We start from the raw sequence: 57,671 nt of genomic DNA, 5'->3' as shown, positions 1-57,671 counted from the left end.
CAAAAAATGACATAACATCGAAACTTGCAATTACATTATCAAGCAACCCAGCAAAGCCAACCATAGCAATTTCTAGGTCATTCTCTATATGAATCTCGCCTATGACCTGATCGCTGCCATCTTTCCGATCTTCGCCGCCATTCTGGTCGGGGCGGCACTCAAACGTTATCTGATCACAGAGTCTGACATCTGGGCCGGGATTGATCGGCTGACCTATTACCTGTTGCTGCCATCGCTTCTGATCGTCGAAATTTACCGTGCCGATTTTGGCTCCGGCCACGCGGGCACTGCGGTCATGGTCACATTGGGCGCGACCCTTGCCCTTGCGGCGGTTTTGCTGCTTCTGCGCCCGCTCATCACCCGCAACACACCGCTGTTTACCTCGATCTTTCAGGGATCGGTCCGCTATAACAGCTATGTCCTGCTCGCCGTCGCCGATGCGCTTTATGGCAGCGAAGGCTTGGCACTGGCGATTGTATTCATCGCGGTGATGGTGATTGCCACCAACATGCTGGCGGTTGTGGTGCTGAATGCCTTTGCCGGTGGCAAGGGCAGCTTCAAACGCATCATGCTCGGCCTTGCGCAAAACCCGATCATCATCGCCGCCGGGGCCGGGGCGGTGCTGAATATCAGCAACATTCACGTGCCGCTGCCGATTGAAAATACCGCAGCCCTTTTCAAAACCGCCGCCCTGCCGCTCAGCCTGCTGTCGGTCGGGGCAGGGTTGCGATTTATCCTCAGCAAACAGGCATTGGGCGCAATCGCGCTTTCAACCACGATCAAGCTCGCCCTCCTGCCGCTGATCACCGGCATTGCGCTGCATCTTGCCGGGGTGGAGGGCATGGTTCTGGCGATGGGGGTGCTTTATGCCGGGATGCCGTGCGCGGGCAACGCCTATATCCTCGCCCGGCAGCTGAATGGTGATCCCGAGGCCATGGCCTCAATCATCACCCTCGAAACCCTCCTGTCCGCCTTCAGCATCGCTGCCATCGCCGCCATACTGAGCATCAACTGACGCCGCATGCGGGGCATAGTCGCCCACGTAACCGCATGCCGAAAGCCCCGGCCGCATCAATTCGGGCGGCGGTGCATCGACCACCACCGGGTCGCGGTCGGCATGGAACGGCACCACGATCTGGCGCGACAAAAGCATCAGGGTCGGCGGCTGTCCAAAAATCGGCGGTTCATCCCCCCGACCATAAAACGGATCGCCCAGCACCGGATGCCCGATATGATCCAGATGCACACGCAACTGGTGCGTGCGGCCCGTATGGGGCGTCAACGCAAGCCAGGTGATATCATCGCCCGCTTCGTCCTTGCCACGCCCCAGCACCCGATATTCGGTCTTTGATGGCTGCCCGTCCTCATGAACCAGCATCTGCCAGCCACTTTCATCATTGGTCTTGCCAATCGGCGCGTCGATAAATCCGTGATCATCGGCAACCGCACCACGCACCACCGCCCAATAGGTTTTCCCGATCAGTTTTTCGGTAAACAGGCGGGTGATCTTTTTCGATGATTTCGGATGCCGGCACAGCAACAGGCACCCGGCCGTATCGCGGTCCAGTCTGTGCGCCAGGGTCGGTTCGGGCTGAATGCCGAATTTAAGGTCGGGCAGATAGGCATCGACATGGAAATAGGTTTTCGGCCCGCCATGCGATGCCAATCCCGGCGGCTTGTTCAGAACGATGACGTTGGAATCGCGATGCAGAACGCTTGCGATCAGGTCTTCGGCTATCGGATGGGGCATGGTCGGCCTTTCATTGTTGGCCCTGCTTTACCTCAAAGCCGGGCGCACCGCAATCACCCGGCACATGGGCAGGGCACGGCAAACCTGATCTGAACCGCATTTCCATGCGTAACAGTAGCAGCATTCCGTTTTCGAAATCCGGCTTGATCGCGTCCTGATCGCCGGGGCCAACAGCAGGGTACGCCACCACATGCCACGCCCGAAACCCCTTAAATATCTGCTTGCGACGCTTGCCGTTCTGGCAGTCCAGAATGCCGGTTCGGCCTTCGCGCAAAACGGCGAGATTTCGGCCCTTACCCCCGCACAATCCAACGGCCTTGATCGTAACGCGGCCTGTCGCAACTTCGATCCGATTGCGCGATACGGCAATGAACTGGTGTTTCAGATCCGCCGCAATGATGCCCCGGTCGGGCAGCATATCGTGCGTTTCAATCGCGGTCAGGACGGTCTTCAGGTCGTCGCCCAAAGCAATATCGATATCTCGTTTCTCGGCTTTAACGCCTATAGCTTCCGCTACCGCTCCGAAAGCATCTGGCAGGAGGGTCAATTATCCACCCTGTCGGTCAAGGTCAATGATGATGGCGATCAAACCAGCATCGCGGCCCGGCGCGAAAACGATCAGCTTGTCGTCGATGGCCCCGATGGCCAGAAATCCCTGCCGCCCGGTATTTTTCCGACCGATCACTGGCATTGCGGTGTTCTGCAAACCGATCAGGTTCTTAATACGCTGACCGGCAATCCCAACGCGGTCACCATATCCCAGACAGGCCGCGAACGCCTGGCCGTTGGCAACGGCATGATCAACGCCACCCACTTCACCTATGATGGCCAATTGCAAACCAATGCATGGTACGATGCCGATGGCCGGTGGGTCGGATTGCGCTTCAAGGCGCGCGATGGCTCTGAAATCACCTATCGCTGCACAAGCTGCCAGACCGATACGGCACAAAAGGATATCCGCGGATGATCAAACATTTCAAAACCATCTGGATCGTCGGTGCCTCCGCCGGGATCGGGGCAGCACTTGTCGAAAAATTCGCAAAATCCGATGCGGGCGCAAACACGACGATTATCGCATCGGCACGCTCCGCCGATGCGCTGTCCGATCTGGCCGCATCGTCGGAAAACATCCATGCCGTGCCGCTTGATGTGACCAAACCCGATGCGGTTCGCGATGCGATTGCCCTGATCGAAGATCGGTTTGGCCTGCCCGATCTCGTGGTTCTGGCCGCCGGGATCTATTCGCCGATGCCTGTCGATGAATTTTCCGCCAAAACCATCCGCGACCATTTCGATGTCAATTATTTCGGCACGGTCAATTGCCTTGAAACCCTGATCCCGAAAATGCGTAAACGCGGTTCGGGCGAGATCGCGGTTGTTGCCTCGGTCGCCGGTTATCGCGGGTTGCCAAAGGCCGGGGCCTATGGCCCGACCAAGGCCGCCCTGATCAATCTGTGCGAAACCCTGCGCGCCGAATTGGGGGAAACGGGTGTCTGTCTTCGGGTGATCAATCCGGGCTTTGTCAAAACCCGCCTGACCGACAAAAACGATTTCGATATGCCCTATCTGCAAACGCCCGCGCAGGCAGCCGACTATGTTTATCGCGGCCTGACGGGCGGCAACGGTTTTGAAATCGCCTTCCCGCCACCCTTTGTCCGGCAGCTAAAACTTGCCCGCATTCTGCCCTATCGGCTTTACTTCAAACTGATCCGTAAAGTGATGGGAAAATCCAATGGATGAACAGAACGCAACCAGGCTCGAAACGCTGAAATCCTATGGCGATTACTTTGCGCAACTAAGCCCGGAAACCATTGAAAACCTGCATCATCTCGTCACACCGGATTACAGTTTTACCGATCCGTTCAACACCATCAATGGCCCGGATCGGGTCTGTGCCTATCTCGACAAGATGTTTCGCGACACCGAAAATCCGCAATTCATCGTCACCCATCACGCGCTTGATGATGATCTCGGTTTTCTGCGCTGGCGCTTTACGGCCAGGATTTCGGTTCTGGGGAATTGGGATGTCACCGGCATGTCGGCGGTAACGTTTTCCGATGACGGCACGCGCATTTCATCCCATGTCGATTACTGGGATTCCGGCATGGCCTTTTATGCCCGCATTCCGCTGCTGGGCTGGTTTATTCGGCGGCTCGCAGCGCGGATGGCTGTTTCGTAAAGAACAGGGTGACCTCGCCGATCTCGAACCCCCATTTGCGCACACGCGCCCGGTTCACAAGAACCCCGTCGCCCTGCAAGAACATCCAGTCGTCAAACGTCACCCGCCAGCTACCATCACCGACCTTCAGGTCCATGTCGTAGTTCCAGTTCAACGCATTGCCATACTGCACGCCCGCGGCCATGCCGATGATGTCATCGGCCTCTCCGCTCAGGCTGTGCTCACCGGTCTTGCGGATCGTCCATACACGGCGGTCCTGTTCACCATCGTCATACAGAAAATCTTCTTCCAGCGTCAGAACACCATCATTGACGGTTCCAGTGATATCAACCGTGAACTGGCGCCGCAGCTTGCCGAACCGGTCCTCAAAAATGCCCCACGCCCGACTATTGCCTTCGAAGTATTCAAACACATCGAAGCGGGGTTCTTTTTGCGCAAAATCCTGCGGTTTCATTGACCCACACCCGGTAAGTATCAAAACCATCACAAGCGCCGTAAAAGATCGCAGCATCAGCTTTCTCCCGCAAAGGATACAAGGATCAGAAGGTGCGGCGAGCCAGACGCCGACGAATTGCAACCTGATGCACGCGATCCAATGGAAAACGCCACATCATCCCGATTGCTCCTGCTTTCAGTACGATGGGCAGCACCGCATAGATCATGACAAGTGCGATCAAAGCCGCGGAATTTTCATTCCCCCCATTCGTCAGGCCAAAAGCCCCCAGAATCGGCAGGGCAATTCCCGCCGCCAACGCCATCGCAAGCTTGTTGGTCATGTTCCAAAGCGCAAACAGAACACCGGTCCGGCTGGCATGAAACCGGTACCGGTCCCAGTCATCGACATCTGCCTGAATGGCGGGTGGCAGCGCCAGATCCGCCCCCAAGGCCGCACCGGTAAAGACACAGATCACCGCAAACCCCGCCCAGTCCCCGGCTGACAGAAACGGCACGAACGCGAATGCCGACACTGCCATGATCATCGCCACGCACCAGACCCGGTGTTTGCTGATTTTACCGGCCAAAAACACCCAAAACGGAATGGCGGCAATGGCCGCAACAAAATACAAAAGGATCAGGGCGTTTTCCGTATCCGTATCAAGCTTCAGGTAATAGCGCACAAAAAGCGGGAAACAGACCGCAGGCAATCCACCGGCAAGGCCATTGATCATCCATGCGGCCAAAAGCCGGACAAAAAGCCGGTTCTGGCGCAGACTGCGAAGCGACTGAGCAAACCGGGCACGAAGGGAAACACCCCCCTGTTGGGTATCGGCAGTACGGCCGTGCCCCGGGCGGGCTGCGCTATCTGGGACCTTGATGATCAGAATCGTAACGAAAACCGCCCCCGCAACAATGGTCATCATCGCAAGGGTTCGGATTTCATCGGCCCGGGATGCATTCATCATCACAACCGGGATCGCCCCGGCAATGACAATACCAATCAGCCCCGCCCCTTCACGAAGGGACGTGATCAATGTCCGCTCCCGGTAATCCCCCGAAAGGTCTGCCCCCCACGCCAGATAGGGCACCTGAAACAGCGTCCAGCCAAGGAAAAGAATGCTTGCCGAAACAAAAAGATGCCCGCCACCGGGCTGATCGGGCGGCACAAAAAGCATCCAGATTCCGATCCCGGCAATCACCGCACCAAACCCGACCCAGATTTTGCGCCGTCCCGTATAATCCGAAAGCCACCCGGCCAGCGGATCAGTCAGCATATCGATGATCCGCACCGCCAGAAGGATCGCCCCCGTAAGGGCAAGCCCAAGGCCAAGATCATCCCCATAATAACTGGGTAACAGGACATAGGCGGGAATCGTCGGCACCGCCGCCGCCATTGCTGGCAGCGCATAATAAAACGCCGTTTTGCGGCCCCGATCAGGTTGCGGCATTTTCGCGATGTTCGATCACAAAGAACCCGACATCAATCGACCCTTCGTCAAACCCGGTTTCGCAATAGGACAGGTAATATTCCCACATCCGTTTGAAACGGATATCAAATCCCTGCTCGGCGATGCTGTCCCAGCCATGCTGGAAACGGCGCTGCCATTCGGCCAGTGTGCGGGCATAGGATTTGCCGAAAAATTCGGAATGACAAAGCGAAAGACCGGCATTGGCAATCGCCGTACCAAGCGCCTCTGGCGAGGGCAGCATCCCGCCCGGGAAGATATAGCGTTGGATGAAATCCGCCCCCTTGCGGTAATCCTCGAACCGGTCATGATCGATGGTGATGATTTGCAAAACCGCCTTGCCGCCGGGTTTCAGCCGCTTGCGGATCATATCGAAATAGATCGGCCAATGTTCCTCGCCAACCGCCTCGAACATCTCGATTGAAACGATCTTGTCGAACTGCCCGTCCTGATGGCGATAATCGCGAAGCTCGATATTGGTGCGATCCGACAGGCCAAGTGTCAGAAGGCGATGATGCGCAAACGCATGCTGTTCGCGCGAAAGCGTCAGCCCCGTGACATGGCAGCGATGCTGCCCTGCCGCCATTTCGGCAAACCCGCCCCAGCCACAGCCGACTTCCAGAACCCGTTCGCCGGGTTGCAGCGATGCAAGTTCGCAAATCCGGCGGTATTTCGCATCCTGTGCGGCCTCAAGCGTCATGTCCTGGCGGCGATAAAGACCGGATGAATAGGTCATCCCCGGATCAAGCCATTCCTGATAGAACCGGTTTCCAAGGTCGTAGTGATAGGCAATGTTGCGTTTTGATCCTTCGACCGTATTGGCATTTCGCAAATGCCCGATCCGGGCCACCAGCCGGGAAATCATGCCGCCTGCCAGTCGGGCGCGAACGATATTTTCGTTTAACATCGCCACCCGCATCACATTGGTCAGATCGGGGCTTGTCCATGCCCCATCCATATAGGCCTCGGCAAAGGCAACATCGCCACCGGTCGCAAGCCTGCGGATCGCCTTCCAGTCATGAATATGAAGAACCGCGCGGATTTCGGTCTGCTCCTGCCCGGTAAACTGCAACGTGTCCCCATCGGGCAAAACAATCGTCAATCGACCGTAATGCAAATGTGCCAGAATGCGTTTCAGCATGATTTTCAGCAGATTGCGACTTCCGGTCATGCCCCCGATGACGGGCAGGAACCTGTCACGAAACGGGCGGACTATTGTCGAAGAGGATCGATTGCGTTCCGGCATTTCCTGATTACCTTTTTGCGGCTTCGGCCGTCTGGCTATTGGCAGCAAACACATAAGTCACATCATGTGCTGGCGGCGTTGGACGTTTATGGAACTTCATGCCTTTGCGCCACAGATGCAGCGCCTCGTAATGAATGCCCGCCACCACCTTAAGCGTCATCAGCGGATAGCGAATAAAGGCCATAAACAGGTTACGGTCAGAAAGTGCGGTTCGATCACCGACAAATGCCGCATTCAGAAATGCGCCGTCCTTGTCGGTTTCACGAATGGCAACCGCGACTTTTTCATCCGGCATGCAAATGCGGAAATGATAATCGGCCTGCATATCGATAAAGGGCGAAACGTAAAATCCCTTGGCACAGCTTTGCCGCAGCACGCCTTTTTCATCAATCGCATCGCTGCCCACCGGGATCAGATAGCTGTGCCGGTCGCCGAAAGTATTGGAAACCTCATACAGGACCGCGCCGACCGAACCGTCCGACCGATGGCAGAAATAAACCGATAGCGGATTGAAAACGAAGCCCAGAATGCGCGGATAACACAGCAATTCGATCCGATGCGCACAATCGCCAAGATCGTGCTTGTTCAGGATATCTTCGATACGTTTGCGGATATCGCCGTGTTCACGATCGGCATGATCACGGTCATGGAATGAAAACAGGTTGAACCGGTTGCGGCTGAACAGCTTCAGCGACCCGGCCAAGCCATCGATTTCATCAAGATCAAACAAAAAGGAAAACACCCGATAGCGCAATTTGTGATCACGCGGGCGAAGGCGATGATGCATCACCGATCCTTCAAACAGGGCGGATGTCCATGTGCCTGTCATGCGGCAACTTCTTTTTGAACTGTATCAACAGGGCCCAGATGAATACGACCGCTTTCATTTTCAACATTCCACGGGCGACGAACACCACCCAATGCCTCGGCCACGGCAAGGCCCGACTGAATGCCGTCTTCGTGGAAGCCATAGCCAAAATAGCTGCCGCAATACCAGATGTTATCCATTCCCTGAATCGACCAGAGCCGTTTCTGCGCGTCCATTGCCGCCGCATCAAAAACCGGATGATCATACAGGAAGGATCGAATGACACTGCCCTCACGCGGCGCGCGCGCCGGGTTAAGGGTAACAAAAAGCGGCTGCGCTTCGTCAAGATGCTGCAACCGGTTCATCCAATAGGTCACACAGACTTTCTGTTCCCCGCCATGCTCTTCGGCAAGGTAATTCCAGCTTGACCAGACCTTGCGCGTTTGCGGCATCAGGCTTTCATCATTATGCAGGATCGCCAGATTGCGCTCATACTGGAACGCCGACAGCAATTCGCGCGCCGCGCGTGCCGGATTGGCCTGAAGCGCAAGGGCCTGATCACCATGGCAGGCCAGAACAACGTGATCGTAGTCTGTCCGTTCGCCATAACGATTTTCAACAAACACCCCACCCTTGCCATTCGGCCCGACCTGGGCAATGGCGCTATCAAGGATAACACCACCGGAAATCTCCTTGATCATCCTGCCGACATACTGACGCGAGCCACCAACAACGGTGCGCCATTGCGGCCGATCCTTGATCTGCAAAAGCCCGTGATTCTGACAGAACCGGACAAACGCCGCCAATGGGTATTCCATCATGGTATCGACCGGCGTTGACCAGATCGCAGCCCCCATCGGCAACAGATGATCATTGATAAAGGATTTCGAATAACGATGGGCCGACAGATAATCGCCAAGACTTTGCGTTTCGGCCTGCCCGGTTTCAAGCGCAAGCGGTGCCTCGCGATAGAAACGCAGGATATCGCGCACCATCCGCCAGAAACGCGGACGGAAAATATTGCGTTTCTGCGCGATCAAGGATGCCAGATCAGATCCGCCATATTCCAGACCGCCCCGGTCCATCGAGGCGGCAAAGGACATATCGGTCGCCGCTGTTTGCACACCAAGATGATCAAACAGGGCACAAAGATTTGGGTAACAACGGGTGTTATAGACAATGAAACCGGTATCGACCGGTGTTTGACCCGCATCGACGGTATTGGAATGCCCGCCGGGACGGTCATCCTTTTCATAAAGCGTGACGTTGTGAGACTGGCTGAGCAACCAGGCTGCCGACAGGCCGGAAATACCCGAACCAACAACAGCTATATTGAGTTTCCCCGATGATCGAAGCGTCATATGTGGCGCGCCTGCTTGCAGTGACAATGTCTAAGTTACATATATTTACGAATGCCAGCAATTTGCAGATCACTGCGTTACAACGAATGCTGATAATTTTAAGTAATTGGTGGAAAACGTACAAATTCGTTTGATCCAAAAATTTCCGGCTGGCGTATGATTGTTCATGAACACGATCATGGCGCGGCCCCGAAGGGGACCAGAAACGAAAATGAGCGGCACGACAAGATCAAGGCCCGGTCCGGCTGACCCCGACGAGGCCAGGAAATGTGCCAGCTGGATTGTGGCGGTTGCGGCGACGCAGGACCGTGAGGCATTTGCGCAACTGTTTGCCCACTTTGCGCCTCGCGTCAAAGCCTACATGTTCCGGTTTGGCGGCAATTCCGAAAACGCCGAGGAACTTGCGCAAGAAGCCATGATGCAGGTCTGGCGCAAGGCGCATCTGTTTGATCCGCACAAGGCTGCCGCCAGTACATGGATTTTTACAATCGCCAGAAACCTTCGTATTGATCGTTTCCGGCAACGCAAACATATCGAAGTGGACGATTCCGATCCGACGCTGATTATTGACGATAGCCCGCTTGCCGACGAAATCGTCGACCGGGATGAACATGCCGTTCTCGTCAAATCCGCCATGGAAGAATTGCCCGCCGATCAGAAAGTGGTTGTTGAATTGTCGTTTTTTGAAGATCTCTCGCACAGCGAAATTGCCGAAAAGCTTGATATCCCGCTGGGCACTGTCAAATCGCGGTTGCGGTTGGCCTTAACCAAACTTCGTGGTGGATTGGAGGGTGTAGCATGAATATCAAACACCACCCGACAGATCAGACATTGATGGAATACGCCAGCGGCAGGATGTCTCAGGCGATGGAATTGCTTGTGGCAACGCACATGACCCTTTGCCCGAAATGCCGTGAAAAGGTCGCGGAATTCGAGGCCCTTGGCGGTGCGGCGCTGGAAACGGCAAACGTCATGTCCATGAATACTCATGCGCTTGACCATGTCATGGCCATGATCGAACGCGAAACCGCCAACGAGAATGTCGTTTTCAGCGAAATACCGTTCATACGTCGGGTTGCCGTCGGGGAAAGCATTACCGGAAGCGCCATTCCATCCGTCCCGCGGCCCCTGGCAAATCTTTTGCCTGATGATGTTCTTTCGCTCGAAGACATTCCGTGGAAGTCGCTGGCACCGGGTGTGAAGCATTACCAGCTGAAATCGATCGAAAGCAAAGGCACCGTGCGACTGATGAAAATCGCACCGGGTGTGTCGATCCCCGATCACGGGCATCACGGCCATGAAATGACCCTGCTGCTTAAAGGGTCGTATATCGATGAAATCGGTCGGTTCCGGGCCGGTGACGTCGCCGATCTTGGCAACGATGTCGATCATCAGCCGATTGCCGACACCGCCGAGGAATGCATCTGCCTGATCGCGACCGATGCCCCGATGAAATTCAACCGTCTGCTGCCAAAACTGCTGCAGCCCTTCATCGGCATATAAGTCAAACTGCGTCCCGACGCAGAAAGGCCGCGGACATAGCGATGTCTGCGGCCTTTTAATTTGAATCCTGCCCCGTCTCGCACGCTGGCCTATTGCGACGGTACCAGCCAATGGGTCCGGTGCGTTGCCGGGCCGGGCAGTTTGACGGCATCGCAAAGCCACTGGCCAATTTCATCAAACTCCTGATCAAATCCATAAGGTGGATTGATGATCAGAAGACCCGTGCCGCGCATCCGCCCCTTTGCCCCGCCCTGATTGGTCGAAAGCTCCGCACACAGCACGCCACCCTTGGCTTTGATCTGGGTGAAGTTTTCACGCAGTTCGGCATCAAATCCGGCCTCAAGGATCGGATACCACAGCATGAAGATGCCGTTTTCCCACCGTTCCCAGGCCCGTTTGATCGAACTTGCCGCCTTCTGATAATCCTGTTTGACGTCGTAACTGGGATCCATCAGCACCAGACCGCGCCGGATGGCGGGCGGCATCATGCCAACCAGTCCCTCATACCCATCGCGCTTGTGCAGGTGAATACGCGGATCGCGTTCGACACTGTATTCCAGCAGGTCATATTCGCGCGGATGCAATTCCATCAGGATCATTTCATCATGCTCGCGCAGCAATTCGCGCATGATAAACGGCGACCCGGGATAAAACGGCCCCTTCAGGTCGTCATCCTCAAACACGCCGTAATCGCGGCCCTTGGCAATCGGATCAAAGGCCGCGATCTGATCAAGAAAGGGCTGCATCTGTTTGGGCGCATTTCCCTTTTGCTGTGCAGCGGCAATACCGTTTTTCCATTCACCGGTTTTCGCCGACTGCGCACTGCCAAGATCGTACCAGCCTGACCCGGCATGGGTATCGATCACGCAGAACGGTTTTTCTTTATTGCATAGATAATCAAGGATGATCCGCATCGCGGCATGCTTGTGAATATCGGCAAAATTGCCCGCGTGAAAGCCGTGCAGATAGCTCAGCATTGCCTTTATCCTTTAGGTGCGCGTGGCTTGCCACCGCGTGACTGTTTGGGGTTGCGCGACTTTTGGGACCGCCCGGACCGGAATGCGTTTTTACCCTCACCCTCAGTACGGGGTCGCCGGTTGGCCTGCATGTTCCCGGGCAGGGGTTTGACCTGAACCGGGCCGGGTTCGGGTGCTTTGACCTCGATCACCTGCCAGTCACCGGGTGCCAGATTATCCAGCGTCCAGTCACCAATCGCATAACGGATCAGACGCAAGGTCGGAAAGCCGACCGCGGCTGTCATACGCCTGACCTGCCGATTACGACCTTCGGTGATGCTCAGTTCAATCCAGCTTGTCGGAACCGATTTGCGAAACCGCACCGGCGGATCACGCGGCCAAAGATTTTCGGGCTCCCCCATCAGGCGCGCGCGCGCCGGTCGGGTCATGCCGTCTTTCAACTCCACCCCGTTACGAAGGGCAGAAAGGGCTTCTTCGGTCGGCTCGCCCTCCACCTGAACCCAATAGGTTTTCGGCTTTTTGAATTTCGGGTGGGCGATCTGGGCATTCAGCGGCCCGTTATCTGTCAGCAGCAGCAATCCTTCGCTATCGCGATCCAGCCGCCCGGCCGCATAGACACCGGGCAGATCGATATAATCGGCCAGCGTCGCCCGACCGTTTTCACGGTCGGTAAACTGGGTCAGAACGCCATACGGCTTGTTAAAAAGGATCAGCTGCGCCATGCGCCGCATAGAACCATTTTTGCCCGACAAGTCAACTGGGCAAGTCAACCGGACAAGTCAACCAGTCCGGCCGAACGTGATCAATCCTCGATCAGATATTCCATGGTGGTGACAACACGCACGGTTTTGTTGATCTGCTGGCTTTCCATCGTATTGGGGGCACCATCAGCCGGAAGGATCTGGAACAACCCTTGCGTTGCGCGGCGAATACCGCCCAGATGACCACCGGAATCGGTTGCGAATTGCTGCGCACTTTCACGCGCATTGGCCGTGGCCGCCGCAATCATTTCCGGTTTGATGTCATTTAGCTTGGTGAACATGAAACTCGGACCGGGGTTATAACCCTGCCCGCCCAGAACGATCCCACCCTGAAGCAATTTTCCAATATCCTGCGTTGCCGCAACGACTGCGTCGATCTTGTCGGTGCGGACCTGGATCGTCTGACTGACGATATAGCGGCTTTCAATCGGCCCGGAACGATAGGACTGCGCAAGCTGATCAGTAACCTGAAGACTTTGCAGTTCGGTCATGTCCTTGGTGATGCCATGCGTTTCAAGAAACGCCAGAAGTGCGGTCGTATCGCTTTCGATTTTGGCCTGCGCGTTTTGCAGAACATCATCGGTCGCAACATAGGTAATCGGCCACACCGCACGATCCGCCACCACATCGCGTTCGGCCAAACCCTTGACGGTGACAAACCGGTCAAGGGATCGCATGTCAGAAAGCCCCTTGCCGACAAGCCATCCGGCACCGGCAATACCGGCACTGACCACAACCGCCGCAACAAATTTCGCAAATCCCGAAGAAGAAGACATGCCCGTGTTTCCTTGATTATTGTTGTTCCGCTAAACGCATAGCTTTTGTTTTGAACACCTTATCAGACGGAACAAAATCGACAAAATCAGGGCAGTCATTTTGCAGGTTTGCGAAATCGGATAACGGGCATTTGAATGCATTCAAATTGGGTCGCAATCCTTTTTCGAACATGCTAAAAGCCAGCAACGCCTGCGCATCGCGCGGCCAACCATTCAAACACGCAAAAGCTTTACGAGGTCGTCCATGCGCCGTTCCGATATCAATGCACATATCACGCATGCCAAGGAACTGTTCGAGTCCATTTCCTTCAAACTGCCCGTCTGGGGCCACTATTCCCCGGCGCAGTGGGATGCCGAGCCTGATCTTGCGAAATGGTGCCGTGCCCATCAGATGGGCTGGGACGTAACCGATTACGGCGAAGGCGATTTCGCCCGTCGCGGCCTGATCCTGTTTTGCCTGCGCAATGGCATCCTGCGCCAGCCGGGCGAAGTCCCCTATGCCGAAAAAATCATGATTGTCGGCGAAAATCAGGAATGCCCGTGGCATTACCACAAGGTCAAAATGGAAGACATCATTGTGCGTGGCGGCGGCAATCTGGTGATCGAACTGACCAATCTGACCGAAGACGGCAAAATGGACATGGTCAATGACGTGCATGTCCGCACCGACGGCAAGCTCAATATCCTTCCGGCCGGTGGCAAGGTCGTGCTCGAACCCGGTCAAAGTGTCACCCTGCCGCGCACCCTTGTGCATCGCTTCTATGGCGAAGAAGGCAAAGGACCGGTGATCGTTGGCGAAGTATCGCAGGTCAATGATGACCTTGCCGACAACTACTTCTTTGACTGCGACGCCCGGTTCAGCGAAATCGAAAATGATGTCGCGCCGATCCATCCGCTGTGGAATGAACTGGCCGGTTAAGATCACCGATCAACTGATATGCAAACCCCCGGCAGTCCGCACTGCCGGGGGTTTGTTTTTGGCTTGGGGCGTGAAATGCCCTCGACGTTATTCCGCGGGCGCAGCACTCTCGGGATTACCAAGAATTTCGGCAAATTCCCGCAAATTGCGAAGCGGCTCAAACTCAACCTCAGTCCAGGCAGGCTGACGCATCGCATCCGAAAGGGCCACCGCACGCTGCAAATCGGCAAGGGCGGCTTCCGGATAACCCAGCCCTGCATTGGCGCACGCCCGCTGATAATAACCATTGGCATTATCCGGCGCCTCGGCCAAGAGCCGGTTACACAGGCTAAGCGCCCAGTCACGATCACCCAGCTGAAGGGCGGCATCCGCCTTATAGGCCATGACTTCCGGATCGCCCGGCGACAGTTCAAGGATCTTGTCGTAAATCTCGATCTTGGACCGCGGATTGGTCACCTTGTTGGCCTGCAGCCAGAAGGCATGAATGGTCTGGGTATTTTCGATTTCCTGCTGATGATCGTTGATCACCATGCTTTTCTGGCGCAGCTCGTCTTCAAGCGCACTCAGACGTGTTTCAAATTCTTCGGACAGGCGGCGCAATTCCGTATCGGCAAGGTTACGCACACTTGATTTAAGTTCCCGCAACGACTGCCAGCCCAGCATGGTCAGAAGTGCACCGACGGCGGCCACAAAATAGAAGAAATAGGTCACCGTGTTCGACGAATAGGAAATCGCCTTGTCGATGGCCTCAAGCTGCCGGTTAACAACCTCGCGCAGCAACTCGGCGCGCATGCCCTGCATTTCAGTCCGCAATGCCTTTAACTCGTCAAGTACATAGCGTTCCATAAGCGGCGGCATATTGGTGCGTTCACCAGCTTCAATCGGACGAAAATCGACCGGTGGCAACGTATCGCCCGATGACGTGCCAGATGTGCCAGATGTTGCAGGGGCAGCCCCCATGCCATCCTGCGCCAGAACCGGTGATGAGACCAGAACCACCATCATCACGATGATACCGGCGACCATGCGTTCAAACCGTAACGTCATTTCCTGCTGCTTCCCTGTTTCTTTTTTATGGCTTGGTTTTATTGGCGGGGCTTTTGTAACCCGGCTTCGGCCATGATCCAAATCAACGTTATGATTGGACTGTAACGATATATTGCCCCTGCCAAAACATACATTTTTTGGAAAGTCGCGCAGGTATCGATGATCGAATACGGCACCAGCCCGGATCGGGCACAGCAATTGTCAAACGCAGCCCTCGCCATGATGTCCGAACTGGGCGTTATCGCGCATCCGAACAATTTTACGATCTTTTTCAATTACCTGTCTGGCGAAGAACCCGATCTTACGCAGACGATTGATATCCTGCGCAGCAACAATCGCGAATTCGACGAATTGCAGTGCCGCGACCTTTTCACGCGGTTTTTTGACACCGTGAATGAACGCGAAATCGTCACCCGCATCACCGAAGATCTGCGCAATCAGTTGATGTCGGTTCTGGAAACCGTGCGCAATGCCGGAATTGACACCTGTGCCTATGGCGAGGCCCTTGATCATTTCTGCGAATATATCGGAGACAAGGATTTCACCAATCTGGAACAGGCGCTTAAAACGCTGCTCGGTGCAACCCGCGACATCGAAGGCGTAAACCGCCTTCTTGAAACCCGGCTTGATAATACCTCGACTGAAATATCGAAACTGCGCCGGGACCTCGAAGACATGAAGCGCGAGGCCATGACCGACTGTCTGACCGGCATTGCCAACCGCAAGGCATTTGATCTGCGATTGCGCGATTGCGCCATGCAGTCGATGGAAACCGGCAAACCGCTTAGCCTGCTTCTGATCGATATCGACCATTTCAAAACATTCAACGATACCCACGGGCATCAGGCAGGCGATCAGGTCATTCGACTGATGGCCCAGACCCTTCAGCAGAACGTCAAGGGCCGCGACACCGCCGCCCGTTACGGTGGGGAGGAATTTGCCGTCATCCTGCCGATGACCGGTCTTGGCTGCGCCCGCCAGTTGGCCGAACATATCCGCCACAATGTCGAAACCCGCAAGGTGGTCAGCCGCATCCGCCATGAAGAACTTGGCAAGGTCACCGTTTCAATCGGGGTCAGCACCTTTGCCTATGGCGAGCCGCTTGGCCGCTTTATCGAACGCGCCGATCAGGCGCTTTATCTGGCCAAGGCCAAAGGCCGCAACCGGGTTGCAACCGAACGCCAGATTGCAGATGCCCATCCGACGGCCCAGACACCCGATATCACAACACCACAGCCCAAAAAGCAGCGTTACGCCTGACAGGCACTGACAGAACACCAATTTATCCGTATAAGGCAGGTCGTTTTCCCCGAAAGATTGGCCTGCTGCGTGAAGAAGATTGATGTCCTTGTGATTGGTGCCGGTGCCGCCGGCCTTATGTGTGCAATCGAAGCCGGAAAACGCGGCCGTTCGGTTGTGATTGTCGATCATTCGGCGAAACCGGCTGAAAAAATCCGGATTTCCGGGGGCGGTCGCTGCAACTTCACCAATCTGCATGCCAGCCCGGAAAATTTCATTTCGCAGAACAAGCGTTTCTGCGTCTCGGCACTCAAACGTTACACCCAGTTTGACTTCATTGATCTGGTCAATCGCCATGACATTGCCTGGCATGAAAAAACACTGGGGCAGCTTTTCTGCGATGAATCCTCGTTCCAGATCATCGACATGCTGCTCGATGAATGTGATGCCGCCAATGTCGAGCTGCGCCTGAACACCGAAATCAGCAACATCATCCGCCGCGATGATGCCGGGTTCGATGTCACCACACGCACCGGCGCGCAATGGACCTGCCAATCCCTTGTCGTGGCCTGTGGCGGCCTTTCCATTCCCAAAATCGGCGCAACCGGCTTTGGCTATCAGATTGCCCGACAGTTTGGCATCGACATCGTTCCGACCAGGGCCGCCCTCGTGCCCCTGACCTTCGATCCGGATATGCGGGCCGATCTGGGCCAGCTTTCCGGCATTTCGGTTGATGCGATTGTCCAGTGCCACAAAAAGCAGTTCCGCGAAGGATTGCTGTTCACCCATCGCGGGCTCAGCGGCCCGTCCATCCTGCAGATTTCATCCTATTGGGATGAGGGTGACGCCATCACGGTCAATCTGAACCCCGAAGAAGACGCGTTTGATCTTCTGAAATCGGCCAAGGCCGAAAGCCCGAAACAGGCCGTGCATAATGTGCTCTCGCGCATTCTGCCAAACCGTCTGGCCCAGATGATCACCGCCCGCCACGGGCTTGATCGCCCGATTGGTGAAACCGGGGACAAGGCGCTTCGTCTGCTTGCAACCGATGTCAATCAGTGGTCGGTCATGCCGCAGGGATCCGAAGGCTATCGCACCGCCGAGGTCACGCTGGGCGGGGTCGACACCAACGCCCTGTCATCGAAAACCATGGAATGCCGCGATGTCCCCGGCCTTTATTTCATCGGTGAAGTCGTTGACGTTACCGGCCATCTTGGCGGCTTCAATTTCCAGTGGGCCTGGTCATCGGGCTGGTCGGCCGGACAAGTCGTCTAGGTAAGTTCGCCATTTGGTCGCAAAATACCTCGCGGGAACAACTTCCCATCCAAGCCGTTTGACTTTCAAGAACAGCCGACAGCTTTCCTGTCTGCTGACACAGAAAAATGAGGTTGGGTTATGGAATATGGTGGAATTATCGGACTGATCATTCTGATTGCCGATATCTGGGCGATCATCAATGTCATGGGCAGCGGTGCCAGCACCGGTTCAAAAATCATCTGGACGATTCTGATCCTCGTGTTGCCGGTTCTCGGCCTGATCATCTGGCTGTTTGCCGGTCCGCGTAGCGGACGCGCTTAACGCAGAAATCACTAACAGCACCCAATAGCCGCCAGGGACAAAGCACCCTGGCGAAGAACCTGTTGGCATTCCGGTCAGGCACGCATTAATTTGCATGCCTGACCTTTTTTGTGCGCAATTACAACCGGGTGCCAGTCGATGGACAAGATTTCCTATCCCGTCACAGGATCCTGCCGTTGCGGGAAACTTGAAATCGCGCTGGCAGCACCCCCGGTCCTGACCGCAGCCTGCCATTGTCGTGGTTGCCAGAAAATGAGCTCAAGCGCCTTTTCGCTGACCGCGATGTGCAAATCAGACAGCTTTCGCGTTGTACGCGGAACACCGGTCAAAGGCGGCGCTCAAGGTCCCGAACTGGATCATTTTTTCTGCCCGGACTGCAAGACATGGATGTTTACCCGAATCACCGGCATGGATGATTTTGTCAATGTCCGCCCGACCCTGTTTGATCAGAAGTCCCTTGCCACACCCTTCATTGAAACCATGACATCTGAAAAACTGCCATGGGTCAGCATACCGGCACAGCACAGCTTCACGGGCTTTCCGGATGTCGATGATTTCATGAAGCTGCTTGATGATTTCAGTCAGACGCAGGACCAACAGGGAAGCCGCCGGGGTTAAACCCCGGCAACAAAAATGACAAGCCCGCCCATAACGCCCGATGCGATGCGGACCAGAACCGGGCGCGGCGATATCAAGCCATAGGAAATCGCCGTCAGACCAACCGCAACCTTAAGCCCGGCAACCAACGCCCAAACCGGATTGGCCGCAAGATCAATCAATGACCCGTTTGCGATCATCGCCAGCGGCACGATGTAAAGCCCGACGCCAAGCGCCATGGCCGTTCCGGCCACCTTCAGCCAGTTTTCCTCGACCATGCCCGCGGCAATGAACACCGCACCGCAAACCGGCGGGGTAATCGTCGACAGCAGGGCAAACCAGAACACGAACAGATGCGCCTGCAACGGATCAAGCCCAAGCTCGGTCAGGGCGGGTCCGGCCACCGAAACACAGATCACATAGGCCGCCGTGGTCGGCACTTCCATGCCAAGGATCAGACACGCCACCGCCGTCAGCAGCAAGGCCGGCCAAAGCATCCCGCCCGATCCCGACAGCAGAAGCGACGTGATTTTCACGCCAAGCCCGGTCAGACCCAAAACACCGATAACGATGGACGCGCACAAAATGATCGCAGCAATCATCGATACCTGCCGCCCGGCACTCAGGCAGACCTCGGTAAATCTTTCGCCCGTCCGTTTCAGGCTGAATTGCAGATTGCCATCTAAAAACAGCAAAGCCGCACCGGCAATCATCGCAAGGCAGGCGGCATATTGCGGCGTATAGCCACCGCCAAACATGCCCCAAAGCAATATGGCAAACGGCACAAGGAAAAACGCCGACGTCACAATCACAGCGCGGGTATCAGGCCGGTCTTTTTCCGGCACACCGGGCAAATCATAGCGAAGCGCAAAGGCATTGATCCCGACCCACACCGCCAGAAAATAAAGGATTGCCGGCAAAATGGCCGCAACCATGATCTCGACATAGGGCCGCCCGGTCAGCTCGACCATGACAAAGGCCCCGGCTCCCATCAAGGGCGGCATGATCTGCCCGCCCGACGATGCCACCGCCTCGACCGCAGCGGCCAGTTTTTTCGGATAGCCAAGCTTGGTCATCGCCGGAAGGGTAATCGCCCCGGTGGACGCCACATTGGCCGACGCCGACCCGGAAATGGAGCCAAACAACGCCGACGAAATCACCGAAACCTTGGCCGCCCCACCGCGCAACCGTCCGGCGGCCGCACCGGCAACATTCATGAAGCCCTGCCCGGCTTCGCCACCATTCAGGATCGCGCCAAAGATGACAAAGATCGCAACGATGCTGACCGAAACCCCGGTAAGGCTTCCCCAAAGGCCGCCTTCGGCAATGGTTAGCGTACCCAGCATGCTTTCAATCGGAAGCCCGCCATGGCCGAATTCACCGGGAATATATTCGCCAAAGAACCCATAAAGCAGCGCAATCGCCGCCACACTCGGCAAAGGCCATCCGATGGCGCGTCTTGCCATTTCAAGAACAATGCCCAGCAGGGCAAATGATATGGCAATTTGCAGATTCCCGACCAGGAACCCGTATTGATCACCCAGCATGCCATGATTGAACGCCACCCACAAACATGCCGCAAGCCCGATCACGGTAAGGATCAGACCGCTGATTTTCTGCCACGGTGTTTTGGCAACAAACACCAATGCCCAAGGCAACGCCAAAGCCATATGCAACGGCCGACTGACCAGATTGGGAACCAGCCCCGAAAAAATCAGCCAGAGATGAAAAAAGATGGATACCGCGCCAAGCGCAATCCAGAAAGGGCGGGAAACAGCAGACATCGTAATCCTGATACGTCCGATAAAGAACGGCCCGGCTGTGGCGGCCGGGCCTGTCATCACATTATTGCCAATCGGCGATCAATTCTGATCGTCGCGAACCGGAAAACCGGCCTCGGCGTAAAAACGAAGCGCGCCGGGGTGAATTTTACCCTTGATATTGGCCAGCATTTCCTGGGTCACACCTTTCCACCATGACGCGTTCGAGCTCATGGCGGATTTCTGGCCCCAGTAAGTTTTGGTCAGTTGATAGGCGGTTTCATCATCCATCTCGGTCGTGGCATAGGCAACCACTGACAGGGAAGATGTGCGGATATCATCCTTCTGACCGTTATAGGTCCCGGCCGGGATCACCGTCAGATCGCGCTTGGTCATCGCAAGCTGGTCATCGGAAAGCGACAGGATATTGACATCCGTGCCTGCCGCGGCCTCGATCACGTTCGGCGCGGGCCAAGAACCGGCAGTGACAAAACCGTCAATCTGACCGTTTTTAAGGGCAGCAACCGCGTTGGACAGCTCCGCTTCTGACAGTGTAACCTTATCTTTAAGCCCGAACAGATCGAGGTATTTTTCACCCTCATTCGCGCCAAACGACCCCTTGCCAAGCAGAATGGTTTTCCCTTCAAGCCCGGCAAAGTCGGTCACACCGGCATCGGCACGCATCACGAAATGCATGGTCAGCGACGGGATCGGGAACAGGGCCCGGACTTCATTGAATTTTTCGGTCGGACGCCCTTCAAACGCGCCCTTCCCTGCCTGCGCAAGGCCAACAAGTGCGGGTGGGCTTGTGAAAAGATAATTGCCCGGGCGAACCGATGCTTCCATCACGTTCTGGACCGATCCCTGGCTTTCCTCGACCGTGACGATGATTTCGCCGTCCGTGCCGGTCTTGATCGCTTCTGCGAACTGGGCTGCCATCTGATAATAGGATGACGCCGCTTTGGCCGATTTGAAAGTGACGCGGGTTTCTGCCTGGGCGGCACTTACGGCCGACAGGACAACAATACCGGTCGCGATTGCGCCGATTGTACGAAGAATGTTCAAGGTTTCCTCCCCTTGCAGAACCCGGGCACCGGTCGGTTTGCAAATACCGAACTTGGGTGCGGATCGGGCCAATAGTGGCGATCAACGCAAAAATCCGTCTTTACGGCAACGGATTTTGGCAAATTGCTTCCAATTCCAGGTCATAGAGCGCATCAAAGGGCCGAAGGTCAAGCCGGTTATTCGCTCAGCCCACCCTTTGCCGGTTTCAACCTTATCGCACTTTTAACATGGCAGTTGCGCAAAACCGGTACTGTTCGCGGCAGGGCTTCGACTTTAATTCAATGCTTGAAATTCTGCGGAACATCTTATGCGCCGTAACGTTCGATCCGTCACATGTCCCGCAAGGCTGACAAAACCTTTCAGAACAGCACCTTGTAAAGATTGACAGGGTTCCCGACCTTCGCGCAGGGTAGACCCTGCCGCGACTTTACCACCAGAGGATAGCAATGCCCCGTTCGCCGGTCGCACTGATCATCGCATTATCTGCGACATTGTTTGCAGCCTTCACCCTCAATACCGGGGCGTCGCTGCAATCCTCGCTGCTGGCGTTGCGCGCCTCGTCGGAGGGATTTGCCCCGATCTATACCGGTATCATCATGGCATCCTATTATGCCGGGTTTATCGGCGGGATCATCTGGGGGGCGGGACTTGTCAACCGTGTGGGGCATATCCGGACCTTTGCCGCACTGGCATCGACCGGATCGGCGATTACGCTTTTGCATGCCGTGTTTGTCGATCCGATTACCTGGTCGCTGTTTCGTGCCATGACGGGCCTGTGCATTTCGGCCCTGTATCTGGTGATTGAAAGCTGGCTCAACGAACAGGTCGACAATACATCGCGCGGCGGCATGATTGCCGCCTACATGACCGTGTCGCTGGCGGGTCTTGCTATCGGGCAGCTGTTGCTGAACGTGTCTCCGATTGGCAGTTTCGAACTGTTCACCGTGGCATCGGTCCTTTTGTCGCTGTCTCTGGTGCCGATTGCGCTCACCCGGCAGCCCCCGCCCGCCGCGGTCAGTGGCGCGCGCATGAAATTCCGTCAGCTATACGCCATTTCGCCGCTCGGCTTTGTCGCCGCCGCCGGCAGTGGCGTTCTGTCCGGTGCGATTTATGGCGTCGGTCCGATCTTTGCCTCCGACCTTGGACTGGCAACCAATGAGGTCGCCAACTTCATGGCCTTCGTCATTCTGGGCGGCATGATCATGCAGTGGCCGATTGGCCGTTTGTCCGACATTGTCCCGCGCCAGTATGTGATGATCGCCGTGCTGATCGGGCTTGCCATCTGCGGGCTGTTCCCGCTTGTCGCGCCGGAAGTCGTGCGCGCCAATCTGACTGTCTGGGGCGCGATCATCGGCATTTTCATCATGCCGGTTTATGGTCTGTCGGTCGCCTATGTGAATGACTATCTCGAACCCGATCAGATCGTTTCCGCATCTGGTGGCCTCTTGATCATTTATGGCGGGTCTGCTGCCACCGGGCCAATCGTCGGGTCGCTTGCCATTGGTCATTTTGGTCCATGGGGCATGCCGGTTCTGTTTGCGATTGTCGGCGTGCTGGTGGCAAGCTTTGCCATCTATCGTGCCGGTTTCGGTCGCCGCATCACGATCGAGGAACAGGGTCAGTTTGTCGCCGTGCCGCGCACCACGCCCATGGCACTTGAAATGTCGCCCATCACCGATGACATCGTCGAGGAAGAAGACGGAAGTGCCTCACATGCCGCCGACCGACCGGACGATATCGGCCATCCCGCGACAGATGACACCCCTGATCAGGCGGGTTCAGCCCCGGATCAAGGCCCAAATCAGGGCCCGGATCAAAACAGACACAACCCTTAACACCCCGTCTTTGGGCAAAATATAGCGGCATATAACGGCAATAATCACCCGCCGGGCTTCGGTATCGTTTCCACAATACGGAAAACATCCCACGAAAGTGAAACCGGCTGTGGACCCTGCCCGCTTCCAGCCCATATGTTGTGACAAAGATATGCATCGGTCACATCGGGCCGTTGCAAAAGACTTCAAGCCTGTCGAGAGGAAACATGACCCAACGTATCACCAAAGGCGGCCTTCAGATCGCAACCGTTCTGCATGATCTGGTTGCCAACGAAATCACCCCGGGCACCGGTGTCTCCTCCGACCAGTTCTGGGCATCGTTCGAAAAGCTCGTGAACGAACTTGGCCCACGGAACCGTTCGCTGCTGGCAAAGCGCGACGAGTTACAGGCCAAAATCGACGAATGGCACCTGTCTCGGCAGGATCAGGCCCGCGACCCGCTGGCCTACAAGGAATTCCTCAAGGAAATCGGCTATCTTCTGCCCGAAGGCGACGATTTCTATATTTCGACCACCAATGTTGACCCGGAAATCGCCCGTGTTGCCGGCCCGCAGCTGGTCGTGCCGGTGATGAATGCGCGTTACGCGCTTAATGCGGCCAATGCCCGCTGGGGCAGCCTTTATGACGCGCTCTATGGCACCGATGTCATTGACGATGCCGATGGCAAGGAAAAGACCGCTGGCTTTAATCCCAAGCGCGGGGCAGCCGTCGTTGCCTATGCGGCAAAATTCCTTGATCAGGCGGTGCCGCTGGCCAATGGCAACCATGCCGATGTCGCCAAATACGAAGTCCGCGAAGACGGGTCTGGCTGGTGGACATTGGTGGTGACCCTGTCAGACGGCAGCGAAACATCGCTGGCACAGCCATCGCAATTTATTGGCTACAACGAAAAAGACGGTGCCCTTTCCGAAGTCCTGCTGCGCAATCATGGCCTGCATCTGGAAATCCGCATTGATCCCACGCACCCGATTGGCAAAACCCATGCGGCCGGTGTCTGCGATGTGATCATGGAATCCGCCCTGACCACCATTCAGGATTGCGAGGATTCGGTTGCCGCCGTTGATGCCGAAGACAAGGTTGCGGTGTATCGCAACTGGCTTGGCCTGATGAAAGGCACGCTGGAAGAAAGCTTTGAAAAGGGCGGCAAAACCGTTACCCGCCGCCTCAACCCGGATCGTTCCTATCAGGGGTTTGATGGCCACAATGTTGTCCTGCCGGGGCGCAGCCTGATGCTGGTGCGCAATGTTGGCCACCTGATGACAAGCGACGCGGTGCTGGATGCCAATGGCAACGAAGTCCCCGAAGGCTTCCTTGATGCGATGTTCACCAGCCTGATCGCCAAACACGACATTGACGGCAACAGCAGCGTTTCAAACTCGCGCCATGGCAGTGTCTATATCGTGAAGCCGAAAATGCACGGGCCCGAGGAAGTCGCCCTGACCAATGATCTGTTTGCCTTTGTCGAACGTGAAATCGGCCTGCCGGAAAATACCCTTAAGGTCGGCATCATGGACGAGGAACGCCGCACGACGGTGAACCTCAAGGAATGCATCCGTGCTGCCCAGGACCGTGTTGTTTTCATCAATACCGGGTTCCTTGACCGCACCGGCGATGAAATCCACACCAGCATGGAAGCAGGCCCGGTCGTTCGCAAGGAAGCGATGAAAGACCAGTACTGGATTTCGGCCTATGAAAACTGGAATGTCGATGTCGGCCTTGAATGCGGCATGAAGGGCATCGCCCAGATTGGCAAGGGCATGTGGGCCAAACCGGATCGCATGGCCGAAATGATGACCGCCAAAATCGGCCATCCCAAAGCCGGGGCAAACTGCGCATGGGTTCCATCCCCCACCGCCGCCACCCTGCATGCCATGCATTACCATCAGGTCGATGTCCGTGCCGTACAGGACGAAGTCGGCAAACGTGAACGCGCCAGTCTGGATGATATCCTCTCGATCCCGCGTCTTGGCGACATCAACCCGATGCCAAGCGAAATCCAGGAAGAGCTTGATAACAACGCCCAAGGCATTCTTGGCTATGTGGTCCGCTGGATCGATGCCGGGGTTGGCTGTTCCAAGGTGCCCGACATTAACAATGTCGGCCTGATGGAAGACCGCGCCACATTGCGCATTTCCAGCCAGCATATCGCCAACTGGCTCCATCACGGGCTTTGCACCAGGGATCAGGTGATGGAAACCATGAAACGCATGGCAGCCGTCGTTGACAAACAGAACGCAGGCGACCCGGAATATCGCAACATGGCACCGAATTTCGATGACAGTGTTGCCTTTGCCGCCGCCTGTGATCTGGTGTTCAAGGGCCGCGAACAGCCAAACGGCTATACCGAACCGGTCCTGCACGCGCGTCGCCGCGAAGCCAAGGCAAAATACGGCGCATAACTGCCATCAATACCGCACTAAAAAGGCCGCCCGACATGTTCCGGGCGGCCTTTTTCATATCCATCATGCAGCGCAATATAAACCGGTCGGGTTTATCCGGCCAATGTCATGATTTCATAGCCATTCTGTGTCACCACCAGCGTATGTTCGTATTGTACGGTGGGTGCGCCGGTATCGGCATACAGCGTCCAGCCATCATCCCCGTCAAGCGCCCAGTTCGACCCCCGCGACAGGAACGGTTCGATGGTGATGACCTGACCTTTTTTCAGCGACCGGCGTTCGCGCGGATCATCCCATGTCGGGATGGTTTCCGGTGCTTCGTGCAATGATTTGCCGATCCCGTGACTGGCCAGATTTTTAATCAGGCTGTAACCGCCCTTTCGGGCAAAGTTTTCGATCCGAAGACCGATTTCACGGATCAGTGCCTTGTCGCGCACAACCTTGATCCCCGCCCACATTGCCTTTTTGCCATCATCGCACAGCTTCACGATTTCAGGGCGCGGCGTTCCGACGATAAAGCTGGCACCGGTATCGGAAAAATAGCCGTCAAGCGACGCCGACACATCGATATTAACAAGATCGCCATCGGCCAGAACCCGGTCACCGGGAATACCGTGCGCGACTTCTTCATTCACACTAATGCAGGTCGCACCGGGAAAATCATATTCGCTTTCGGGTGCGGAAACCGCCCCGGCATCCTCAAGGACCTTGCGGCCAATGGCATCAAGTTCGGCCGTGGTCATTCCGGCAACGGCCGCAGCCCCCATCACGTCGCGCGCACGCGCACAGATGCGTCCAATACGGCGCAGATGTTCAAGTTCGGTTTCTGATGAAATGGTCATGAATTGCTTAATGCTTAGCAATCACCACCAAGTCAAGCCATTGGATGGTCATATCTGACCCGATTTCAGGCGCGTGAGCCTGAATTCTGCGCGCGGTTTTCATCGCCATGAATGACATAGCGATGCTTGCCCTTGCTTTTGGCCACATAAAGCGCCTGATCGGCCTGCTCCAGAAGTGTCTCCGGGCGGGTGGCATGATCGGGATAAACAGCGATACCGATGCTGATATTGATCGATATCCGGTTTCCGCCGGTAATGAACGGCATCAGAATGTCATTAAGGATTCTTTCGGCCAGTGCGCGCGCTTCGGTCACACCGTTTTCGCCAAGATGCGAAACAATGACCATCTCGTCCCCGCCGGTGCGGGCAACCAGATCCCCACCGCGCACACAGCGACGCAGCCGACGGGCAACTTCACATAGCACCTCGTCCCCTGCCGCATGCCCCAGCCGGTCATTGATCGGTTTGAAATCGTCCAGATCAAGAACAAGAACGCCAAGCTGACTGCGCTGGCGGTTGGCCTGTGCCAGGGCATGTTCGAAATAAACATCCAGTGCCAGACGGTTGCCAAGCCCGGTCAGGGGATCATGATGCGCAATATGCTTCATCTCGCCAAGGGCGTTGTCCTTCTCGGTCAGTTTAACGACCAGACTGTTCAGGCTGCTTGAAAGCGTGCGGATTTCGCGCGCCCCTGCAACCTGTGGCAGGTTTTCGATCTCACCACGTTTAAGCTCCCCGGCGGCATTCGCGATCCTGACCAGCGGGCCGACGATGAAACCAGCCCCCCACCAGGCAATGATGCTAAACAGCACCGCAAGACCAAGGCCCAGCGCCAGAATATCGGAACGCAAATCGTTGACCGGCATCAATGCCGAGGTTACCGGCTGGCGCACAAGCACAGTCCAGCCAAGCCCGGCATAATCAAGGTGGCCATCGGCCGGTGCAGCCCCCGTAAGATAGTCATTGCCATCGGGCCAGCGGGCAATCTGCCAGCCAGCATTCGGCGTGTCGTTTGCACTTTTCAGATCAAGATCAAGCTTCTGGCCCGCCCTTTCAAAATCCGGCGCAAGCAGGACCGTGCCATCGGCACTGATGACAAAGATATCAACGCTCCGATGCAGACCCTGGCCTGCGAACAGATTGCGCCTTACCGTATTCGCCCACTCCCAGCTCAGATGCGTTGCCAGAACACCATTGAAGTTACCGGCATCGTTTAGCAACGGAACGGCAATATCAACAAACTGGATCGGCTCGCCGGTCGGGCCCGGAAATTTTTCGGCCAGCAATTTGGCGTCATGGACATCGCCAATGAACATCTCCTTGCGGCCAAACTCAAAAACCGGCCGTGCCGAAGCATCCGTGCCGACCAGAATATCCCCCGTAGCGGCAACAACGGTGCCATCCGCATCCAGCACGCCGATCCATGTGAAAATTGGCAATTCATGCTGCAACCGGTTGATCAGTTCGCTGGCCTGATCAATGTCATTCAGGTTTCGGATCGCGCGCAAGGTACTAAGAACCGCGACTTCACCGCGATGGGTCCACATCGTGCGATCAAGCTCGTCTGCCATTTGCAGGGCAACATCGGCCACACCAGTGCCGATCTGCCTTGTCAGAACGTCGGCCGACCTTTGACCAACGACATAGCTCATGATGCCGGCAAGTGCCGCAACAAGCACAGCAGTGACCAGCGCGATCTGGACACGGACACCCACCTGCGAAAAGCTTTTCACAGTCAATCCTCTCACTTCCCTACGGACAGCCTTATTTGCGATTGCCCGATTTATATGCCGTCATTTTTAAGACATGCGGCTTATCGTGTGCTGCATATAAGACCGCGCTCTCGGCTTTTTAAGACGAACGGGGAAAACATTTTCCAAAGCCATCTTACGTTTGGCATGATGGCACCAAACATACTGAAAAATCGGTGATACTGAAATTCTATGCCATCCGGCAAGTCAGATCGATCCGATAAGACTGCATATCTGAAACGGTGTTGAAGCGACATTATGACAATTACCCAGATTATTTATTGGCTCGAACTGACCGGCGTTGCCGTTTTTGCCGTGACCGGCGCGCTGGAAGCATCGCGGCGCCAGATGGATATTGTCGGCTTCGTTTTGATCGCGACCTTTACCGGCATCGGCGGCGGGACGGTTCGCGACGTGATCACCGGCGCCACACCGGTTTTCTGGATCAGGGACCCGGCCTGGGTCATTACCTGTATCGGCAGTGCCGTCTTCACCTATTTCACCGCCCATCTGGTTGAACGGCGTTATGTCGCGCTGATCTGGCTTGATGCGCTTGGTCTTGCGATGTTTGGCGTGACGGGGGCGGCTATCGGCCTTAACCTTGGCGTATCGCCATTGGTTGCCATCATCCTTGGCACCATCACGGCCACATTTGGCGGCATGGTCCGTGATGTGGTGTGTAACGAAATCCCGCTGATCCTGCGCCCTGAAATTTACATCACCTGCGCGCTTCTCGGCGCATCAATCTATGTGATCGGCACCGATATACTGTCGCTTCCCCGTGCCCCGGTCGCCCTGATCGCGTTCCTGTGCTCCTTCGCCCTGCGCGCAAGTGCCATATGGTTTAAACTGAGCTTCCCGGTCTATAGGGCCCGTCCGGGGCGGGAATACTGAACCTGTCTGCTACTCGACAATCAACTGCACCCGGTCACTGGAAAAGGCGGTAATCCCGTATTCAATCGGTACACCGGCAGAATCGACATCAACACTTTCCGTCGATATCACCGGCCGGTTTTTGGCCTGTTTCAGCAGGCTGGCAACGCGTGATGATGGCAACTGGGCACTGATGCGGGTGGTTTTGCGGCTGTAATCATCGATCCCGAAATGCTTGAAAGCTTCGGTCAGGGATTTTGTCTGGGTAAATATCTCGACAATCCCCTCGAACCGGGCAACCGGAAGATAGCTTGTCGCCACCGCCAGCGGAATGCCATCGGCCTCAGACACGGAAAACAGTTCAACAACCCGCGTCCCCGGTTTGACATCCAGAAACTGGGCGATGGTCGCACTGGCTTTCAGGATTTCAGACGAAATCAATCTCTTGTCGGGCAATCGATGACGGCCCGATACGATCTGGGAAAACCGCGTTTTGGCACCAAGCGGATAATCCAGAATCTGTTCCTGAACAAATGCCCCCCGCCCCTGTTCGACACGCACGACATTGGCATCGACAAGGGCTGACATCGCACGTCGCACCGTATGGCGATTCACGCCGAATCGGCGAACCAGTTCCATCTCGGTCGGCATTTTATCGCCAGGTGCGAAGACCCCACTGGCAATATCGGCAAGAAGCTGTTTTTCGATTTGCTTCCAGATAGATAGCCCGGCTTCCCAATCCATCGAAATCCCCATTCACAAAACTTTCACCGCAAGGCCTTTGCCAAGCCCGCGTAATCGTCTTATAACGTGAATATGTATAGACGTCTAGACAAATTTTGAATTTGTCGATACCCGCAAGGAAGGATCAAACAGATGACGGCGCAACCCGCCCCGCAATCCGGATCAGACCACGGATCGAACATCGATCCCGCCACACAGGCACGCCAACGCTGGATGGCGGTGCTGGCCCGCACGGACCGCACAATTCTTGAACAGGAATGGCACGATCATTTTGCCGATGTGCAATGGAGCCACCTGCGCGAACCGCAAATCGGCATGGTCATGGTGCGCGGTCGCGCCGGTGGGGCCGGGCAGCGCTTCAACCTTGGCGAAATGACCGTCACACGCTGCGCGGTCACTTTGTCCGATGGCACGGTCGGTCATGCCTATGTCAAGGGGCGCGACAAGATACAGGCACAATATGCCGCCCTGTTTGATGCGATCATGCAACGCGACGATGGTGCGTCCGATTTCATCGACATGCTGGCCCGCCAGCAGGCCGAGGCAAAACGCGAAGCCGCCCGCAAGGTCGCCGCCACCAAGGTCGATTTCTTTACCCTTGTCCGCGGAGAAGACGAATGACCCCACAAGCCCGGACCCCCGAATTGCTGCGCGGTTTTGAAAATGCCGCCTTTGACTCCAATGCCGTGTTTCGCACCCTTCTTGATGCGATGGCCCATCCCGGTCGTATTTACGATCTGCCGCTTGATCTCCCCGCACCGGCCGGGCTGAACAAATCCGCAACCGCCTTTCTGCTGGCGATGGCCGATATGGATACGACAATCTGGCTGTCACCTGGTTGCGCATCGGACGGGGCCAATGCCCATCTGAAATTCCATTGCGGCAGCCCGATCACCGGCACACCGTCCGCTGCCGATTTTGCCGTGGCCAACCTTGGCGAAGATCTTGGTTTCATCACCGATCTGGCGCTTGGCAATGCCGAATATCCCGATCAGTCGGCAACCCTGATCCTGATGGTCGAAGACATATCGGACAAGGCCGACATGATCCTGCGGGGCCCCGGCATCAAGGACAGCCAGAACCTTTCCGTGCCCGGCCTGCCTGCCGCCTTCCACGCATGGCGCGCGGAAAACCATCATCTGTTCCCCTGCGGTGTCGATGTCGTCTTTGCCGCAGATCGCAAAATTGCCGCCCTTCCGCGCACCACCCGGATCGAGGTCAGATAAAATGTATGTAGCCGTCAAAGGTGGCGAACGCGCCATCAACAATGCCCACCGGCTTCTGGCCGAAAAACGCCGTGGCGACAGGGACGTTGCCGAGATTGAAACCAGCCAGATCGAACAGCAATTGTCGCTTTCGGTAACCCGCGTCATGGCCGAAGGATCGCTTTATGACCGCGATCTCGCCGCCCTTGCCATCAAGCAGGGCCGCGGGGACCTGATCGAGGCGATCTTTCTGATGCGCGCCTATCGCACGACATTGCCGCGTTTTGCCTTTTCCAAGCCGGTCAAAACCGCCGAAATGGATATCGCACGCCGCATTTCGGCAACTTTCAAGGATCTGCCGGGCGGGCAGATTCTCGGCCCGACATTTGATTACACGCACCGCCTGCTTGATTTCACCCTGATGGCCAATGGCGAGGAACCGGCAACCGCCCACACCGCCGATCACCCGGTGGATGAAACCATGCCCCGCGTTCTTGACGACCTTCTGAATTACGAGGGCCTGATACAGGACGAACCCAACCCGACCAATGATGATGCGCCAGTCGCCGATCTGACGCGCGAGCCGGTCAAATTCCCGGCTGATCGTGATCTGCGCCTGCAAAATCTCGCCCGCGGGGACGAGGGCTTTGTGCTGGCACTCGGTTATTCCACCCAGCGCGGCTACGCCAACAGCCACGCCTTTGTCGGTGAAATCCGCTATGGCAGCGTTGCGGTCGAAATCGAACCCGAAGAACTCGGCTTTGCCATTGATATCGGCGATATCGAACTGACCGAATGCGAAACCGTCAACAAGTTCAAGGGATCGAAAACCAAGCTGCCGCAATTCACCCGTGGTTACGGGCTTGTCTTCGGTCAGAACGAACGCAAAGCCATATCAATGGCGCTGGTAGATCGCGCCATGCGTGCACGCGAAATGGGCGAACAGGTCATGGGCCCGGCCCAGGACGAGGAATTCGTCATGGAACATAGCGACAATGTGCAGGCAACCGGCTTTGTCGAACATATCAAGCTGCCGCACTATGTCGATTTCCAGGGCGAACTTGAACTTGTCCGGCGCATGCGTGCCGAAGTGCTTGAACGTCTGGCAAAGGCGGACGCAGCCGATACCAAAAACGCCAGATCACAACCCGAAGCCGCGGAGTAACCAATATGGAACAGACCGTAAATAATCCGCCAGAAGCATCTTCGGCCTATAATTTTGCCTATCTTGACGAACAAACCAAACGCATGATCCGGCGCGCGCTGCTAAAGGCCGTTGCCATCCCCGGATATCAGGTGCCGTTTGCCGGTCGCGAAATGCCGATGCCTTATGGCTGGGGTACGGGCGGGGTGCAGGTCACGGCCGCCGTCATCGGACCGGACGATACACTTAAGGTCATCGATCAGGGCGCGGATGACACCACCAATGCCGTTTCGATCCGGCAGTTCTTTGCCAAGACCGCCAATGTCGCCACCACGGAAAAAACCGCCGAGGCGTCGATCATCCAGACCCGCCACCGCATTCCCGAAAAGGAACTGCGCGAAGACCAGATTCTTGTCTATCAGGTGCCAATCCCCGAACCGCTTCGCTTCCTTGAACCGCGCGAAACCGAAACCCGCAAGATGCACGCGCTCGAAGAATATGGCCTGATGCATGTGAAGCTTTATGAAGACATTTCGCGTCACGGCCATATCGCCACCACCTATGCCTATCCGGTGATGGTCGATGATCGCTATGTCATGGACCCGTCGCCGACACCGAAATTCGACAATCCGAAAATGGACATGATGGCCGCCCTGCAGCTTTTCGGGGCCGGACGTGAAAAACGCATCTATGCCCTGCCGCCTTACACAAAGGTCAAAAGCCTCGATTTCGAAGATCACCCGTTCGAGGTGCAAAGCTGGAAGGACGAATGCGGCATGTGCGGCGCAACTGACAGCTACCTTGACGAAGTCATCCTTGATGACAAGGGCAACCGGATGTTCGTCTGCTCGGACACGGATTATTGCAGCGAACGGCAGGACGCCGGCCATCGCGGCCCGCAACATCATGATCAGCCCCTTGGCACCAGCCACAGCAACGGAAAGGCCGCAGAATAATGACCCGCTCACATGAACCGCTTCTGCGCGTTTCCGACCTGACCATGATGTATGGCGACCGGGTCGGTTGCCGCAATGTCAGTTTTGAACTCCGCCCCGGCGAAGTGCTTGGCATTGTTGGTGAATCCGGATCTGGCAAATCAACTTTGCTGCGCAGCATTGCAGCCCGGCAGGAACCGACCAAGGGCACGGTCGAATATCACACCCGCATTGATGGCATCCGCGATGTCTATCAGATGTCCGAAGCGCAACGTCGATTGCTGATGCGCACCGACTGGGCCTTCGTACATCAGAACGCCCGCGATGGATTGCGCATGAATGTCAGTGCCGGGGCCAATATCGGCGAACGCCTGATGGCGGTCGGTGATCGTCATTACGGCAATATCCGAAGCACCGCCGAAAACTGGCTTGGCAAGGTCGAAATTGCCACCGAACGCCTTGATGATCTGCCCTCAACCTTTTCGGGTGGCATGCAGCAACGCCTGCAGATTGCCCGTAACCTCGTAACCAGCCCGCGTCTCGTTTTCATGGACGAACCCACGGGTGGTCTGGACGTCTCGGTTCAGGCCCGCCTGCTCGATCTGCTGCGCGGGCTGGTTCACGACCTTAATCTGGCGGTGATCATCGTCACCCACGATCTGGCGGTTGCCCGCCTGCTGTCGCATCGCCTGATGGTCATGCAGAACGGCGAAGTGATCGAAAGCGGCCTGACCGATCAGGTGCTGGACGATCCGCAGCACGCCTATACCCAGCTGCTTGTTTCTTCCATCCTGCAAAACTAGGGCGATTGAAATGTCTGAAATGCTTCACGCCAAAAACGTCGCCAAGGGCTTTACCCTGCATACTCAGGGCAGCGTCACGATCCCGGTATTCGAAGGGGTCGAATTCCGCCTGAATGCCGGTGAATGCATTGCGCTGACCGGTGAATCCGGATCGGGGAAAAGCACCTTCATGCGCATGCTTTATGCCAATTACACCTGCTCAAGCGGCACGATCAGCGTGTTTCACGATGGTGACTGGCTTGACATCACCACCGCAAGCCCGCATGCGATCCTTGATATGCGCAAACGCACCATGGGCTATGTCAGCCAGTTCCTGCGCGTCATTCCGCGCGTACCAACACTTGAAATCGTCGCCGAACCCCTGATCGCGCTGGGTACGGCCCGCGAAACGGCACTAGCAAAGGCCCGCGATCTTCTGACCCGCTTGCGCATTCCCGAACGTCTGTGGCAACTTTCCCCCCTGACCTTTTCCGGGGGCGAACAGCAGCGCGTGAATATCGCGCGCGGTTTTATCGCCGATTATCCGATCATGCTGCTTGATGAACCCACCGCATCGCTTGACGTCCAAAATCGTGCCACGGTTCTGGCATTGATTGAAGAAGCCAAGGCACGCGGCGCTGCCATTGCCGGTATTTTCCATGATCACGAAACCCGCGATGCGGTCTGCACGGGATCGTTTGATGTGACTTCGTTTAAAGTTGGGGCCAATGACTGAACAGATTTTTACCAATGCCAAAATTGTCCTGGCCAATGATGTCATCGAAGGTGCCGTTCAGATCAAAGACGGACTGATCACCGATATCTCGGACCGCCCGTCCAATCTGCCCGGTGCCGAAGACATGGGTGGCGATTATCTAATGCCCGGTCTGGTCGAACTGCATACCGACAATCTCGAAAAACACCTGACCCCGCGTCCCAAAACCCGCTGGCCCGCTACCGCCGCGGTGATTGCGCACGACAATCAGGTCGCCAGTGCCGGCATCACAACGGTCTTTGATGCCATCTCTGTCGGCGACGTCTCAGACGGATCAGAACGAATCGAACGACTGGTTGAATCGGTGACTGCCCTTCAGCATGCGCTCGAGAACAACCTTTTGCGCGCAGATCACAAACTGCATCTGCGCTGCGAAACATCCTATGGCGGGCTGGTCGAGGCACTCGATAATCTGGTTGATCTTCCTCTGGTCAAGATGCTCTCGGTGATGGATCACACGCCGGGCCAACGCCAATTCGTCAGTCTGGATGCCTATTACACCTATTATCAGGGCAAATACGGCCTCTCGGACGAGGAAATGCGCAAATTCGTCGCCAGCCGCAAACGTGATTCCGAACTGTATTCCGTCAAACATCGCCGTCACGTTGTCGACGTCGCCCATAGCCGGGGCCTTGCACTGGCAAGCCACGATGACGCGACCGAGGAACACGTTGCCGAAGCCGTCGCCGATAAAATGACGGTGGCCGAATTCCCGACGACCCTTGCGGCGGCCAAGGCATCACATGAAGGCGGGCTTGGCGTGATGATGGGCGGGCCGAACCTTGTGCGCGGCGGATCACATAGCGGCAATGTCGCGGCGGGCGATCTGGCAAAGCACGGCTATCTCGACATTATCTCAAGCGACTATGTCCCGCACAGTCTGCTGCACGGCGTGATGAAACTGTTTGATGATTTCGATGCCTATGACCTGCCGCGTGCGGTGCGCACCGCAACATTGACCCCGGCAAAACAGGTCGGCCTTGATGACCGGGGCGAAATTGCGGTTGGCAAACGCGGCGACCTGATCCGGGTCCATCATTCACCGCATCATCCGATTGTGCGTGGTGTGTGGCGTCTGGGAAGCCGCGTGTCATGATCGCGCGCCATGACACCCCTCATGGCGTTTCGGAAAATGGATTGCTGATTCTTGTCGTCGGCCCCAGCGGGGTTGGCAAGGATACCCTATTGGATGCGGCGCGGGCACGTTTGCACGACGATGAAACAATCCTGTTTCCCCGTCGCTGCATTACCCGCCCGGCCGGGTCGGTTGGCGAAATCCATATTCCCGTGCGGGCCGAGGATTTTGCTTCGATGGCAAAGCAGGGGGCCTTCCTGCTGAGCTGGCGGGCGCACAATCTTTGTTACGGCATTCCCAATCATGTCCAGAACGACGTCTCCAACGGCAAAATCGTTGTCGTCAACGCATCACGCAGTGTGATTGACGATGCCCGCGATCTTCTGGGTCCCGATCACGTCCGGGTCATCAGCATCCGCGCGGGCGAGGATGCCCTTCGCCAACGCCTTGTGGCCCGTGGCCGCGAAAGTTCCGACGATATCGAACAACGCCTGCGGCGTGCATCGGCCTATCAGGTCGATGGTCCCAACGTGATCGCCGTTGAAAATGACAATGACCTTGAAACCGGTATTGGCCGTTTCATCGATGCCATTTTCCATCGCCCGGCCCCAAAGGACCAATCGCCCGGAAACCGGGCAGTCTGAACAAAAAATGCTGCAGCAAAACACTGCAGCATTTTTTTAACTTCCGGGGCGCAATCGCCCATCATCCAAGCGCAAAGCGCCGCAACAAATCAAACGGCTTTCCATCCCCCGGATCACCAAAAAGACAGACATCGCTGATCGTAAATGGTGCCTCGCACAACGGTGCAACAATCGGGGCCACCGCATCGCGCACCCGCATCATCCGATCCGGATCAAGCTTGCCGGTCAGGGTCAGGTGAAAACGGAATTCTTCCATCACATAGGGATACCCCCACCGGACCAGATATTCTTCCTGCCGGTCACTCAGCCCCGATGCACGGCGTTTGTTCATCGCGGCTTCGTCTTCGGGCTGGCGAAAACCGTCAAGCACCTTCACAAGGCCGGATGCCAGATCGCCAAGCCCGCCGACCGGTTCGGTCGGGACAAGTGCGATAAAACTTCCGATGGCTTTCAGGATCAGGGAACCGCACGCAACCGGGCTTGCCCCGGCGCAATAGTCGGCAATCGCGCTTTCAAGCTGCGCGCGTGTCTGCCCGTCCTTTAAGGCAAATGGCGGTTTCAGGGTACCATGAAACCCGTATCGCGATGGGGAAACGGTGATTGATGCGATCTCGTCCCGATCAAGTCCCGCAACATCCGGGCGCGCGATTTCCCGCCCGGTTGCCGGATCACGCCCCAGCCAGGCATTGCCAAAATCCGCCAGATCACTGTCGGCTTTTGGTGCATAATAAACAGCATAACGCTGATAGTCGGTCATGGGGCCTCGAATTGGATGTCGATTTATCGCAAATCGTATTTCAGACAGAAATCCCGCACCGGCAAATGCCGAAAATCGTCAAGCCGGTCTGCCAATGTTGCATGATCCCAGTCCCACCAGCAAATACGAAGCAGCGCATCAACAATTTCCGCATCAAATCGCGGCCGAAGCGGCGTTGCCGGAATGCCGGTGACAATGGTGTAGGGCGGCACATCCTTGGTCACCACCGCACCCGAACCAACGACGGAGCCGATCCCGATGGTAACCCCGCCCTGAACAATCGCGCCATGTCCGATCCAGACATCATGATCGAGTTTGACGCGCTTTTCCCGGCGCCAGTCAAAAAATGCCGGATCATCATCGCCAAGCTCATAGGCACTCGACCGGTACTGGAAATGATGCATCGATGCCCGGTCCATCGGGTGCTGCCCCGGATTGATCCGCGTGTGGGCGGCGATATTTACGAATTTTCCGATGTCGGAATAGATGATCTCGCTGTCATTGACGACATAGGAATAATCACCCATCACGCTTTCGCGGATGCTGGTGCGCGGGCCAATTTCGGTCCAGACACCAAATTCGCAATCAACCACCACCGCACTCGGATCAATCGTCGGGGCCTCCGACAATTGTTTCATTGCCGGTTTGGCCTGCGTAATCTTGAACGTCATGGATCAGGTCACCAGTTTGCGCAGACGCTGCGAAATCACATCAAGCAGACTAACCGATATGATGATGATGATCATGACCGCGGCGGTTTCCGCGTAATAAAATGCGCGGATATATTCCCACAAAACCATGCCAATACCACCCGCACCAACGATGCCAAGAACGGTTGCCGACCGCACATTGCTTTCAAACCGGTACAGCGAATAGGAAATCCAAAGCGGAAGAACCTGCGGGATCACCCCAAAGATGACCTCCTGCAACCCGTTGGCACCCGTGGCCCGGATACCTTCGACCGGTTCGGGATCAATCGCCTCGACGGCTTCTGAAAACAGCTTTGCCAGAACGCCGGTGGTATGGATCCAAAGCGCAAGGACACCTGCAAACGGACCAAGACCAACCGCAACAACAAACAGCATGGCAAAAACCATTTCATTGATCGCGCGGAAGGAATCCATCAGGCGGCGTACCGGCTGGTAAACCCAGAACGGAACGATGTTTTCAGAACACAGAATGCCAAACGGGATCGAACAGACAATCGCAAGCGCCGTACCCCAGATCGCAATCTGGATGGTGATCCACATTTCACTGACATAGGTTTTCCACATCAGGAAATCCGGCGGGAAAAACCCGTCCGCGAAATCGACCATGTTGCCACTGTTTTCCACCAGCGCCATCGGACGCATATCCGCGCCTTCCCAGGACCAGGCCAGAAGACCCATGATGATGGTCCATAAAAGAATATTGGCAGCGGATCGTTTCAGATCGCGTGGCGGAAGTTCCGCCGGTGCCGCCGCGGCAGAAGAAATACTGCTGTTCATGGTGTTAATCCCGGATGGTAAAAAAGCAAACAGGGAGCCCGCATGCGGGCCCCCTGCCATAAAACCGGTTACTCGTAAGAAACCAGAATGTCGAGTTCGGCCAGTTTCATGTCGATCTCGGCAATGCGGGCAGCTTTTTCATCCGCCGACAATTCTGCCGTGTTCTCGATTTTCAGCTTGTTTTTATACAGTTCAAGCTGACGGATCGGGTAAAGCTGCGCATTGCTGCTTTCCATGAACTTGCCCATGCCGTCCTGAATGCCGCCAAGAACCTTGTTGGCTTCTTCAACATTGCCCAGGCGACCATAACCAAGGAAGAACGCCTTGATTTCGGATTTCAGTTCGCGCGACATATCCTTGCGATAAACCATCGGATCAGACGGGATCAGCGGCGAGGTCCATATAACCTTGACCTTGTCGGTGATTTCCGGCTTGACCATCTGGGTGCGCGCAAGCTGTTCGGAATTGTTGGCCGCAACATCAACCTGATTATTGGCAGTCGCCATCAGGTTGGTTTCGTGGTTGGCATTGCGAACGGTTTTGAAGCAGTTTTTCGGATCAACGCCGTTCTGCGCAAAGACGTAGTAGGTCGGAACCAGGAAGCCAGAGGTCGAGTTCGGATCACCGATACCGAAGTTAAGCGTCCCATCGCATTTCAGCATATCGGCAAGCGTGTTGAGCTTGTCGTTATCGGCCTGGGTGATGATGTGGGAATAATAGCCGTTCGTGCCATCGCTTTTGGACGTCTGGACGAAAACTTCGCCGCCCGCACGATCAACGGCTTCCATGGCCGACTTGTTACCGAACCAGCCAACGTGAACCTTGCCAAAACGCATGCCTTCGATGATCCCGGCATAATCCGGCGCGAAGAATGCTTCGACATCCTTGCCAAGGGCTTCTTCCAAATCCTCGATCAACGGCTGCCACTGGGCTTTCAGGTTGGAGCTGGATTCAGTTGAGATAAAGCCGAAAACGATGGTTTCCGGGTCTTTTTCAAGCGGCTTGAATTCGACATCGGCATAGGCCATGCCGGTTACGAGCATGCTGGCAGCAAGGGCTGCGGATGCAATTGTCTTGCGGATCATGGGAAGTCCCCCGTCAGGTTGGTTGGTAGAGGTGAAATAAAAAGAGGTAAGGCAGAGAGAAATCGTCCTGATCTAGCTTGAAGCGAACGCCAGATCCTTCTCCGCGACCCTGCTCTTGGCCGGAACTTGATCCGGGGCAGGTGCGAAAAGCTCGGAAGAATATTCGCCGTAAAGTTCGCGCAGGAATTCCGGCGTCAGTTCGGTGGATGGGCCGTCAAAAACGACTTCGCCATCGCGCATCGCAATCGTGCGCGCACAATAATCACGGGCATAATCGACCTGATGCAGCGATACGATCACGGTGACATTGTCTTCGCGGTTCACCCGATCAAGCGTATTCATCACCTTGCGTGATGACGCCGGATCAAGCGATGCAATCGGCTCATCGGCCAGAATAAGGCGTGCGCCCTGCGTAATCGTGCGCGCAATCGCCGCACGCTGCTGCTGCCCGCCCGAAAGATTGCGGGCTTTCTTTGTCGCATGACCATCGATACCGACACGCTTTAACGCAGTCATTGCCCGCATGCGCTCGGCCTTGGTGAACAGGCATAACGACCCACGCCATGCCGGCACCCGGCCCAGCATCCCGGTCAGAACATTGGTCAGAACCGTCAGGCGGCTGACCAGATTGAATTGCTGAAACACAACACCAATATCGGCCCGCACCTTGCGCGCACCCCGCGCAATGCGGCCGTTCTGCTGGATGACTTCACCGAATACTTCGATCTTGCCACCATCGCGATCCCCGCGCAGCAAACCGGCAATATGACGGATCAGGGTGGATTTACCCGAACCGGACGCCCCGATCAGCGCGACCATCTCGCCCTCGCGGACCTGTAAACTGACATTGTTCAATGCCCGTTTATCGCGCGAGAAGCTCTTGTTCAGTCCGGAAATATCTACGACCAGCATTAAAGTCCGCCTGCTTGTGTTTCGCTGGTCAAGAAGCTACGCACAAACCGCGACTCTATGGTGACGATGATGTTACAGTTCGATGATTACGACGCCTTCATTTCACCGACAACAATCAAACTTGTCTATACATCAAGATATTATTCAAATAAAAAAATGCTCACCCAAGAAATGGCAGTGTAATAATTCAATTATTACTTGTGACCGCGTTCACAAATAGCGATACAGGCGGGCCAAATCACGAAAAACCCCGACAGAAAGAAACTGCCGGGGTCTCGTATTTCGCATAATCGCGTCTGGATTTACTTGATGGCTTCAATCGCAGCGATGACATCATCTTCGATATCCAGCCCCTGAATTTCCGCATCCCGCCGCGCATTCTGCCCGCGCCGCCCCGGTAACCGCACGGTTTCCTCAAGCGCGATCTCATCTGCAATATAACGCAAATGATCAATGATCCCCGCCCCACCGACTGCAACCGGATCAATGGCAATCACAAGCTGGCCCAATGCCGGCGGCGCGCCCTTGTCATCAAACAGCGACGAGGATTGATGCCCGAATTGCGCGCCGGTCAACCCGGCGGCCAGCATTTCGACCATCATGGCAAGGGCCGCGCCCTTGACCCCGCCTGCCGGAATCATCGTGCCTTCAAGCGCCTTGACCGCATCGGTGGTCGGATTGCCGTCTGCATCCAATGCCCAGTCATCGGGGATCGGAACCCCTTTCTGCTTGGCCGCCATGATCTTGCCGCGTGCGACTTTTGACAATGCCAGATCAATCACGATCGGATCGCCATCGCCAATCGGGGTGGCAAAGGCAATCGGGTTGGTGCCAAACATCGGACGACGCCCACCCCAGGGCGCCATCGCGGCCGGGGCATTGGCAAACATCATCGCCGCCAGCCCCGCCTCAGTCAGTCTTTCCACGGTAAGCCCCATCACCCCGGCATGGTGGGATTTATGGATTGCCGCCACCGCAATCCCCTGACTACGCGCGATATCGGGCAATCGTTCGATCATCAGGTCAAGTGCGGGATAGGCAAAGCCGAACTGCGCATCAATCCGCAACACGGCGGGAAACGGCTGATCGGCTACCGGTTTGGCAAACCCGTCCACCTTGCCCGCACGGGCCTGCGCGGCATAGGCCGGAACGCGGCGCAAACCGTGCCCGCCCTGGCCTGCGGCCTCGGCCGTGATCAGGGCGGTTGCCACCGATCTGGCATTGTCGGGATCAACCTTGCAACGCAGCAGGGTATCACACACAAGCGCATGTGCGTCTGACAGGGAAAGCTTCATGATGATGACCTTAAAGATGGTGGCGGGCCCGGATACCATAGCCCCCGGCACCGCCAAGCGCAAAGGTCTTGTGCACCGCAACCCTGCCAAACCCTTACGACAGAACGATAAAAATGCGCTGTAACCCTGCTAAAATTTCGCCGCAAAGTCGTATGAGTATCCCGGCATGGTTCATGCTGCCCGAAACACGGCATTCAGACCCGGACAGCCTCCAAACACAGGATACTTCCAATGCGCAAAGCAACCTCTTTAACCTTCGCCGCATTTGGCATCGCCAGCAGCCTGTGGCTTGCCGGTTGTGCAGCCACGACCAAACCGGCCGAGGAAAAATCCCCCGCCGACTGGTCGGCCATCGCGGATCGCGACTGGCAATTGATGCGGATTGAGGCCAAAGACAAAACCCTGATGCCAATGACCCCGATCCTCGCCAGCATCAATTTCACCAAGGATGGCAAGGTTGCCGGATCGACCGGTTGCAACCGCTATTTCGGGAATTACACCCGGAACGACACCGCCCTTGATGTCTCCCCGCTTGGCAGCACCAAAATGATGTGCATGGAAAACGCGATGGAGATCGAAGACGCCTTCATCGCCGCCATGGCCGATGTCAAAGGCTGGAAATTGCAGGAAGACGATCTGATGCTGGTCGACGCCAGCAACAAGTCAATCATGACATTCGAGCAGATCAAACCGTAAACCGACCGGCCAACACCCGCACAAAAGGGGCGCATTGTTTTGCGCCCCTTTTTACGTCTATCCGTCTTCCGCTTATCGTGGCTCGCTGCGCAATCCCTGAATGATCGAATAACACGCCAGCAGAAGAATGATCGCAAACGGGAAACCGGTTGAAACCGCCATCGCCTGCAAGGCTCCCAATCCGCCGCCAAGCAGCAGCGCAATCGCAACCAGCCCTTCAAACGTGCACCAGAATATGCGCTGGGGCACGGGTGCATCGACCTTGCCGCCTGCGGTAATCGTATCAATCACCAGCGACCCGGAATCCGATGACGTGACAAAGAACACGATCACCAGAACAATACCGATAAAGGACGTGATCGACTGCAACGGCAATTGTTCAAGCATGGTGAAAAGCTTGATCGGAAGCGCCGCATCGGCAATCGCCTGAACACCTTCATTGACCATATGCACCGCCGTCCCGCCAAATGCGGTCATCCACAAAACGCAGACCAGCGACGGAATGATCAGAACACAGGTAATGAATTCCCGCACCGTCCGGCCCCGCGATACGCGCGCAATGAACATGCCGACAAACGGCGACCACGAAATCCACCACGCCCAGTAAAACGACGTCCAGCCCTGGCTGAAATTGGCATCCTCGCGCCCGACCGGGTTCGAAAGCGCCGGCAGATATTCGACATAGGCGACAAGGCTTGTGAAAAAGCCCTTGATGATGTCCATCGTCGGCCCGACCAGAACCACAAACAGCAAAAGCAGGGCGGCCAGAACCATATTGATTTCCGAAAGCCGCTTGACCCCGGCATCAAGCCCGGCAAGGACAGAAATCAACGCAATCCCGGTAATCCCGATGATCAGGAACACCTTCGATCCGTCGGATTCCGGTAACCCGAACAGGAATTGAAGCCCGGCATTGGCCTGTTCCGCCCCAAAACCAAGCGACGTCGCAAGCCCGAACAGGGTGGCAAACACCGCCATGATATCAATCACATGCCCGGTCCAGCCCCAGACACGCTCGCCAAAGACCGGATAAAACACCGACCGCATGGTCAATGGCAGGCCCTTGTTAAACGAAAACAGCGCAAGTGCGAGCGCCACGGTGGCATAAATCGCCCACGGATGAAGGCCCCAATGGAAAATCGTTGCCGCCATGCCAAGGTCAAAGGCCGCATCCGCATCGCCCATCGCCCCGCCAAGCGGTGCCCAGTCCGTCCTGGCCCCGCCATCACCAACAACCGCACCCCCCATCGAGGTGGTGAAATGCGATATCGGTTCTGACACGCCATAGAACATAAGGCCGATGCCCATGCCGGCCGCAAACAGCATGGCAAACCAGCCGCTATAGGAATAATCGGGCGTCGCATCCTGCCCGCCAAGCCGCACCTTGCCCAGCGGGGAGACGATCAGAAACAGGCACAACAGAACAAACACATTCGCCGCCGACAGGAAAAACCAGTCAAGCGTCGATGTCAGCCAGCCCCGCATGTCATTGAACATCGGCCCCACACTGTCCTGAAACGCCAGTGTCAGAAACACGAACGCCACAATCGATAAACCCGATATCAGAAAGACGGGATTGTGCACATCAAGCCCGAACGGCCCGATCTGTGTGGTGATGTTATCCTGCCCGATCTCATAATCGGTCTCGATCGGATTGGCGGCACCATCCGGGCTTTCGATGCCCGTCTCGGCATTCGATCCCATGAAAATCTCCCTTGAAAAGCATATTTGCGGCCACCCCCGGCCGCAATTTTTCCGATTTGCCTGCTATTAACGCACCAGGAACACGGAATGATCCCAATGCGACGCAACATATCCGCCGTGGGATGCAAAAATATGATCGGCAATACCCGGCACATGGGATGCCATGACGATCATATCCGCCCTGGCCTCTGTTGCCGCATCAACAATGATTTCGCTCAGATCAATCGCCGGATCATGTGAAATGCGGGTCATGCCCGAACAGCTGATACCGGTCTTCTTGCCCTGCTCCTCGGCAAAGGCCGCCATCTTGCGATCATACTCTGCCGGATTGTGCGCAATGGGGGATGGGGTATTTGTCCCGACCCCGAAAAAGCAGATTTCCGCACCATAATGCTTTGCCAGATCCGCCGCCGTCGAAAGCGCCTTTTCCAGCCTGTCGATATGCGTCAGATCCACGGGTACCATGATCTTGCGATACATTCCCTGCCTCCGTTCTACGGGTGCCCTAACGGGCAAAACACACCTTCGAAACAGATGAGGCGACCAAGACTATCACCAGAACAGGAAATGATCAAAATCCCCATCGCGCAGGGATTTTCCGTCACGGGTGAAGACACGAACAAATTCGCAGCACTATCGGGCACATTATTCCGCGGCCATGCGCTTTATCGCGTCACACAAAAACCGGAACCCGGTCGCCGCCCCGTCGCTCATATACCGCGCACGCAGCCAGCCATGGATCATCTGCGGTTCTTCGCGGTACGTCACATCAATCCCGGCCCGGGCAAGGCGCGCGGCATATTCCCGCCCGTCATCGCGCAGCGGATCAAAATAGGCCGCCGTGATATAGGTCGGCGGCAATCCGCGCAAATCCTCCGCCGAAAGCGGATAGGCCACCGGATCATCCATCGGTGCCTTCAGGACATCGCGATAATAAATCACATCATCGGTACTTAATCCGGGGGCCGATGCCATCTGCCCATAGGATGGCCAGCCAAGATCACCGCCAAGGGCCGGATAAATCAGGACCTGCCCGATCACGCCTGCGCCAAGCCCCGCGTCGCGCGCCCGGATCGCAAGCCCGCCGGCCAATGTCGCCCCGGCACTATCGCCAATCAGGACGATCTCCGCACCGCGCGACAGCACATCGCGCGCAACGCCAAACGCATCCTGATGCGCAGCTGGCCAAAGATGTTCGGGGGCCAGCCGGTAATCGACCGAAATCATTTCCGCCCCGGCCGCCTCGGCCATCTCGGCACAGATCGCATCATGGCTATCAAGCGACCCGACGATAAACCCGCCGCCATGCAGGTATAAAAGCTTGCGCGTTGTGCTTATCTTGGCCGGGCGGTAAATCCTGACCGCCACCCCGGCAATATGGTCATCACGGCTCAGAAGCCCCGGCGGATGGGGATAGGCAAACGCATCACAAAGCGCGCCATACCATTTGCGGTTCTGCGCAATATCGGCCGCAACCGCATCGGGCGGATAAAGCCGGTCGCATCTGGCGATGAAGTCACGGATGCCTGCTTCGTCGGGCATCGGGCTATAGGCGATATCCGGCACCGCCTGATCGGACCCGTCCATGTCGCACAACTTCCCCAATGATGTTTGATTGATCTATCCGCACAAGCCTAACGCGTTCGCCCCTGCTGTGAAAAGCGGGCAATTATGTCTTTTGAAATTCAGCCCCGCACAAGATCAAAGCGGAATCAAAGCGAAACCGCCTCGACCGTTGCTTTCAGCAACGCCGCACTGCGATGAAGGGCCGCCCTTTCCTCGGCGTCCAGATCGGGGAAAAGATCGGTCATGATGCCCGTGGCCCCGATCACGCGCGGAATCGACAGCGCGACATCGGCCACCCCTTCGATCTCGCGATTGACCATTGATACCGTCAGGACTTCCTGCTGATCCTGCGCAATCGCCTTGACGATCCGCGCAAGCCCCGCGCCAATTCCATAATAGGTCGCCCCCTTGCCCTTGATGATCTTATAGGCCGCATTGCGCACCCCATCATCAATCCGGGCCCGGACATCGGCGGTAATCGCCGATCCGACCTGGGCGGCAAACCCGGCCAGTGAAAGCGACCCGGCCCGCGCATTCGACCATGCCAGAACCTCGCTATCGCCATGCTCGCCAAGGACATAGGCATGTACTGATTGCGGCGAAATCCCCAGATGCCGCCCCAGCAAACTCCTGAACCGTGCGGTATCAAGGATCGTGCCCGATCCGATCACCTTGGCGGCCGGAAGCCCCGAGAGCCGCACCGTGATCTGGGTCATGATATCAACCGGGTTTGACGCAATCAGCAAAATCGCATCGGGTGCGACGCGCAACACATTGCCCACCACATCGCGAAACACCGCCGCATTGCGTTCCAGCAACGCCAAACGCGTTTCGCCGGGCTTCTGGCTGACCCCGGCGGCAAGGATCACGACCGACGCCCCTGAAAGCCGGTCATAATCCCCGGCCTCCACCACGCAGGACGACATGAACGGCACCGCATGGGCAATGTCCTCGGCCTGCGCAATCGCAAGTTCGGCATTGTGATCGACCAGCACGACCGAACTGACAATCCCCATCAGGGCAAGCGCATAACCCGCCGAACTGCCAACCATTCCCGCCCCGACAATCCCGACCTTCATCACAAACCCCTGTCAAAACAGCATTATTTCGCGGGCCGATTATCCGGCCCCGCCCCGCCGATTAAAAGCAAAAACCGGAGGCACCCAAAATCAGCCCGCAATTCCATCGATAAAATCTATCGAAAATTTCATAAATAACTATTTAACCTATGCACGCAAACCGCGTTAGCCTGCTTGACAGCATCGCCTGACATGACGCCCAATGATTTAACAATCTCGTCTTGTTGCGATCACAAGTTTAGACATTACCTTGAACAGGGAAGCCTCACGCCGAAATGTTCACCAGAATATTCAAATGTTCCTGCGCTCGATATGACGGCCCCACGACCCGCCCGGAGAGAGACACCTGATCAGGTCAGGAAAGCAAGAACAGCCAGCCATTACGGGAGAGAGAAAAATGGACGGAAAACACACAGCAGGGAAATGCCCGGTCATGCATGGCGGTATGACCGCCCTGGGCACCACGGTCATGGATTGGTGGCCAAACGCCCTTAACTTCGACATCCTGCATCAGCACGACGTGAAAACCAACCCGCTGGGCAAGGATTTCAACTACCGCGAAGAACTCAAAAAGCTCGACGTCGAAGGCCTGAAAAACGACCTCCGCGCGCTGATGAATGAAAGCCAGGAATGGTGGCCGGCCGACTGGGGCAGCTACGTTGGCATGTTCGCCCGTGTCGCTTGGCATTCCGCAGGCTCCTACCGTCTGGCCGATGGCCGTGGCGGTGGCGGTACCGGGAACCAGCGTTTCGCGCCGCTCAACTCCTGGCCTGATAACGTCAACACCGATAAGGGCCGCCGTCTGCTCTGGCCGATCAAGCGCAAATATGGCAACAAAATCTCCTGGGCCGATCTGATGATCCTGGCCGGCACGATTGCCTATGAAGTCGCTGGCCTCAAAACCTATGGCTTCGCCTTTGGCCGCGAAGATGTCTGGCACCCGGAAAAGGACACCTATTGGGGTGCGGAAAAAGAATGGCTCGCCCCAAGCGACAGCCGTTATGAAGACATCACCCGCCCCGACACCATGCAAAACCCGCTGGCCGCTGTCCAGATGGGCCTGATCTATGTGAACCCGGAAGGTGTGAACGGGCAGCCCGACCCGATGAAAACCGCCGCCCAGGTCCGCGAAACCTTCGCCCGCATGGCGATGGATGACGAAGAAACCGCGGCCCTCACCGCCGGCGGCCACACCATCGGCAAATCGCACGGCAATGGCTCCCCATCGGACCTCAGCCCCGAACCAGAAGCCGCCGACGTCGAATATCAGGGCATCGGCTGGATGAAAACCAATGGCCGTGGCATTGGCCGCGACACCATGGTTTCGGGCATCGAAGGCGCATGGACCACCAACCCGACCAAATGGGATATGGGCTGGTTCGATATGCTGTTCGGTCACGAGTGGGAGCTGAAAAAAAGCCCGGCTGGCGCATGGCAGTGGGAACCGGTTGACATCGCCGAAGAAGACATGCCGGTCGATGTCGAGGATCCCTCGATCCGCTGCAAACCGATCATGACCGATGCCGACATGGCGATGAAGGTCGACCCGACCTATAACGCCATCTGCCAGAAATTCATGAAGGACCCGGAATATTTCTCCGAAACCTTTGCCCGCGCATGGTTCAAACTGACCCATCGCGACATGGGCCCGAAAGTCCGCTATGTCGGCCCGGACGTGCCCAAGGAAGACCTGATCTGGCAGGACCCGATCCCAAGCGTCGATTACACCCTCTCGGACGCCGAAATCGCCGATCTCAAATCCAAGCTGCTGGCCTCTGGCCTGACCAGTGCCGAACTGATCAACACCGCTTGGGACTCTGCCCGCACCTATCGCGGATCGGACATGCGCGGCGGCGCCAATGGTGCCCGCATCCGTCTGGCCCCGCAAAAGGACTGGGCCGGGAACGAGCCCGAACGCCTTGCCAAGGTTCTCAAAACCCTTGAAGGCATTCAGGCAGGCCTTGCCAAGAAAGTCAGCCTTGCCGATCTGATCGTGCTCGGTGGTACGGCGGCGGTTGAAAAGGCCGCGAAGGACGCCGGTGTCAACATCACCGTCCCGTTCGCACCGGGCCGCGGCGATGCGACGGCCGAGATGACCGATGCCGCAAGCTTTGATGCGCTCGAACCGCTGGCCGATGGCTATCGCAACTGGCTGAAAGACGATTATGTAGTCTCGCCCGAAGAAATGATGCTGGACCGGACCCAGCTCATGGGCCTGACCGCACCGGAAATGACCGCACTGGTCGGTGGCATGCGCGTTCTTGGCACCAACCATGGCGACACCAGACACGGCGTCTTTACCGACCGTGTTGGCCAACTGACGACCGACTTCTTCGTCAACCTGACCGACATGGCCTATAGCTGGAAACCGGCGGGCGACAACCTTTACAACATCGTTGATCGCAAAACCGGCGAAACCAAATGGACCGCCACCCGCGTTGACCTCGTCTTCGGCTCAAACGCCATCCTGCGTGCCTATGCCGAAGTCTACGCCCAGGACGACAACCACGAGAAGTTCGTCAAGGACTTCGTCGCGGCCTGGACCAAGGTGATGAACGCCGACCGGTTCGACCTCGCCGCGTAAGGGCTTGACCCTTTGAAATGATCTGGATTGGAGCTTTTGGGCTCTGAACGAGAAACACCCCCGGCTGTGAGGCTGGGGGTGTTTTTTTATAGTTAGTTGCAGAAAAAAGGAGCACCCGAGGAGAGACAGGGGTATTCTAAGTTTTGAATGAAAGTCACTCTGACAGCCGAGTATAATCCTGCTACAACACACTTAAATTCCAGATCCCAGTCCAGCTCCAAGTTTCGTAGTTGTGAGAAAAATGCCTGCAGATAACATATTCAATCACGCTTATACTGAGAGACTATTTCACGACCTAAAAAGCGCCAACACAGAATCTGCGAAGAAAGAAAGATTTCTCCAGTATCTTACTATCGCTTTTTCAGATGACAACGGCGCCCAACAACTCGTCTCAGCTTTAGCTCTGGGGGCAGAGCGTGTAGTAGCAAATATTCCACGCGGAGAGCGAAAAAGCTATGGAAGAGCAGACACACAAACGGAAACAATTATAATTGAGTGGGAGAAAGATCTCGCCAAGACAGGTGAACATGCAAAACACCAATTAGAAGAGTATCTGGAGGGCAATTGGAGGTCTGGACAAAACTATCGATTTATATTGATTGCAACCGATGGAATCCGTTGGGTCAGGTATGCTCCCGATTGGTCTCGACTTGAGAACAAACAATTCAGTCTTGGTAGCAGCTTTCGTCTACGTGAAACAAAACGGTTTGAACTGAATGCTAGTTCATTTGATGAATTTCCTTTCTTCTTAGACGAACTTTTATTTTCTTCTCATCCTAAAAATGCCACTTTAGAAAATATACAATACGACTTCGGGGACACCTCGCGAGCATTTATTAACTCGATAGTAAACCTCCAACTTTGTATGTCTGACATTACTGAGCAGTCTGAATTACAAGTCGCATTCGAACAATGGAGAAGGTTTCTCTCGATAGCGTACGGCCGATTCGATGACTCTCCGAACATGTTTCTTGTTCACACTTATCTATCTGTATTTGCAAAATTTATTGCTTATTCTGTAATCACAAACAAACCGATTATAGAAGACGAAACTATTTACAACATTCTAAATGGTACAATTTTTAACAATCTAAATATCGAGCGCTTCGTAGAAGATGACTTTTTCCACTGGGTTGCCGCAACACAATATTTTAACAAGCTGCGCCCCATGTTCAGAGAAATTAACCGCCAGCTTCAAGAGTATGACTTCTCCAAAGTTGAGGAAGACGTTCTAAAAGGTGTATATCAAGAATTAATCGATCTTGAAACACGCCATGCCTTGGGTGAATACTACACTCCAGATTGGCTGTGCGAAAATCTCGTTGAGAGCCTCGCAATTACCCAAACATCCAAATTCTTAGATCCAGCATGCGGGAGTGGGTCCTTTCTTCGTGCGATTGTAGCACGGCTAAGAAGAGATTTCCCCCAACTAGAAGCAGAGAATATTGCATCACAAGTTGTTGGCATAGATATACATCCACTATCCGTGTTGATATCAAAAACAAACATACTTCTATCAATTAAAGACATCATCTCAAAATCTTCCAAACCAATTACTTTGCATATATACCTAGCAAATTCTCTATTAGTTCCCCGTGGATCTGCAGACTTATTCTCCACACATTTTCAAATATCGATAGATAACCGACCATACACTATTGATTTAAGTGGGGTTCAAAGTGCAGATGATTTCGACACCTTAATTTCATTCTGTGACGAGATGGTACACCGCTTTGACGAGGTCCTAGATCGTGAAAATTTTATTCGTCTTATATCTGCAAATATTAGCAAAGAGACAGCAAAGGAACTACCTTCTCAACTGTATGATGTATACACTGGAATGAAACTAGCCCATCAGCAAGGCAGAGATAGCATTTGGAAATTTATTCTTCAAAATTCTTATAAACCAGTATTTCTTATGCATCGATTTGACTTTGTCTTAGGCAATCCCCCATGGCTCACATATGCAGATATTACAAATGGTGAGTATCAAACCTCACTAAAATCGCTATCAGATCACTATTCAGTGACGCCCGCCAATAGAGCAAATTTCCCTCATCTGGAGATCGCTGCTATTTTTTTGGCTCACTCCGTTAACTACTTCCTACGCCCCTCAGGACAGCTCGCATTTGTTTTACCTCGCAGCTTCTTGAGCGCAGATCAGCATGAAAACATGAGATCTGGCCAAGTGCATGGAGTCAAACTTGTTGAAGGCTGGGACCTACAAGGAGTTACTCCACTCTTTCGAGTTCCAAGTTGCGTCCTTATTGCCATCAAAGACAATGGCCCCAATGCGGTTAGAAAGATCAATTCCAGTGGAATAATAGGCCGCAAGCTGACAGGACGACTGCGTCGCTCACAAGCACATTGGGAAGAAGTTAAAACCAAGATAACGTCGGAGCCAATACGGCTATACTATTCTAGGCTTCAAGGAACTCGTGGCAGAGCCAGGTCTGCACTAACAACTGAACCATTTGATACACTGCTCGGCGGCAACGCTTATTCAAAGAAGTTTCATCAAGGCGCTACAATTGTACCTAGAAATTTGTTTTTCGTTGAGACTAATCAGATTGATTCAGACTCCTCAAATCTGAACACACGGGTGATTAACCTTACCACATCTGTAAATTCCGATCGCGAAGCAAAAAAGCCTTGGAAAGGCCAAATAATCAATGCACGCGCGGAGGGAAAACTACTTTACCGAACAGCCATTTCTCGCAATGTAATTCCGTTTGCACTTACATGTCCTCCGCTAGTTCTCTTGCCTCTCATCATAGATCATGAGGGAAAATCGGAAGCTAAGTTTGTGGCATTAAACAGTGAAGAGCTTCTTGCAAGAGGCTATCGCGAGGCAAGCAAATGGTTTTATAAAGCGGAGAGAATTTGGGATGAGTTAAAGACAGATGGAAATCGTAAGAAGAAAATTGACTTAACTAGCTACTTAAACTGGCAGTCGAAACTGACTAACCAAAAACCTAACGCTCGATTTTTGGTTCTTTACACGTCATCTGCAAGCGATGCGTCTGCCGTTTTAGTTGATAGAAGTAATTTTGACTATCCGTTCATTGTGGATCACAAAACTTATTGGTGCGAATGCGAAACCGAGGAAGAAGGCCACTATCTCACTGCTTACATTAATAGTGGGTATGCAAACTTCATGATTAAAGAGTTTCAATCTCGTGGTTTGTTTGGTCCACGCGACATTCACAAGACCATAGTGAAGCTACCTTTCCCACGCTTCAATAAGACAGATGACATGCATCTTGCTCTGTCTTATCTCGGCAGGGAATGTAGTATACTTGCATCTAGTTTTTCTACATTACGCAACCTCAATGACTTAGGAAGCCACGCTCTTGGCAGAGTTAGAGCAAACCTAAGAGAACAATTGCGGAATGAACTTGAAAAGATAGACGACTTAGTAGAGGCGCTCTCTACTGGTCGTTCACATGCTACAGTCGCAGCCACCCGGCGCGCTCGAAAGGCCAAACGCCATAAAATGATAGCAAGTTTGTTCGACTTCGAAGGAGATTAACTCTTACGATCAATTATAGGAAGAATGGGACCGAAGATAGAGCCCACTCTTTTTCAGAATCGGATAGCAGTGAGTTTTTCCTTTGAGTGCAATCTGCGCGGTGCTCCGCCGCCTAACCTTCGAGCGAAAAGATGCATGACACATTTTCTTGACGTGCCTCCCTGTACTGATACTCCCCCCATCAGCGACTCCCTCGAAACCACTAATTTATGGACACAGGCACAGCAGAGAGCAAAATCACAGCCTCTTTGCAAAACCGGTGGAAGCCTGAAACTGCCTCTGCGGTTTTACATCGTGACCGCTGGCCTTTACCCGCCAGAACTATGACCACGGAATCAGGGCCGCCGCCAGCGAATGACCGATGCGACCAAAGAGCACCTCTCCCAAAACGGACTTCCGGCAACCGATGAAGCCCAGACAAACTTCGGGCGTACGGCCCCCATTGGACCACCATCGACGGGTCACAGCTCACTGCTGCCATTGCTGCCATTACTGCCGCTCCCGGCAAATTTAACTTATCCCTCCCCGATAAGACGCACCTCTCCCGTCATGACAAATGATCGGATTAGTTCTCTTAGTCCTCGGGCAGAAGCCGCCGTAGTGGATCCGCCATCCGCCGCCCCATATCCTGCGGAGCACCCCCGCTGCCCTGCCCATGTCGGCGGCGATACGTCCGGGAGGGCCATCCAAACGACCGGATATGCAGTATAGGACGCCAGAACCAACCCCTGACGATATGACTTCTGCGGCTTGATCTTGCAGGAGTGAATTTCATGTCGCGTTCGGCCGAACTCGGTTCCGCCCGTAAAGACCCATCAAACCAGACGCCGGGGGTGCTTCCCGAAGGCGCGGCTCTGCGCACCATACAGCGCCGACGAAAACGTATCCTTCGCATTGGCGTTGTCGTGCTTCTGGTTCTTGTTGCCGGAAGTCAGGCGATGGCGGAGCGCCAGAGCGAGCTTCACGACATGATCGAAGCCACCGGGCTGTTTGCGATTGGCGTCTGCATCTTCGGGCGTGGCTGGTGCTCCCTTTATATCGGCGGGCGCAAGAAAACAGAGCTTGTCACCACCGGGCCTTATTCGAGCTGCCGAAATCCACTTTATGTTTTCAACATGATCGGGGCATTCGGTGTCGGGGCACAGACCGGCAGTATCGTGCTGGGCTGTTTGTTTGCTGGCCTGTGCTGGATGGTGTTTCGCAATGTTGTCGCGCACGAAGAGGCATTGCTCTCGGAACGTTTTGGCAAGGCATTCCGGTACTATCAAAATACCGTCCCGCGCTTTCGCCCGACCTGGTTTCGCTGGCGCGATGAGGAAAACCTGCTGTGCAAACCGGCACTGTTTTTAACCACGACACGCGATGCGATGTGGTTTCTGGCGGCGGGGCCGATATTTGAAGGCATCAAGCTGATGCAGGAAAAGGGATGGCTGACACCGTTGATCCATCTGCCCTAGGTGGGTTTAGCCCGAAGCAACCGGGCGGCTGATAGCGGCGGATAGATGTCCTGTCTTTTATCCCGCCTTGCGGTTTCGGGTCTGTGCCAATCCCCAAAGGAGCATCTCTTTTGCCCGTTGATCCGATGTCTGGTGCGCACACGGGCGGCCAGCCCCCCCCTTGACGCCAACATGATGACGAAAACAGCACCCCAACAGCACACCACAACAATAGCGGATTGGAAATTGACATGAAACCGACCGAAAACCCCCAACATAGCCTCGCAATCGGACGCCGCAGCTTTCTGGGGGGCGCGGCGGTACTTGGTGTTGGTGCCGGATTGGCAGCCCCTGCCCTTATCACCCGCGCGGCCGCGACAGAGACGTCCTCGATCATCGCGTTGCGAGACCACGACCTGCCCTTTATCGCCACCGAAGAAACCTATACCACCGACGAGCTGATCGCGCTGAACGCGATTAACGATGATCACGTGGAATACCTCAGGGAAACCGGTCTTGCCGAGCTCGGCCCTGGCCGCATCGGGGCCATGGATCAGGCGGGAATCAATGTTCAGATCCTCTCGGCACATACGCCGGGCGTGCAGGATCTCGCGGGTCAGGAAGGCATCGATTTTGCCTATCGCCTCAACAGGATGATTGCGACGGGCCCGATGGTCACCTATCCGGGGCGGTTCCGGGCCTATGCAACCCTGCCGCTGCAGGACCCGGCGGCATCAGCAGACGAACTGGAACGCGCCGTTAGCAGGGATGGCTTTGTCGGCGCCATGACCAATGGCTTCATTGGCAAAAAGTTTCTCGACCATCCCGATTTCGAGCCCCTTCTGGCACGTGCCGAGGCACTGGGTGTGCCGATATACCTGCATCCGGGTTTCCCGCCCAAGGAAGTCTTCGACATTTACTACCGCATTGCGCGGCCCGGATATAATGACGCATATCAGGACTACATTCTCAGTGGTTCAGGATATGGCTGGCATCAGGAAGTGCTTACGCAATGTCTTCGACTGATCATGACCGGAACGTTCGACAGATTCCCCAAACTGCAGATGATCATCGGCCACATGGGAGAGGGCCTTCCGTTCTACTACGAGCGTATCGTCGGAGATTTGGGCGATGTGACCGAAGGCTCGCTCAACAGGCCTATCGGGCAGTATTTCAATGACAATTTCTGGTACACGACCAGCGCATTTTTCCAGGATGAACTGCTTCATCTTTTGCTGAAATACATCAGTGTGGACCGCGTGATGTTTGGAACCGATTATCCGTTTGCCGACATGAAGCAGGGCACCGACTGGTTTCGCGCAGTCGATCTGCCCCGTGAAGCCAAGGAAAAAATTGCGTTCCGAAATGCGGAAAAACTGTTTCGCATAAAGGTCTGATGCATCCGCACCGGATCACGCATAACACCGGCTAACGCCGACTGGTTTCTTATTCCCGACCGCGCATAAAGATCACTTTGGCTGTATCTTCGGGTACAGCCAAAGGATGCCAGATCAGACCCGTTGATACATTCGATCCGTTTCTCGCGAAAGGCGCTATACGTGGCCCGATCCCGTTTGACGGCAAAGGCATCGTAAAATTCGGCACTCCATCCGAAACACGTGAAATCGGAACCGCCGCCAGACGGTGACGGATGCAACGACAAAGCCCCCACCCAAAACCGGAGTTCCTCCGGCAGCCACAGAAGCCGGGCTCACACCACGGGCCTCCACCAGCTTCACCAACAGGCCACCTCGGCCCACACGACCGATCACCTCCGCTGGCGACGGCGACACTTCCGGTACCACCGAAGCCCAGACGAACCTCAGGCCTCCACCATCCTCGCCAACTGACGGTCTCCGGGCCCACCTCGCTCCGGTCACTCCCGGCCATTACGACATTTCCCGCAACCGATGAAACCCGGACACACCTCAGGCCTCCACCAACCTCGCCAACAGACAACCTTCAGGCTCACCCCTCACTCGGATCACTCCCAGCCATTACGACATTTCCGGCAATTGATGAAGCCCCGACAAACCTCGGGCCTCCGCCATCCTCGCCAACTGACCACCTCGGGCTCGCGCCCCGCTCCGATCACCTCCGGCCATCGCGACATTTCCGGCAATTGATGAAGCCCCGACAAACCTCGGGCCTCCACCATCCTCGCCAACTGACCACCTCGGGCTCACGGCCCGCTCCGATCACTCCCGGCCATCACGACTCTTCCGGCAACCGATGGTGCCCAGACGCATTTCGGGCGTCTGCTATCCTCACCCTCGGACTGTCTTCAGGCTCACCGCCCGCTCCGGTCACTTTCGGCAACGACGGCACTTTCCGCTAACCGCCGAGGTCCGGACACACTTCGGGCGCACGGCCCCCACTGGTCCACCATCGACGGGTCACAGATCACCGCTGCCCCCTGCTGCCATTGCTGCCATTGCTGCCGCTCCCGGCAGATTTAACTTATTCCTCTCCAACAAGACGCACCTCTCCCGTCATGACAAATGACCGGATTAGTCCCCTTAGTCCTTGGGCAGAATCCCGCCGTAACGGCTCCGCCATCCGCCGCCCCATATCCTGCCGGTCACCTCGCCGCCCCGCCCGTGACTATGTCCGTCTCTTTGCCGCATCATCCTGATCACCTCTTTCATCCAGCCCCAAACGCAAAAACCCGCAAGGCTCAAGGCCTCGCGGGTTTCTGTCCGGGTGCATTTCCCCCGTTGACTTTTCTCTTACGCCACAAATAAAAGAACAAATCAAGAACTTTTTGAAAAAAGATATGGGGGGAGCGGATTACTGTCAGTTTTTTTTGGGGGTGGAACCTCCGCAGTCTGCGCGCGGGCTCCGCCCGTGCTCAACCTTCGGCTTAAAATCGCTCCACTGGAGCGATTTCTTCACAGCCTCAGCCTTCAAGTTATGAGCACAGGCCCATAACGCAGGAAGATCAGAGGTTTAAAGGCTCTTCACGTGATCAAATAAAAAAAGCGGCCCCGGAAGGGACCGCCTTTTTTATTTGGTTGCGGGGGCAGGATTTGAACCTGCGGCCTTCAGGTTATGAGCCTGACGA

The 57,671-nt window shown here is 55.6% G+C and carries 53 protein-coding genes (1 of these 53 running past the window's edge); 27 read left to right on the top strand and 26 right to left on the bottom strand.

The window, feature by feature from the left end:
- Positions 1–64, bottom strand: partial view of a DUF4433 domain-containing protein gene (locus tag SMB34_RS20700; protein WP_051682274.1) — the start only. It extends 737 nt beyond the left edge of the window; the window shows 64 of its 801 coding nt (coding positions 1–64); its start codon is at positions 62–64; its stop codon lies beyond the left edge, outside the window.
- 24 nt (positions 65–88) lie between these two features.
- Here SMB34_RS20700 and SMB34_RS12150 point away from each other — a divergent pair, with 24 nt between their 5' ends.
- Positions 89–1,015, top strand: a complete 927-nt coding sequence (locus SMB34_RS12150) for an AEC family transporter (protein ID WP_037990427.1) — start codon at positions 89–91, stop codon at positions 1,013–1,015.
- On the opposite strand, the gene SMB34_RS12145 is transcribed toward SMB34_RS12150, so the two are convergent.
- The gene (locus SMB34_RS12145) at positions 941–1,750 is read right to left on the bottom strand and encodes an RluA family pseudouridine synthase (protein ID WP_037990425.1); all 810 of its coding nucleotides are present in this window, start codon (positions 1,748–1,750) and stop codon (positions 941–943) included. The two genes, SMB34_RS12150 and SMB34_RS12145, sit on opposite strands and share 75 nt — an antisense overlap.
- Positions 1,751–1,940: 190 nt before the next feature.
- Here SMB34_RS12145 and SMB34_RS12135 point away from each other — a divergent pair, with 190 nt between their 5' ends.
- From SMB34_RS12135 to SMB34_RS12125, 3 genes are read left to right on the top strand one after another with little or no spacing between them, the layout of a single operon-like run.
- Positions 1,941–2,717 (top strand): DUF6134 family protein, encoded by a 777-nt coding sequence (locus tag SMB34_RS12135; protein WP_037990421.1) that lies wholly within the window; start codon positions 1,941–1,943, stop codon positions 2,715–2,717.
- Positions 2,714–3,490 (top strand): SDR family NAD(P)-dependent oxidoreductase, encoded by a 777-nt coding sequence (locus SMB34_RS12130; RefSeq protein ID WP_007089217.1) that lies wholly within the window; start codon positions 2,714–2,716, stop codon positions 3,488–3,490. The genes SMB34_RS12135 and SMB34_RS12130 overlap by 4 nt, the downstream gene beginning before the upstream one ends.
- Positions 3,483–3,929 carry a nuclear transport factor 2 family protein gene (locus SMB34_RS12125; protein ID WP_037990418.1) on the top strand — a complete coding sequence of 149 codons (447 nt, stop codon included), beginning with the start codon at positions 3,483–3,485 and terminating at the stop codon, positions 3,927–3,929. The genes SMB34_RS12130 and SMB34_RS12125 overlap by 8 nt, the downstream gene beginning before the upstream one ends.
- Here SMB34_RS12125 and SMB34_RS12120 read toward each other — a convergent pair.
- From SMB34_RS12120 to SMB34_RS12100, 5 genes are all read right to left on the bottom strand, one after another.
- A complete protein-coding gene (locus SMB34_RS12120; RefSeq protein ID WP_037990654.1) occupies positions 3,892–4,383 on the bottom strand; it encodes a DUF3833 domain-containing protein in 492 nt (163 codons plus the stop codon). The genes SMB34_RS12125 and SMB34_RS12120 overlap by 38 nt on opposite strands.
- 85 nt (positions 4,384–4,468) lie before the next feature.
- The gene (locus tag SMB34_RS12115) at positions 4,469–5,815 is read right to left on the bottom strand and encodes an MFS transporter (RefSeq protein WP_037990416.1); all 1,347 of its coding nucleotides are present in this window, start codon (positions 5,813–5,815) and stop codon (positions 4,469–4,471) included.
- Complete coding sequence (locus SMB34_RS12110; protein ID WP_037990414.1) at positions 5,802–7,079, bottom strand: SAM-dependent methyltransferase; 1,278 nt, start codon at positions 7,077–7,079, stop codon at positions 5,802–5,804. Before SMB34_RS12110 ends, SMB34_RS12115 begins: the two co-directional genes overlap by 14 nt.
- Positions 7,080–7,086: 7 nt before the next feature.
- On the bottom strand, positions 7,087–7,908 hold the full coding sequence (locus tag SMB34_RS12105; protein ID WP_037990412.1) for a DUF1365 domain-containing protein: 822 nt from the start codon (positions 7,906–7,908) through the stop codon (positions 7,087–7,089).
- Complete coding sequence (locus SMB34_RS12100; RefSeq protein ID WP_037990410.1) at positions 7,905–9,248, bottom strand: NAD(P)/FAD-dependent oxidoreductase; 1,344 nt, start codon at positions 9,246–9,248, stop codon at positions 7,905–7,907. The genes SMB34_RS12105 and SMB34_RS12100 overlap by 4 nt, the downstream gene beginning before the upstream one ends.
- A 211-nt stretch (positions 9,249–9,459) precedes the next feature.
- Here SMB34_RS12100 and SMB34_RS12095 point away from each other — a divergent pair, with 211 nt between their 5' ends.
- Both SMB34_RS12095 and SMB34_RS12090 read left to right on the top strand, forming a co-directional pair.
- Positions 9,460–10,050, top strand: a complete 591-nt coding sequence (locus SMB34_RS12095; protein WP_074624797.1) for a sigma-70 family RNA polymerase sigma factor — start codon at positions 9,460–9,462, stop codon at positions 10,048–10,050.
- Positions 10,047–10,751, top strand: coding sequence for a ChrR family anti-sigma-E factor (locus SMB34_RS12090; RefSeq protein WP_037990406.1), 705 nt, complete (start codon positions 10,047–10,049; stop codon positions 10,749–10,751). The genes SMB34_RS12095 and SMB34_RS12090 overlap by 4 nt, the downstream gene beginning before the upstream one ends.
- An 89-nt stretch (positions 10,752–10,840) precedes the next feature.
- Here the strand turns inward: SMB34_RS12090 and SMB34_RS12085 are convergent, their stop codons facing one another.
- The 3 genes from SMB34_RS12085 to SMB34_RS12075 all read right to left on the bottom strand — a co-directional run bounded on the left by SMB34_RS12085 (position 10,841) and on the right by SMB34_RS12075 (position 13,265).
- Positions 10,841–11,728: a 23S rRNA (adenine(2030)-N(6))-methyltransferase RlmJ gene (locus SMB34_RS12085; protein WP_007089226.1), complete on the bottom strand. Its 888-nt coding sequence runs from the start codon at positions 11,726–11,728 to the stop codon at positions 10,841–10,843.
- Positions 11,729–11,733: 5 nt separating this feature from the next.
- On the bottom strand, positions 11,734–12,459 hold the full coding sequence (locus SMB34_RS12080) for an rRNA large subunit pseudouridine synthase E (protein ID WP_051682273.1): 726 nt from the start codon (positions 12,457–12,459) through the stop codon (positions 11,734–11,736).
- A 71-nt stretch (positions 12,460–12,530) separates the two neighbouring features.
- Entirely contained in the window at positions 12,531–13,265 is a 735-nt protein-coding gene (locus tag SMB34_RS12075; protein ID WP_037990404.1) for an SIMPL domain-containing protein, read from the bottom strand.
- A gap of 244 nt (positions 13,266–13,509) precedes the next feature.
- On the opposite strand from SMB34_RS12075, the gene SMB34_RS12065 reads away from it, so the two are divergent.
- Complete coding sequence (locus SMB34_RS12065) at positions 13,510–14,184, top strand: D-lyxose/D-mannose family sugar isomerase (protein ID WP_037990402.1); 675 nt, start codon at positions 13,510–13,512, stop codon at positions 14,182–14,184.
- An 87-nt stretch (positions 14,185–14,271) separates the two neighbouring features.
- On the opposite strand, the gene SMB34_RS12060 is transcribed toward SMB34_RS12065, so the two are convergent.
- A complete protein-coding gene (locus tag SMB34_RS12060) occupies positions 14,272–15,231 on the bottom strand; it encodes a TPR end-of-group domain-containing protein (protein ID WP_037990649.1) in 960 nt (319 codons plus the stop codon).
- Between the two features lie 159 nt (positions 15,232–15,390).
- Between SMB34_RS12060 and SMB34_RS12055 the strand changes: the two genes are divergently transcribed.
- From SMB34_RS12055 to SMB34_RS12040, 4 genes are all read left to right on the top strand, one after another.
- Positions 15,391–16,491, top strand: coding sequence for a GGDEF domain-containing protein (locus SMB34_RS12055; RefSeq protein ID WP_037990400.1), 1,101 nt, complete (start codon positions 15,391–15,393; stop codon positions 16,489–16,491).
- A gap of 69 nt (positions 16,492–16,560) precedes the next feature.
- On the top strand, positions 16,561–17,745 hold the full coding sequence (locus SMB34_RS12050) for a BaiN/RdsA family NAD(P)/FAD-dependent oxidoreductase (RefSeq protein ID WP_007089233.1): 1,185 nt from the start codon (positions 16,561–16,563) through the stop codon (positions 17,743–17,745).
- Positions 17,746–17,865: 120 nt separating this feature from the next.
- Complete coding sequence (locus tag SMB34_RS12045; protein ID WP_037990397.1) at positions 17,866–18,048, top strand: PLD nuclease N-terminal domain-containing protein; 183 nt, start codon at positions 17,866–17,868, stop codon at positions 18,046–18,048.
- 138 nt (positions 18,049–18,186) lie between these two features.
- Positions 18,187–18,666: a GFA family protein gene (locus tag SMB34_RS12040; protein ID WP_037990395.1), complete on the top strand. Its 480-nt coding sequence runs from the start codon at positions 18,187–18,189 to the stop codon at positions 18,664–18,666.
- On the opposite strand, the gene SMB34_RS12035 is transcribed toward SMB34_RS12040, so the two are convergent.
- Both SMB34_RS12035 and SMB34_RS12030 read right to left on the bottom strand, forming a co-directional pair.
- Complete coding sequence (locus tag SMB34_RS12035; RefSeq protein WP_240478819.1) at positions 18,663–20,486, bottom strand: TRAP transporter permease; 1,824 nt, start codon at positions 20,484–20,486, stop codon at positions 18,663–18,665. The genes SMB34_RS12040 and SMB34_RS12035 overlap by 4 nt on opposite strands.
- A gap of 21 nt (positions 20,487–20,507) precedes the next feature.
- Positions 20,508–21,470 (bottom strand): TAXI family TRAP transporter solute-binding subunit, encoded by a 963-nt coding sequence (locus SMB34_RS12030; protein WP_114093872.1) that lies wholly within the window; start codon positions 21,468–21,470, stop codon positions 20,508–20,510.
- 446 nt (positions 21,471–21,916) lie between these two features.
- Here SMB34_RS12030 and SMB34_RS12025 point away from each other — a divergent pair, with 446 nt between their 5' ends.
- Both SMB34_RS12025 and SMB34_RS12020 read left to right on the top strand, forming a co-directional pair.
- Complete coding sequence (locus SMB34_RS12025; protein ID WP_037990393.1) at positions 21,917–23,305, top strand: MFS transporter; 1,389 nt, start codon at positions 21,917–21,919, stop codon at positions 23,303–23,305.
- A 206-nt stretch (positions 23,306–23,511) separates the two neighbouring features.
- The gene (locus SMB34_RS12020) at positions 23,512–25,704 is read left to right on the top strand and encodes a malate synthase G (protein ID WP_037990390.1); all 2,193 of its coding nucleotides are present in this window, start codon (positions 23,512–23,514) and stop codon (positions 25,702–25,704) included.
- A 92-nt stretch (positions 25,705–25,796) separates the two neighbouring features.
- Here the strand turns inward: SMB34_RS12020 and map are convergent, their stop codons facing one another.
- Positions 25,797–26,546, bottom strand: a complete 750-nt coding sequence (gene map / locus SMB34_RS12015) for a type I methionyl aminopeptidase (protein WP_037990388.1) — start codon at positions 26,544–26,546, stop codon at positions 25,797–25,799.
- A 65-nt stretch (positions 26,547–26,611) separates the two neighbouring features.
- Positions 26,612–28,279, bottom strand: coding sequence for a GGDEF domain-containing protein (locus SMB34_RS12010; RefSeq protein ID WP_051682272.1), 1,668 nt, complete (start codon positions 28,277–28,279; stop codon positions 26,612–26,614).
- A 276-nt stretch (positions 28,280–28,555) separates the two neighbouring features.
- Between SMB34_RS12010 and SMB34_RS12005 the strand changes: the two genes are divergently transcribed.
- Positions 28,556–29,191 (top strand): trimeric intracellular cation channel family protein, encoded by a 636-nt coding sequence (locus tag SMB34_RS12005; protein WP_007089242.1) that lies wholly within the window; start codon positions 28,556–28,558, stop codon positions 29,189–29,191.
- A 9-nt stretch (positions 29,192–29,200) separates the two neighbouring features.
- Here the strand turns inward: SMB34_RS12005 and phnF are convergent, their stop codons facing one another.
- Entirely contained in the window at positions 29,201–29,914 is a 714-nt protein-coding gene (phnF, locus tag SMB34_RS12000; RefSeq protein WP_114093873.1) for a phosphonate metabolism transcriptional regulator PhnF, read from the bottom strand.
- A gap of 132 nt (positions 29,915–30,046) precedes the next feature.
- On the opposite strand from phnF, the gene phnG reads away from it, so the two are divergent.
- From phnG to phnN, 8 genes are read left to right on the top strand one after another with little or no spacing between them, the layout of a single operon-like run.
- Positions 30,047–30,535 carry a phosphonate C-P lyase system protein PhnG gene (gene phnG / locus SMB34_RS11995; protein ID WP_051682271.1) on the top strand — a complete coding sequence of 163 codons (489 nt, stop codon included), beginning with the start codon at positions 30,047–30,049 and terminating at the stop codon, positions 30,533–30,535.
- Positions 30,532–31,140, top strand: a complete 609-nt coding sequence (phnH, locus tag SMB34_RS11990; protein WP_037990385.1) for a phosphonate C-P lyase system protein PhnH — start codon at positions 30,532–30,534, stop codon at positions 31,138–31,140. Before phnG ends, phnH begins: the two co-directional genes overlap by 4 nt.
- A 1-nt stretch (position 31,141) precedes the next feature.
- On the top strand, positions 31,142–32,284 hold the full coding sequence (locus SMB34_RS11985; RefSeq protein ID WP_037990383.1) for a carbon-phosphorus lyase complex subunit: 1,143 nt from the start codon (positions 31,142–31,144) through the stop codon (positions 32,282–32,284).
- A gap of 5 nt (positions 32,285–32,289) precedes the next feature.
- A complete protein-coding gene (locus tag SMB34_RS11980; protein ID WP_037990382.1) occupies positions 32,290–33,219 on the top strand; it encodes an alpha-D-ribose 1-methylphosphonate 5-phosphate C-P-lyase PhnJ in 930 nt (309 codons plus the stop codon).
- Positions 33,219–34,001, top strand: a complete 783-nt coding sequence (gene phnK, locus SMB34_RS11975; protein WP_037990379.1) for a phosphonate C-P lyase system protein PhnK — start codon at positions 33,219–33,221, stop codon at positions 33,999–34,001. Before SMB34_RS11980 ends, phnK begins: the two co-directional genes overlap by 1 nt.
- 10 nt (positions 34,002–34,011) lie before the next feature.
- Complete coding sequence (gene phnL, locus SMB34_RS11970; RefSeq protein WP_084716581.1) at positions 34,012–34,716, top strand: phosphonate C-P lyase system protein PhnL; 705 nt, start codon at positions 34,012–34,014, stop codon at positions 34,714–34,716.
- Complete coding sequence (locus SMB34_RS11965) at positions 34,709–35,851, top strand: alpha-D-ribose 1-methylphosphonate 5-triphosphate diphosphatase (protein WP_037990376.1); 1,143 nt, start codon at positions 34,709–34,711, stop codon at positions 35,849–35,851. The genes phnL and SMB34_RS11965 overlap by 8 nt, the downstream gene beginning before the upstream one ends.
- Positions 35,848–36,474, top strand: coding sequence for a phosphonate metabolism protein/1,5-bisphosphokinase (PRPP-forming) PhnN (phnN, locus tag SMB34_RS11960; protein ID WP_037990373.1), 627 nt, complete (start codon positions 35,848–35,850; stop codon positions 36,472–36,474). Before SMB34_RS11965 ends, phnN begins: the two co-directional genes overlap by 4 nt.
- 61 nt (positions 36,475–36,535) lie before the next feature.
- Here the strand turns inward: phnN and SMB34_RS11955 are convergent, their stop codons facing one another.
- From SMB34_RS11955 to SMB34_RS11930, 6 genes are all read right to left on the bottom strand, one after another.
- Positions 36,536–37,231: a DUF1045 domain-containing protein gene (locus SMB34_RS11955; RefSeq protein WP_037990371.1), complete on the bottom strand. Its 696-nt coding sequence runs from the start codon at positions 37,229–37,231 to the stop codon at positions 36,536–36,538.
- A gap of 23 nt (positions 37,232–37,254) precedes the next feature.
- Complete coding sequence (locus SMB34_RS11950; protein ID WP_037990369.1) at positions 37,255–37,902, bottom strand: LbetaH domain-containing protein; 648 nt, start codon at positions 37,900–37,902, stop codon at positions 37,255–37,257.
- Positions 37,903–37,905: 3 nt separating this feature from the next.
- Positions 37,906–38,718: a phosphonate ABC transporter, permease protein PhnE gene (gene phnE / locus SMB34_RS11945; protein ID WP_037990637.1), complete on the bottom strand. Its 813-nt coding sequence runs from the start codon at positions 38,716–38,718 to the stop codon at positions 37,906–37,908.
- Positions 38,719–38,786: 68 nt separating this feature from the next.
- Positions 38,787–39,803, bottom strand: a complete 1,017-nt coding sequence (phnD, locus tag SMB34_RS11940; RefSeq protein ID WP_037990368.1) for a phosphonate ABC transporter substrate-binding protein — start codon at positions 39,801–39,803, stop codon at positions 38,787–38,789.
- 72 nt (positions 39,804–39,875) lie between these two features.
- On the bottom strand, positions 39,876–40,715 hold the full coding sequence (phnC, locus tag SMB34_RS11935) for a phosphonate ABC transporter ATP-binding protein (RefSeq protein ID WP_037990367.1): 840 nt from the start codon (positions 40,713–40,715) through the stop codon (positions 39,876–39,878).
- Between the two features lie 302 nt (positions 40,716–41,017).
- On the bottom strand, positions 41,018–42,010 hold the full coding sequence (locus tag SMB34_RS11930) for an Ldh family oxidoreductase (RefSeq protein ID WP_037990635.1): 993 nt from the start codon (positions 42,008–42,010) through the stop codon (positions 41,018–41,020).
- 231 nt (positions 42,011–42,241) lie between these two features.
- Between SMB34_RS11930 and SMB34_RS20695 the strand changes: the two genes are divergently transcribed.
- Positions 42,242–42,706, top strand: coding sequence for an META domain-containing protein (locus SMB34_RS20695; protein ID WP_051682270.1), 465 nt, complete (start codon positions 42,242–42,244; stop codon positions 42,704–42,706).
- A 72-nt stretch (positions 42,707–42,778) separates the two neighbouring features.
- Here the strand turns inward: SMB34_RS20695 and SMB34_RS11920 are convergent, their stop codons facing one another.
- The 4 genes from SMB34_RS11920 to SMB34_RS11905 all read right to left on the bottom strand — a co-directional run bounded on the left by SMB34_RS11920 (position 42,779) and on the right by SMB34_RS11905 (position 47,055).
- Entirely contained in the window at positions 42,779–44,410 is a 1,632-nt protein-coding gene (locus SMB34_RS11920) for a BCCT family transporter (RefSeq protein WP_037990366.1), read from the bottom strand.
- A 66-nt stretch (positions 44,411–44,476) separates the two neighbouring features.
- A complete protein-coding gene (locus tag SMB34_RS11915) occupies positions 44,477–44,890 on the bottom strand; it encodes a universal stress protein (RefSeq protein WP_037990365.1) in 414 nt (137 codons plus the stop codon).
- 165 nt (positions 44,891–45,055) lie between these two features.
- A complete protein-coding gene (locus SMB34_RS11910) occupies positions 45,056–45,997 on the bottom strand; it encodes an alpha/beta hydrolase (protein ID WP_156962677.1) in 942 nt (313 codons plus the stop codon).
- Between the two features lie 125 nt (positions 45,998–46,122).
- Positions 46,123–47,055 carry an L-lactate dehydrogenase gene (locus tag SMB34_RS11905; protein ID WP_037990363.1) on the bottom strand — a complete coding sequence of 311 codons (933 nt, stop codon included), beginning with the start codon at positions 47,053–47,055 and terminating at the stop codon, positions 46,123–46,125.
- Positions 47,056–47,452: 397 nt separating this feature from the next.
- Between SMB34_RS11905 and katG the strand changes: the two genes are divergently transcribed.
- From katG to SMB34_RS11885, 4 genes are all read left to right on the top strand, one after another.
- The gene (gene katG, locus SMB34_RS11900) at positions 47,453–49,639 is read left to right on the top strand and encodes a catalase/peroxidase HPI (RefSeq protein ID WP_037990360.1); all 2,187 of its coding nucleotides are present in this window, start codon (positions 47,453–47,455) and stop codon (positions 49,637–49,639) included.
- A 241-nt stretch (positions 49,640–49,880) separates the two neighbouring features.
- Positions 49,881–53,171 carry an N-6 DNA methylase gene (locus tag SMB34_RS11895; protein WP_037990357.1) on the top strand — a complete coding sequence of 1,097 codons (3,291 nt, stop codon included), beginning with the start codon at positions 49,881–49,883 and terminating at the stop codon, positions 53,169–53,171.
- A gap of 773 nt (positions 53,172–53,944) precedes the next feature.
- A complete protein-coding gene (locus tag SMB34_RS11890; RefSeq protein ID WP_051682269.1) occupies positions 53,945–54,628 on the top strand; it encodes a methyltransferase family protein in 684 nt (227 codons plus the stop codon).
- Positions 54,629–54,858: 230 nt separating this feature from the next.
- Positions 54,859–56,004 carry an amidohydrolase family protein gene (locus tag SMB34_RS11885; protein ID WP_037990354.1) on the top strand — a complete coding sequence of 382 codons (1,146 nt, stop codon included), beginning with the start codon at positions 54,859–54,861 and terminating at the stop codon, positions 56,002–56,004.
- The last annotated feature ends 1,667 nt before the right edge of the window (positions 56,005–57,671 follow it).

It is taken from the genome of Thalassospira permensis NBRC 106175 (assembly GCF_000714555.1).
Taxonomy (GTDB): domain Bacteria; phylum Pseudomonadota; class Alphaproteobacteria; order Rhodospirillales; family Thalassospiraceae; genus Thalassospira; species Thalassospira xiamenensis.
This window is presented reverse-complemented; position numbering and strand designations above follow the sequence as displayed.

Bases quoted from the DNA above. Each gene is read 5' to 3' on its own strand.
- SMB34_RS12150 (WP_037990427.1), top strand. From the start codon at position 89: ATGAATCTCGCCTATGACCTGATCGCTGCCATCTTTCCGATCTTCGCC.
- SMB34_RS12145 (WP_037990425.1), bottom strand. From the start codon at position 1,750: ATGCCCCATCCGATAGCCGAAGACCTGATCGCAAGCGTTCTGCATCGC.
- SMB34_RS12135 (WP_037990421.1), top strand. From the start codon at position 1,941: ATGCCACGCCCGAAACCCCTTAAATATCTGCTTGCGACGCTTGCCGTT.
- SMB34_RS12130 (WP_007089217.1), top strand. From the start codon at position 2,714: ATGATCAAACATTTCAAAACCATCTGGATCGTCGGTGCCTCCGCCGGG.
- SMB34_RS12125 (WP_037990418.1), top strand. From the start codon at position 3,483: ATGGATGAACAGAACGCAACCAGGCTCGAAACGCTGAAATCCTATGGC.
- SMB34_RS12120 (WP_037990654.1), bottom strand. From the start codon at position 4,383: ATGAAACCGCAGGATTTTGCGCAAAAAGAACCCCGCTTCGATGTGTTT.
- SMB34_RS12115 (WP_037990416.1), bottom strand. From the start codon at position 5,815: ATGCCGCAACCTGATCGGGGCCGCAAAACGGCGTTTTATTATGCGCTG.
- SMB34_RS12110 (WP_037990414.1), bottom strand. From the start codon at position 7,079: ATGCCGGAACGCAATCGATCCTCTTCGACAATAGTCCGCCCGTTTCGT.
- SMB34_RS12105 (WP_037990412.1), bottom strand. From the start codon at position 7,908: ATGACAGGCACATGGACATCCGCCCTGTTTGAAGGATCGGTGATGCAT.
- SMB34_RS12100 (WP_037990410.1), bottom strand. From the start codon at position 9,248: ATGACGCTTCGATCATCGGGGAAACTCAATATAGCTGTTGTTGGTTCG.
- SMB34_RS12095 (WP_074624797.1), top strand. From the start codon at position 9,460: ATGAGCGGCACGACAAGATCAAGGCCCGGTCCGGCTGACCCCGACGAG.
- SMB34_RS12090 (WP_037990406.1), top strand. From the start codon at position 10,047: ATGAATATCAAACACCACCCGACAGATCAGACATTGATGGAATACGCC.
- SMB34_RS12085 (WP_007089226.1), bottom strand. From the start codon at position 11,728: ATGCTGAGCTATCTGCACGGCTTTCACGCGGGCAATTTTGCCGATATT.
- SMB34_RS12080 (WP_051682273.1), bottom strand. From the start codon at position 12,459: ATGCGGCGCATGGCGCAGCTGATCCTTTTTAACAAGCCGTATGGCGTT.
- SMB34_RS12075 (WP_037990404.1), bottom strand. From the start codon at position 13,265: ATGTCTTCTTCTTCGGGATTTGCGAAATTTGTTGCGGCGGTTGTGGTC.
- SMB34_RS12065 (WP_037990402.1), top strand. From the start codon at position 13,510: ATGCGCCGTTCCGATATCAATGCACATATCACGCATGCCAAGGAACTG.
- SMB34_RS12060 (WP_037990649.1), bottom strand. From the start codon at position 15,231: ATGACGTTACGGTTTGAACGCATGGTCGCCGGTATCATCGTGATGATG.
- SMB34_RS12055 (WP_037990400.1), top strand. From the start codon at position 15,391: ATGATCGAATACGGCACCAGCCCGGATCGGGCACAGCAATTGTCAAAC.
- SMB34_RS12045 (WP_037990397.1), top strand. From the start codon at position 17,866: ATGGAATATGGTGGAATTATCGGACTGATCATTCTGATTGCCGATATC.
- SMB34_RS12040 (WP_037990395.1), top strand. From the start codon at position 18,187: ATGGACAAGATTTCCTATCCCGTCACAGGATCCTGCCGTTGCGGGAAA.
- SMB34_RS12035 (WP_240478819.1), bottom strand. From the start codon at position 20,486: ATGACAGGCCCGGCCGCCACAGCCGGGCCGTTCTTTATCGGACGTATC.
- SMB34_RS12025 (WP_037990393.1), top strand. From the start codon at position 21,917: ATGCCCCGTTCGCCGGTCGCACTGATCATCGCATTATCTGCGACATTG.
- SMB34_RS12020 (WP_037990390.1), top strand. From the start codon at position 23,512: ATGACCCAACGTATCACCAAAGGCGGCCTTCAGATCGCAACCGTTCTG.
- map (WP_037990388.1), bottom strand. From the start codon at position 26,546: ATGACCATTTCATCAGAAACCGAACTTGAACATCTGCGCCGTATTGGA.
- SMB34_RS12005 (WP_007089242.1), top strand. From the start codon at position 28,556: ATGACAATTACCCAGATTATTTATTGGCTCGAACTGACCGGCGTTGCC.
- phnF (WP_114093873.1), bottom strand. From the start codon at position 29,914: ATGGATTGGGAAGCCGGGCTATCTATCTGGAAGCAAATCGAAAAACAG.
- phnG (WP_051682271.1), top strand. From the start codon at position 30,047: ATGACGGCGCAACCCGCCCCGCAATCCGGATCAGACCACGGATCGAAC.
- phnH (WP_037990385.1), top strand. From the start codon at position 30,532: ATGACCCCACAAGCCCGGACCCCCGAATTGCTGCGCGGTTTTGAAAAT.
- SMB34_RS11985 (WP_037990383.1), top strand. From the start codon at position 31,142: ATGTATGTAGCCGTCAAAGGTGGCGAACGCGCCATCAACAATGCCCAC.
- SMB34_RS11980 (WP_037990382.1), top strand. From the start codon at position 32,290: ATGGAACAGACCGTAAATAATCCGCCAGAAGCATCTTCGGCCTATAAT.
- phnK (WP_037990379.1), top strand. From the start codon at position 33,219: ATGACCCGCTCACATGAACCGCTTCTGCGCGTTTCCGACCTGACCATG.
- phnL (WP_084716581.1), top strand. From the start codon at position 34,012: ATGTCTGAAATGCTTCACGCCAAAAACGTCGCCAAGGGCTTTACCCTG.
- SMB34_RS11965 (WP_037990376.1), top strand. From the start codon at position 34,709: ATGACTGAACAGATTTTTACCAATGCCAAAATTGTCCTGGCCAATGAT.
- phnN (WP_037990373.1), top strand. From the start codon at position 35,848: ATGATCGCGCGCCATGACACCCCTCATGGCGTTTCGGAAAATGGATTG.
- SMB34_RS11955 (WP_037990371.1), bottom strand. From the start codon at position 37,231: ATGACCGACTATCAGCGTTATGCTGTTTATTATGCACCAAAAGCCGAC.
- SMB34_RS11950 (WP_037990369.1), bottom strand. From the start codon at position 37,902: ATGACGTTCAAGATTACGCAGGCCAAACCGGCAATGAAACAATTGTCG.
- phnE (WP_037990637.1), bottom strand. From the start codon at position 38,718: ATGAACAGCAGTATTTCTTCTGCCGCGGCGGCACCGGCGGAACTTCCG.
- phnD (WP_037990368.1), bottom strand. From the start codon at position 39,803: ATGATCCGCAAGACAATTGCATCCGCAGCCCTTGCTGCCAGCATGCTC.
- phnC (WP_037990367.1), bottom strand. From the start codon at position 40,715: ATGCTGGTCGTAGATATTTCCGGACTGAACAAGAGCTTCTCGCGCGAT.
- SMB34_RS11930 (WP_037990635.1), bottom strand. From the start codon at position 42,010: ATGAAGCTTTCCCTGTCAGACGCACATGCGCTTGTGTGTGATACCCTG.
- SMB34_RS20695 (WP_051682270.1), top strand. From the start codon at position 42,242: ATGCGCAAAGCAACCTCTTTAACCTTCGCCGCATTTGGCATCGCCAGC.
- SMB34_RS11920 (WP_037990366.1), bottom strand. From the start codon at position 44,410: ATGGGATCGAATGCCGAGACGGGCATCGAAAGCCCGGATGGTGCCGCC.
- SMB34_RS11915 (WP_037990365.1), bottom strand. From the start codon at position 44,890: ATGTATCGCAAGATCATGGTACCCGTGGATCTGACGCATATCGACAGG.
- SMB34_RS11910 (WP_156962677.1), bottom strand. From the start codon at position 45,997: ATGGACGGGTCCGATCAGGCGGTGCCGGATATCGCCTATAGCCCGATG.
- SMB34_RS11905 (WP_037990363.1), bottom strand. From the start codon at position 47,055: ATGAAGGTCGGGATTGTCGGGGCGGGAATGGTTGGCAGTTCGGCGGGT.
- katG (WP_037990360.1), top strand. From the start codon at position 47,453: ATGGACGGAAAACACACAGCAGGGAAATGCCCGGTCATGCATGGCGGT.
- SMB34_RS11895 (WP_037990357.1), top strand. From the start codon at position 49,881: ATGCCTGCAGATAACATATTCAATCACGCTTATACTGAGAGACTATTT.
- SMB34_RS11890 (WP_051682269.1), top strand. From the start codon at position 53,945: ATGTCGCGTTCGGCCGAACTCGGTTCCGCCCGTAAAGACCCATCAAAC.
- SMB34_RS11885 (WP_037990354.1), top strand. From the start codon at position 54,859: ATGAAACCGACCGAAAACCCCCAACATAGCCTCGCAATCGGACGCCGC.